The 57,671-nt window shown below is 75.5% G+C and carries 30 protein-coding genes (2 of these 30 cut by a window edge); 15 read left to right on the forward strand and 15 right to left on the reverse strand.

The features are described 5' to 3' along the window. On the forward strand, window positions 1-315 hold the 3' portion of the coding sequence (locus tag ABZ249_RS19830; RefSeq protein ID WP_355264863.1) for a DUF4276 family protein. 273 nt of this gene lie to the left of the window's left edge; 315 of the gene's 588 nt are visible here — the last part of the coding sequence; its start codon lies beyond the left edge, outside the window; it ends in the stop codon at window positions 313-315. A 1,935-nt stretch (window positions 316-2,250) separates the two neighbouring features. Continuing rightward, the gene (locus ABZ249_RS19835) at window positions 2,251-2,613 is read left to right on the forward strand and encodes a hypothetical protein (protein WP_355264866.1); all 363 of its coding nucleotides are present in this window, start codon (window positions 2,251-2,253) and stop codon (window positions 2,611-2,613) included. A gap of 79 nt (window positions 2,614-2,692) precedes the next feature. Here the strand turns inward: ABZ249_RS19835 and ABZ249_RS19840 are convergent, their stop codons facing one another. Genes ABZ249_RS19840 through ABZ249_RS19895 form a run of 12 tightly spaced genes read right to left on the reverse strand, consistent with a single transcriptional unit; the run spans window position 2,693 to window position 12,927 of the window. Continuing rightward, window positions 2,693-5,635 (reverse strand): OmpA family protein, encoded by a 2,943-nt coding sequence (locus tag ABZ249_RS19840; protein ID WP_355264869.1) that lies wholly within the window; start codon window positions 5,633-5,635, stop codon window positions 2,693-2,695. A 19-nt stretch (window positions 5,636-5,654) separates the two neighbouring features. Beyond that, window positions 5,655-6,065, reverse strand: coding sequence for a pilus assembly protein TadG-related protein (locus tag ABZ249_RS19845; RefSeq protein WP_355264872.1), 411 nt, complete (start codon window positions 6,063-6,065; stop codon window positions 5,655-5,657). Continuing rightward, entirely contained in the window at window positions 6,062-6,472 is a 411-nt protein-coding gene (locus ABZ249_RS19850) for a TadE/TadG family type IV pilus assembly protein (protein WP_355264875.1), read from the reverse strand. Before ABZ249_RS19850 ends, ABZ249_RS19845 begins: the two co-directional genes overlap by 4 nt. Continuing rightward, complete coding sequence (locus ABZ249_RS19855) at window positions 6,469-6,831, reverse strand: TadE/TadG family type IV pilus assembly protein (RefSeq protein ID WP_355264878.1); 363 nt, start codon at window positions 6,829-6,831, stop codon at window positions 6,469-6,471. Before ABZ249_RS19855 ends, ABZ249_RS19850 begins: the two co-directional genes overlap by 4 nt. A gap of 9 nt (window positions 6,832-6,840) precedes the next feature. Next, window positions 6,841-7,014: a hypothetical protein gene (locus tag ABZ249_RS19860; RefSeq protein WP_355264881.1), complete on the reverse strand. Its 174-nt coding sequence runs from the start codon at window positions 7,012-7,014 to the stop codon at window positions 6,841-6,843. 21 nt (window positions 7,015-7,035) lie between these two features. Next, complete coding sequence (locus ABZ249_RS19865; RefSeq protein WP_355264884.1) at window positions 7,036-7,929, reverse strand: type II secretion system F family protein; 894 nt, start codon at window positions 7,927-7,929, stop codon at window positions 7,036-7,038. Continuing rightward, window positions 7,926-8,780 (reverse strand): type II secretion system F family protein, encoded by an 855-nt coding sequence (locus tag ABZ249_RS19870; protein ID WP_355264887.1) that lies wholly within the window; start codon window positions 8,778-8,780, stop codon window positions 7,926-7,928. The genes ABZ249_RS19865 and ABZ249_RS19870 overlap by 4 nt, the downstream gene beginning before the upstream one ends. Continuing rightward, a complete protein-coding gene (locus ABZ249_RS19875) occupies window positions 8,777-10,135 on the reverse strand; it encodes an ATPase, T2SS/T4P/T4SS family (RefSeq protein WP_355264890.1) in 1,359 nt (452 codons plus the stop codon). The genes ABZ249_RS19870 and ABZ249_RS19875 overlap by 4 nt, the downstream gene beginning before the upstream one ends. Beyond that, the gene (locus ABZ249_RS19880) at window positions 10,132-10,878 is read right to left on the reverse strand and encodes a hypothetical protein (protein ID WP_355264893.1); all 747 of its coding nucleotides are present in this window, start codon (window positions 10,876-10,878) and stop codon (window positions 10,132-10,134) included. Before ABZ249_RS19880 ends, ABZ249_RS19875 begins: the two co-directional genes overlap by 4 nt. Beyond that, a complete protein-coding gene (locus tag ABZ249_RS19885) occupies window positions 10,878-11,552 on the reverse strand; it encodes an SAF domain-containing protein (RefSeq protein WP_355264896.1) in 675 nt (224 codons plus the stop codon). Before ABZ249_RS19885 ends, ABZ249_RS19880 begins: the two co-directional genes overlap by 1 nt. A gap of 23 nt (window positions 11,553-11,575) precedes the next feature. After that, a complete protein-coding gene (locus ABZ249_RS19890; protein WP_355264899.1) occupies window positions 11,576-12,430 on the reverse strand; it encodes a hypothetical protein in 855 nt (284 codons plus the stop codon). Further along, on the reverse strand, window positions 12,424-12,927 hold the full coding sequence (locus tag ABZ249_RS19895) for a hypothetical protein (RefSeq protein ID WP_355264902.1): 504 nt from the start codon (window positions 12,925-12,927) through the stop codon (window positions 12,424-12,426). Before ABZ249_RS19895 ends, ABZ249_RS19890 begins: the two co-directional genes overlap by 7 nt. A gap of 604 nt (window positions 12,928-13,531) precedes the next feature. Here ABZ249_RS19895 and ABZ249_RS19900 point away from each other — a divergent pair. Continuing rightward, a complete protein-coding gene (locus ABZ249_RS19900; RefSeq protein ID WP_355264905.1) occupies window positions 13,532-34,204 on the forward strand; it encodes an ADP-ribosyltransferase in 20,673 nt (6,890 codons plus the stop codon). Between the two features lie 169 nt (window positions 34,205-34,373). After that, window positions 34,374-35,603 (forward strand): S8 family serine peptidase, encoded by a 1,230-nt coding sequence (locus ABZ249_RS19905; RefSeq protein WP_355264908.1) that lies wholly within the window; start codon window positions 34,374-34,376, stop codon window positions 35,601-35,603. A 319-nt stretch (window positions 35,604-35,922) separates the two neighbouring features. Here ABZ249_RS19905 and eccCa read toward each other — a convergent pair whose 3' ends face one another. Beyond that, window positions 35,923-39,894, reverse strand: coding sequence for a type VII secretion protein EccCa (gene eccCa / locus ABZ249_RS19910; RefSeq protein WP_355264911.1), 3,972 nt, complete (start codon window positions 39,892-39,894; stop codon window positions 35,923-35,925). Between the two features lie 212 nt (window positions 39,895-40,106). Here eccCa and eccD point away from each other — a divergent pair, with 212 nt between their 5' ends. The 10 genes from eccD to ABZ249_RS19960 all read left to right on the forward strand — a co-directional run bounded on the left by eccD (window position 40,107) and on the right by ABZ249_RS19960 (window position 55,203). Then, window positions 40,107-41,507 (forward strand): type VII secretion integral membrane protein EccD, encoded by a 1,401-nt coding sequence (gene eccD, locus ABZ249_RS19915; RefSeq protein WP_220562002.1) that lies wholly within the window; start codon window positions 40,107-40,109, stop codon window positions 41,505-41,507. A 1-nt stretch (window position 41,508) separates the two neighbouring features. Beyond that, a complete protein-coding gene (gene eccB / locus ABZ249_RS19920; RefSeq protein WP_355264915.1) occupies window positions 41,509-42,957 on the forward strand; it encodes a type VII secretion protein EccB in 1,449 nt (482 codons plus the stop codon). A gap of 24 nt (window positions 42,958-42,981) precedes the next feature. Then, complete coding sequence (locus tag ABZ249_RS19925) at window positions 42,982-43,305, forward strand: hypothetical protein (RefSeq protein WP_220562004.1); 324 nt, start codon at window positions 42,982-42,984, stop codon at window positions 43,303-43,305. A gap of 60 nt (window positions 43,306-43,365) precedes the next feature. Continuing rightward, a complete protein-coding gene (locus ABZ249_RS19930) occupies window positions 43,366-43,662 on the forward strand; it encodes a WXG100 family type VII secretion target (protein WP_220562005.1) in 297 nt (98 codons plus the stop codon). A gap of 146 nt (window positions 43,663-43,808) precedes the next feature. Next, window positions 43,809-46,349, forward strand: a complete 2,541-nt coding sequence (locus ABZ249_RS19935; protein ID WP_355264919.1) for a hypothetical protein — start codon at window positions 43,809-43,811, stop codon at window positions 46,347-46,349. Window positions 46,350-46,395: 46 nt separating this feature from the next. Continuing rightward, a complete protein-coding gene (locus ABZ249_RS19940; protein WP_355264922.1) occupies window positions 46,396-49,503 on the forward strand; it encodes a hypothetical protein in 3,108 nt (1,035 codons plus the stop codon). Beyond that, on the forward strand, window positions 49,448-49,729 hold the full coding sequence (locus ABZ249_RS19945) for a YbaB/EbfC family nucleoid-associated protein (RefSeq protein ID WP_355264925.1): 282 nt from the start codon (window positions 49,448-49,450) through the stop codon (window positions 49,727-49,729). The genes ABZ249_RS19940 and ABZ249_RS19945 overlap by 56 nt, the downstream gene beginning before the upstream one ends. Before the next feature lie 40 nt (window positions 49,730-49,769). Further along, window positions 49,770-50,111, forward strand: coding sequence for a hypothetical protein (locus tag ABZ249_RS19950; RefSeq protein WP_355264928.1), 342 nt, complete (start codon window positions 49,770-49,772; stop codon window positions 50,109-50,111). Then, the gene (locus ABZ249_RS19955) at window positions 50,108-51,817 is read left to right on the forward strand and encodes a hypothetical protein (RefSeq protein WP_355264931.1); all 1,710 of its coding nucleotides are present in this window, start codon (window positions 50,108-50,110) and stop codon (window positions 51,815-51,817) included. The genes ABZ249_RS19950 and ABZ249_RS19955 overlap by 4 nt, the downstream gene beginning before the upstream one ends. Before the next feature lie 83 nt (window positions 51,818-51,900). Beyond that, window positions 51,901-55,203, forward strand: a complete 3,303-nt coding sequence (locus ABZ249_RS19960; protein WP_355264933.1) for a right-handed parallel beta-helix repeat-containing protein — start codon at window positions 51,901-51,903, stop codon at window positions 55,201-55,203. Between the two features lie 252 nt (window positions 55,204-55,455). On the opposite strand, the gene ABZ249_RS19965 is transcribed toward ABZ249_RS19960, so the two are convergent. Both ABZ249_RS19965 and ABZ249_RS19970 read right to left on the reverse strand, forming a co-directional pair. Next, window positions 55,456-56,181, reverse strand: a complete 726-nt coding sequence (locus ABZ249_RS19965) for a response regulator transcription factor (RefSeq protein WP_355264936.1) — start codon at window positions 56,179-56,181, stop codon at window positions 55,456-55,458. Next, window positions 56,169-57,425: a histidine kinase gene (locus ABZ249_RS19970; RefSeq protein ID WP_355264939.1), complete on the reverse strand. Its 1,257-nt coding sequence runs from the start codon at window positions 57,423-57,425 to the stop codon at window positions 56,169-56,171. Before ABZ249_RS19970 ends, ABZ249_RS19965 begins: the two co-directional genes overlap by 13 nt. Window positions 57,426-57,557: 132 nt before the next feature. Between ABZ249_RS19970 and ABZ249_RS19975 the strand changes: the two genes are divergently transcribed. Further along, a protein-coding gene (locus ABZ249_RS19975) for a type II CAAX endopeptidase family protein (protein WP_355264942.1) crosses the window boundary here: on the forward strand, window positions 57,558-57,671 show its beginning. Its footprint extends 885 nt past the window's final position; 114 of the gene's 999 nt are visible here — the first part of the coding sequence; its start codon is at window positions 57,558-57,560; the stop codon falls past the right edge of the window.

Raw genomic sequence — 57,671 nt, forward strand, 5'->3', positions numbered from 1 at the left:
TCCATGGCTCCGGCGCCGGGGACGGTGCCGGTTCCCGTGGAGGTGGTGATCGCCCGGCATGAGTACGAAGCGTGGTTCCTGGCTGCGGCCGAGTCACTCCGCTCACATCCTTGCGTCCTCGATGACGCGACGGCACCACCGGATCCCGAAGGGAAGCGGGACGCGAAGGGAGTGCTGCGGACCATCATGAACGAGTCCTACAAGGAGACCCTTCACCAGGCGAAATTCTCCGCCCTCATGGACATGGACCTGGCCATGGAACGGAGCCGTTCCTTCCGCCGCATGGTCAGTGCGGTCGGCTCCCTCCTCGGGTGAATCGGGCGAAGACGCGTCGGTCGGTCTCGGCGAACTGCGCGTCGGCGCGAGCAGTCCGACCGATATCGCGCGACACGAGGAGTTCCGCACCCGAGTGCAGAAGGTCCACCGCACCACGGCCGGAGGGCATTGCTGGGCCCGGGCCACAGGGGGTGACGGCCGCGGTGACCCTCTCGCCCCGACCACAAGGGGTTGCTGCCGGTCCCGGAGCCTCAGCCACAGCCGGAGGGCGACGCTCGGCCCCGGCCACAGGGGGTGGAGGCCGCGGTGGCCTTCCCGCCCCGACTCCAGGGGGTTGCTCCCTGTCCCCGGGGCCCCAGCCACAGCCGGAGGGCATTGCGCCGTCCCCGCCCAGGGGGTGACGGCCGCAGGAGGCCTCCGGCCCCGGCCGCAGGGGGTGTCGGTAGAGCGGAACGCGACCCCGGCCGCAGGGGGTGAGGCGGACTGTGAGGTTTTTCCAGGACGGTCACCATCTGGAAACGGCGGTGTGCGGGCGCTGGCTCAGAAGTGTTGTGCTCCACCGGTCACCGTTTGGGAAGGTACAGACCCGGGCCGGGCGTCGATCCGTCCCCGCGTACGGGGTCCGGCAGATTGCCGGGCGGTCGCGTTTCCTGCGCGCCCGGGGTGGTGGGGGTTTTCTCAGGGGACGGGTCGGTGCCAGGCGGCACGCTCAGCCACAGGTCCAGGGAAAGAACGCTCCGACTGGAAACAGGCTGTTGCTCAGACCTCGCTTGTCACCTCAGCCGCCTGCCGTAGTGACCCCGGCCCCGATCGCCCTCCCCGACCCCAGAGGGTGAAACCCGCGCATACCCACGGCCCCGGACACAGACCGGAGGGAGGACCGGGACCTCCGCTTCCGGGAGCGAAGGTAGAGCGTCCACGCGGCCCTGGCCCGAGAGGGGGCAGGGAGAGGAGTGCCCGCCGGCCTTCACTACTCGGGGGGAAGGTGTGCGGGACCGTGCCGCTTCACCCCGCTGGGTCTGGGGCCGCGTGCATGTGCCGGTCCACCCTCGGGAGCGGGGGGCGCGTGCATGTGCCGGTCCACCCTCGGGAGCGGGGGGCGCGGTCCTTCCTCCGGTCTGGGGCGCAGGTCGCGGTTCTCCCTCCGGGCTGGGGCCGGGGGCGCGGGTGCCTGCCGCCTGCACCCCCTTGGAGCGCGGGTGGCGGTTTTTCCTTCCGAGCCGGGGCCAAGGCCCCGGGGTGGGCGCGGCCGCCACCCCCTGGAGTGCAGGCCGTGGTTTTTCCTCCCCCTCACCCCCTTCGGTGCGGGAGGGCGCTGACGGCGGGGGTCACCCCGGTTGTGGTCGGGCTTTCAAGCGAGGTCTGTGCAACCGCGGGTTTGCAGTCGGCGCGTCGTTACGTGGACCTGTGGCCGGGGATGTGCGCTGGACCCCGCCCCGTCCCCTGAAAGCGCACCCCCACCACTCAGGACGTGAGCCCAACGCAACCGCCCGGTGCTCTGCCGTGCGCCGACTGCGTGGGGACGGGTCGACGCCCAGCCCGGGTCTGTACGTTCCCAGGGGGTGACCCGAGGAGACCAACGGTTCCTTCCCCAGACTCCCGAACGCCGCCCTTCCCAGATGGCAGGCCACTTGGAAACCTGCTCTTGCTGTTTCACCCCAGGGGCCCGGACCCAGTCCCGCTCTACCCACACCCCCCGGGGTCGGGGCCGGAGGCCCCCTGCCGCCGTCACCCCCTGCGGCGGGGGCGGCGCGACGCCCTCCGGTCGGAGTCGGGGACTCTGGGACGCCAACAGGGGCACCGTTCGCAGCGAAAGCGCACGAGCGGCGTCCGCCCCGGGAGGCGACTCCCCGTGTACACCCGCGCGTTGCCGGAAGCATGGGTGCCGATCACCCGGCGGGGCTAGAACGTGGCCGGGGGACGCATGCGGTTCCGGTCAGGCGGGGCCGCGCCCCCGCACGGGAAGGAACGCCGATGTCCGACGACCACCTGACAGTGCTGCCGGAAGATATGGCGCGGGCCGGCGAGGACCTGCGCGAACCCGGTCGGCTCGTGCGCGAGGCCTTCGCCCGGCTGCGGACGGCCCGGCAGTCCCTCGGGGCGGTCTGGGGGTCGGGCGATGACATCTCGGACTCCCTGACGAAGAACCTCACCCCCATGATCGAGACGCTGGACGAGTACGGCGAGGCGCTGCCCACGGCCTTCGACCAGGCGGCCGACCGAACGCTCCAGATGGCCCGCAACTACGAGGTCAGCGAGGACTACGCCTTCGACGTCAGCAGCGACCTGGGCTCCGGGTCGGGCTACGGCGGGGGTGGTGGCGGCCGCAACGGCTGACGCTCCGGGTGAGGCCTTTGACGCCGCGGAGCGGCCCCCTGGAGGGGGACGCTCCGCGGCGTCGTGGGGCAGGTGCGGGTCAGCCGTCGTCGCGCGGCTTCCAGGTGCGTCCCCGGCCCGCCTTGCGGGGCTTGGCGGGCTGGGGGCGGTAGGCCGGGGACGCCTCCTCCTCGGCCGCCGGGGCGGGCTCCGGGGCGCGCGGCTCCGCCCGGTCGCGGACGGCCGCCTTGCGGCGCGGACGGGCGGCGGCCGCCGCCGGGGCCCGTTCCGGTCGGGTTCCGGGGGAAGATGCTGCGGAGCCTGCCGGGACCGGTACGGACACGGGCTCGGCGGCCTGCTGTTCCGGGACCTCCGGACGGTCCACCCGGACCACGCGGACCCGGCCGGCCTTGCGGCCTGGGGCGCGCTCGTGGCGGACCCGGGTCCTCTGCTCCTCCTTCGGGGCGGGAGCCGCAGGGGCCGCGGGAGCGGCGGGCACCATGGGAGCCGCGGGAGCGACGGGTGGGGACGGAGGTGCGGGCGGGGCCGGGGCGGCGGCCTGGGGTGCCTCTCCCCCAGACTGGAGTGCCTCTCCCCCGGTCTCGGCGCCGTCCGTGTCGGGGGGTGTGACGGCGGGAGTGTGCCGCACGGGTTCCGGGGTCTCGGCCGGAGCGGGCGCGGGGGCGGCTGCGGGGCTCTCCGGTGCCGGGGTCGCCCCGTTGAGGGCGGCGAAGGCGTCCTCCTGCTCAACGGGGGTGTCGCGTGAGCTCCGTCGGCCGGTCGGGGACACGTCGGCGTCCTCCTGCCCGGCGGGGGTGTCGGCCTCGGCGGGCGGGATGGTCGGGGCTTCGCCGGTCGTGTCCCCGGTAGGGGCAGGGGCTTCGTCGGGCTCCGGTGTGCCGGGGGCCTCGGCGGTCGTGGTGGCGGAGTCGTGCGGGGCCGCTTCGCGGGCGGGCTCTTCCGGGACGGGGGTCTCGTCCCACCAGGAGTCGTCCTCGGCGTCAGCCGTGGTGGTCGTGTCCGTCGTCGGCCGGCGCGCGGGCGTGTCCGTGCCGGTCTCGGCGTACTCCCCCTCGCGGAGCGCCCGGAAGGCGGCGTCCACGGTGGCCCCGTCGTCCGGGGCGGGTTCGGGGTCCAGAGCGGTTTCGGGCTCCGGGGCGGCGGCGATGCTCTCCCCGTCGTCGTCGGCCGCGGAGCCGGCCGCGGCCTCCTCCTCCCAGGCGCGGGTGAGCCGTTCCCAGGCGGCGTCGTCGCCCACCCGCACGAAGGCGTCGTCATCGTCCCAGTCCTCCGCGACCAGCACCGGGCGCGGCTCGGCGGCCCCCCGGTTCCGGGAGGACGGCCGTACCGGCCGTTCCGACCCCGAGTGGTCCGCCGCGTGGTGGGCGTGCACGGCCGCGTGGACCTCCTCGGCCGTCGAGCCCGGCCAGGAGCAGTGGAACAGGGTGGCCAGCGGCTGGCTGGTCTGCGAGATGAGCCCGTCCGCGTCGATCGTGCAGTTGCCGCCCAGCGGCCAGCTCCCGAGGATGACGGCGGTGACGCCGCGGTGCTGCCCGTGCAGCAGGAGGCCGGACAGGGCGTGCTCGTGCTGGGCCTCGGGCGCGGAGATGATCAGGGCGAGCGGGGCCCGGTCCTCCTCGGCCATGGCGTGGAGTTCGGTGGCGAGCACCGCCAGCGCGTCCTCCGTTCCGGGGACCAGGGTGACCGGCTCGCACGGGCGGTCGCGCAGCAGGTCGCGGCCGGTCTCGCCGAGCAGCCGGACGGCCTCGTCCTCGGTGATGAGTATCCGCACCGCGAGGGGTTCGGTCGGGTCGAGGGCGTTGGCGATCAGGCGCCGGGCCGCCCCGTCCGCCCCCTTGCCGGTGAGGCCCAGGCCGGGGACGTGGTCGAGTTCGACGGTGACCCGCTCGTCGATCTCGTCGCCGGGCTCGGGGCGCGGCGGGACCGGCGGCAGTGCCAGGCGGCGCGGGCGGCCGGTAAGGCGCCGGGGCAGGCTGAGCGCCATCCTGGGGACGAAGGAGCCGCGCTTGCCCAGGAGGTAGCCCCCGGCGAGGCCGGCGAACCCCACGAACCCGGCGACCGCGCCGTCGGGGATCTCCAGGACGACGACGCGGGGGCCGTCCTCCTCGACGGCGGCGGCGTTCTCGACGGTGATGAGGGACCGGTCGGCCTCCTCCCCGGCCGCGGCGGCGCCGTCGGCGGCACCGTCGCCGGTCTCCTCCGGGGCCGTGTCCGTGCCGGCCTCCTCCTGCGGGGCCGGGGTGGAGGCGGGAGCGGGCGCGGGGGCGAGGGTGTAGGCGATCTCGACGCGGCGCTGGCTCTCGGCGGGCCCCTCCACCGGCTGCTCGGCCCCCCTGCCCGTGACCTCGGTGTCCGGGGCGTCCTCCCCGAGCTCCTCCTCCAGGTAGTCGGCCACCGCCTGGGCCCGCTCCCGGGACAGCTCCCGGTTGCGGTCGGCGTTGCCGCTGGGGTCGGCGTGCCCGGTGATCGCGACGGGGACGTTCTCGTCCCAGTGGTCCCCCAGCATCTCGACGGTGGGGGCGAGGTCCTCCCGCATCCGCTCGGTGAGCTCGGCCGATCCGACCGCGAACCCGCTGATGGTGCGGGTGCGCTCCACCGGCCCCTGCTCCGCGGTCTCCTGCGGGGCCGCGGGGGCGCCCTCCTCCCGGTCCGGCGACTCCTCGTCCTGGGCGACGGTGTCGGCGAAGGCGGCGGCGGGGCTGACCGCGGTGGCCGCGACGGCGGTGGCGGCGATCGCCTGGAGCGGCCCGAACGGGCGCAGGCGCAGGGGCACGCCCCGCAGGCGGGCCACGGCCTCGGCGGCGAGCGCCAGGGCGAACATCCCCCACAGCGCCCACAGCGCGGTGATCAGCACGGCGGCGGGCACGCCCGGGGGCAGCCGCCAGCCGCGCAGGTGGGCGAGGGCGACGTCCCAGGAGGGGAGCGTGTCGGGCCAGGCGGCGTGCCACAGCAGGACGTAGGGGACGCCGACGAGGAAGGCGAGCGCGAACACGGCCGCGCCGAGCCTGTTCAGTGGATGCATGTCCGCCTCACAAAGGTGCTCAGGGGGTCGTCGTCTGTGTGTAGGGACGTGCCGTGGCGGTCGTCTCGACGGTGGTCGATCCGGCCGGGACGAGGGTGAAGGAGTAGGACATCGTGCAGGTGACGGTGACGGTGTCGCCGGAGACGCTGACGGTCCCGGTGGCCCCGGCGGAGGAGAGGAAGGCCTGGGCGGCGGCGGACGCGGCGGCCGGGTCCAGCGGGACCTCGTCGGCGCCCTCGCGGTAGGTGTTCCAGTCGAGCTGCTGGGCGCCGACCCGGGCGGCCTCCTGGGCGAGCGTGGCGGTCTGGCGCCGGGCCTGGAGGAGTTCCCCGCCCTCGTAGACCAGGCCCAGGCACGCGATGAAGGCGACCGCCATCACCGCGACGAAGGCGCTGACCTGTCCGCGGTCGTCCCGCGCGGCGGCGGTCACGGCTGCCCCCGGAAGGTGTCCACGGCGACGGTGGCGCCGCCCTCGATGGTCTGGCCGCCGGGAAAGGCGACCCCGTACAGGTCGGAGAAGTCCACCGTGCAGTGGACGGTGACGGAGACCGCGCCCCCGGCGGCCAGGCCGCCGTGGTCGACGGTGGTGGTGTGGTCGGTGCAGGCCATGCCCTGCTCCTGGAGCCCGGCGGCAGCGATCGCCGTCGCCGTGGAGGAGGCGGCCGTGGGGGTGCGCTCCAGCGAGGCCGCGCGGGCGGCGGAGTGGGCGACCTCGCCGACCGTGGCCCGCGCGTCCACGACGCGTCCTGCGAAGACCATGAGCATGGCGAAGGTCAGCAGGGCGGGTGCCAGCAGGGCCAGCTCCACCGAGGCCGAGCCGCGGTCGCGGTGCCTCACGGTGTCTCACCTCCGGGGACGAAGCGCTCGACGGGGGCCACGGACACGTGCCGCACGTTCCAGGTGACCCCGGGGACGAGGCTGGGGACGGAGCCGGTCACGGTGACGGTGACCTCCTCGGCCCCGCGTTCGACGGCGATGTCGATGTCGGACAGGACGGAGCCGGAGGGCGCGGCCGCCGGGGCGGCCGTGCCCTCCACGGTGCGCGACTGCTCGGCCGTGCGGCGTGCGAGGTCGGCGGCGACGTGCTCGCCGTGCATCCACAGGGCGGTCTGGACGACCAGCATGACCAGGAGGAGGAGCGCGGGGGCCGCGACCGCCAGCTCGGCACTGCCCCGGTCGTCATCGTGCTGTCGCAAGGGGTTCTCCTACTCGCCACCGAGAGTGGCGAGCTCCGCGTTGACGAAGGTCAGAAGCCCCGCACCGACGGCCGTGGCGACCCCCACCAGCAGGGCGGTGACGATCACCGTCTCTGTGGAGTAGCCGTCGTCGCCCTTGGGCAGGGTCAGGGCGTTGAGGACCCGGTAGTAGAGGTTTTTCATGGCTCATCTCCTAAAAGAGGATCAGGTGTTGAAGAGGATCAGGCTCATGGCCGGATAGCCCAGGAGGCCGAGGAATCCAACGAAAAGGAGGACGACGGGCAGGCTCATCCGCTCCGTCGCGGATTGTGCTTCGGCCTCCGACTCGGCGAGGAACTGCACCCGAAGGGTTTTGGCCTTGGCCGACAAGGAGCTGCGCACGCGGGCGCCGTCAGACCCTGCCAGGTGCAGGCTCGCGGCCAGCTCGGCGAACTCGGGGGTGTCGTACCGCTCACCCAGATCGCGTATGGCCTGCCAGACGGGGACCCGGGTGAGGGACGCCTCCCGGAGGGCGTCGCGGATCGCGGCCATCGCCCAGCCGCCGCCGTTGGCGGAGGCGTCGGTGAGGGCGCCGCTGACGCCCGCTCCCCCGGCCAGGGAGACCACGACCAGGTCGGCGAAGCCGGACAGGGTGCGGCGCATCTCCTCCTTGCGCTTGGTCGCCTCGTCGTTGAGGGACAGGTCCGGGGCGAACCACATGAGCACCGCGAAACCCGCCCACAGCACGGGGGAGACGAACCCCGGAGGCAGCGCTCCGAAGGAGGACAGCAGCAACCCCATCACCGGCGGGAACAGCACCCCCACCACCACCCCCGCCGCCTTCTCCGCCAGGTAGCCGCCCGGGTCGCGGTCGCAGATCCTGAGGTTGCGCGCGGCGCGCTTGCCGGGCAGGCCGGCGGCGTGCAGCAGGGGGACGCCGACCCGGCCGAGCCGGGTCAGGAGGCCGCCCTCGGAGGGGCGCAGTGCGAGCCGTGCCGGGGGGCGGGGGCCGGACAGGCGCTCGGCCAGGGTCGGGCGGGCCCAGCGGGCCGCCGCCAGCGCCCACAGGGCCAGGCCCAGGGCGGCGCCGGCCAGGGCCGCCGCGGTCGTGGGGTTCACAGCGCGGCCTCCTTGAGCGGGTCGGGGGCCAGGACGCGCGGCCCGAGGGAGAAGCGGGACATCCGGGTCATCCACACCACGGCGGTGGCCCAGATGCCGCCGATGGCCGCGAGGACGATCTGGCCCAGCAGGCCGTCGAACGGTGCCAGGTACTCGGGGTTGAACAGGAGCATGAACGCCGCCATCCCCAGCGTCGCGCCCATGATGATGCGCGAGGAGGTGCGCAGCCGCGCCCGGCCGGCCGCCACCTTGACCAGCATGGCGGCCTGGTCGCGGGCGGACTCGGCCAGGGCGCCGAGCAGGACGCCGAGGTCGGTGGCGTGCCGGGTGGCGGCCATCGCCAGGGCGGAGGCGACCAGGTCGCCGGTGGGGTTGTCGACGGTGCGGGCGAAGGTGTGCAGCGCGTCGCGCGGCTCGCGGCCGCGGCGCATGTCGTCGGCCAGCCGCTGCACGGCCCCGCGCAGCGGTTCGGGGGCGATGGGCGCGGTGGCGGCGACCGCCTGGTGCAGACCTGAGGACCCGGCCATGAGGTCGCGCAGCATCTCGGTCCAGGCGGCGACCGCCTCGACCCCCTCGACCTGCTGCTTGTGCTCGGCGTCGCTGCCCAGGACCTGCGGGGCCCACCAGACCGCGGCGGCGGCCAGCGCTCCGGCCACCGGCCAGCCGGTCAGGAGCCAGGCGCCGACGCCGGCGGCGGTCGCGAAGGCGACCCTGCCCGGGCGCGGGAGCGGCCGGGACCGGCCCCGGCGGAGGCGTTCGGAGAGCAGCGGGGCGGCCCAGACGAACAGGAGGAAGACGCCGAGTCCGGCGACGCCCCCGGCGGTGGCGAGCAGGAGCGTGTTCGTGTTCACCGGCCCCACCCCGCCGTCTCCGCCTGGAGCGAGAGGGGGTCGAAGCCGTGGTCGGCGAGCACGTCGAGGGTGTCCGGGCTGGGCGGGGCCGCGGCGAGGCGGCCCTGGCGCGGCGAGTAGCGGTAGATCTCGTTGGAGACCACGTTCTGCCCCTCCGCGCCCACGACCTCGCGCACGCTGGTGACGCGGCGTTCGCCGGTGGGCAGCGCGGAGACGTGGACGACCAGGTGGACGGCGGAGGCCACCAGCGACGCGGTCGCCTCCAGCGGCAGCCGCTCGGCGGACTGGGCGGCGTAGGCGCCCAGCTTGGTGAACGCCCCGGCGGAGCCGGCCGCGTGCAGGGTGGTGAGGCTGCCGTCGTTGCCCTGGCTCATGGCGTTGAGCAGGGGGACGGTCTCGCTGCCGCGGGTCTCCCCCACGATGACGCGGTCGGGCGACATGCGCAGCGCGGTGCGGACCAGGTCGGCGATGGTGATCTCGCCGACGCCCTCGATGTTGGCGGGGCGGGCCTGGAGGGCGACGCAGTCGGGGTGGGCCTCGCGGTCGCGGTCCAGGCCGAGCTCGAAGACGTCCTCGATGGTGACCAGGCGCTCGGTCGGGGGGATCTCCGAGGCCAGGGCGCGCAGCAGGGTGGTCTTGCCCGCGCCGGTGCCCCCGGTGACGACCATGTTGCGGCGGGCGCGCACGGCGGCCCGGAAGAGAGAGACCAGGGCCGGGTCGAGCGTGCCGAGCTTCTCCAGCCGGCGCAGCGACGAGTGGGTGTACCGGTGGCGGCGGATCGACACCGAGGGCTGTCGGGAGACCTCCATGACCGCGTTGAGGCGCTCCCCGCCGGGGAGCTGGAGGTCGAGGATGGGCGCCCCGGGGTCGAAGCGGCGCTCGCCGCTGGCCGACTCGGCGGCCAGGCGGCGGACCAGGGCGATGACGTCGTCGGTGTCGGCGAACAGCCCGGCGTGCAGGCGGCGGCTGCCGTCGGCGAGCCGCACCCAGGCGTCCACGCCGTTGATGTTGATGTTCTCGATCTCGGGGTCGTCGAGCAGGGGCTGGAGCGGCCCGACACCGGTGACCTGGGCGAGCGAGGCGGCGGCGATGGCGGCCTCGGCGGCGGGGGCCAGCAGGGGGCGGCCCTCGGCCAGGGCGGTGCGGGCGGCCTCGTCGAGGATGTTGGCGATGACCCGGTCGGCGCGGGCGCGGTGCTCCTGCGGGGTGTCCGGGTCCTCGCCGCGGGTCTCCTCACTGATCCTGCGGCCCGCCTCGGCGGACACGTAGGCGACCCACTGGGCCTCCACCCGGTCGGCGCCGGGGTCGAGGAAGCGCTCGGCGGCGCGGTCCGCGAACTCGTCGGGCGGGGTCATGCGTTCACCCCCGGGGGCAGCGGCGCGTAGACGACGGGCTCGGTCCGGGCGGCGGCCAGTGCGCGCGCCAGCCGGTCGGCGGCCCGGAACAGGGGGCGCTTCTGGGGCCGGGCGATGTCCTGTTCTCCGCGCAGGAACCGGGCGGAGCGGGGGTCGTCGGGCACGCGCCCCCAGACGGCGGAGCCGAGGGCGCCGGTGATCTCGCCGACGCCGCCGCGGCCGCCGCAGACCACGACCGTGAGGTGGCGGGCGGGGAAGGACGGGGCGAGGAGGTGCTCGCGGGCGCGGCGCAGCTCGGTGAGGCGCTCCGAGACGACGAGGACGGCGTGGTCGACCCGGGCGACGAGGGCGCGGGCCGGGGAGGAGGGGGTGAGGCGGCCGAGGTCGAGGACGGCGACCGGCGCCGCCATCGCGCTGAACGGCAGGGGGTGCTGGCCCAGGAGCCGCACGGCGCCCTCGGCGGGGTCGGCGGTGACGGGTGCGGGGCAGACCCGGAGGCCGCCGGGCAGGGCCTGGGTGTGGGCCTCGGGGTCGGCGCCGCCGCCGCGGCGCATGGCGGCGGCCAGGCCGGTCAGCCCGGGCTCGGTGGGCAGGCGGCGCCAGACGGCGACCGCTCCGCCGGAGGGGTCGGCCTCCACCAGCACTCCGGGCGCGTCCCCGGGCCAGACCGCGGCCAGGGCCATGCCCAGGCTGGTCACGCCCGGGGCGCCGCCCAGGGAGAAGACGGCGACCGTCGTCGTCATCACGCCCCTCCGCGCGGGTGGACCTGCACGAGGCTGACCTGTCCGGCGGAGGCGGCCGCGGCGATGCGGGCGGCGTCGGCGGAGGAGACCAGCAGCTCGACGTTGACGGCGCCCTCGACCCCCGGGTCGGGGACGAGGGTGCGGACCAGGGCGAGGTAGGCCTGGGGGGCGCCGTCCTCCTGCTGCTCGCCGCCGCTCACGACCACGGACACGCTGGCGCCCGCGCCCAGGGAGGCGGGGAAGCGCCCGGGCTGGAGGGTGGCGCCGACCAGGGCCCGGTCGGACTCGGGGAAGGCGGCGTCGGCGCCCAGGGCGGACTCGGGCAGGACCCCGCCCTCGACCACGGGGAGGGTGAGGGTCAGGCCCACGACCTCCTCCAGGCGGGCGGCGTCCACGAAGGACAGGTCGGAGGACACCGACATCTCCGAGACGCGCAGGTCGTCCATGGTGAGGACGTGGCCCGCGGGGAGGTCGGTGTCGGCGACGACCACCCCGGTGCGGTCGTCGAGGCGTTCCAGGGCGATGACGCCGCTGAGCGCGCCCGCCGTCGTCAGGGTGAGGGCCAGCACCAGCCACCGCCAGCGCCGGGCGCCGCCGCCGGAGAGCCGCACGGCGGGGGGCTGCTGCGTCTGCCGCCCCGCCCCGGGGGGCGGGGCCGTCGTCGTCTCGACCACGTCTGTCTCAGTTCTTCTCGGTGTCAGTGGGTGTCCGTGACGAGCCCGTGGGACTCGCGGACGGTGAGGTCGACCTCGGAGGTGCTGGTGAGCTGGTCGAGGGCTCCGCCACCGCCGCCGGAGAAGCTCCACTCGGTGTCCCAGAGCACGCGGACGGTGACGGTGCGGACGCCTTCGGGGGCCGTGTCCGAGGCCGAGGTGTAGACGTGCCCGCAGTCGGGGGAGGCGGAGTCGGCGTCGTGGACGGCGGGGTCGAAGGGGGTGCCGGGGCCCTCGCACTCCACGGTGGAGCCGTCGCCCATGGTCCACAGGGTGCGGGCGGGGGTGGCGGTCACGGTGAGGGAGGAGTCGCCCAGTTCGGCGGAGGTGGACTCGGCGCCCCAGCTCTGGGGGTCGACCCACAGCCACAGGGGGGTGTTGACCAGGATGAGGGAGTCGGTGCCCGGGGAGGTGGCGATGGTGGGCTCGGGGAGCTGGAAGGAGGCCATGGCCTCCTCGATGCTGGTGAGGGGGTCGGTGCCCTCCTCGCCCCGGGCGGCCTCCTCGAAGATGCGGTCCCAGTCCATGGAATCCCAGTCGACCATGTTCTCCCAGTCCATGGACTCCCAGTCGATGGCGTCCCAGTCGACGTCGGCGTACTCGTCGGAGCCGCCCGCGCCGCCGGTCCCCCCGGAGCCGCCGGTGCCGGGGGTGCCCGGGACGCCGCCGTGCTCCAAGAGCCAGCGCAGCAGGATCTGGCAGCCGTTGCCGCCGGAGGTGCCGCACTCGACGCTGCCGAGGAAGGAGCCGTCGTCGGCGTGCGCGGGTGCGGCGCTCAGGGTCGCCAGCACCAGGGCGGCGGCGGCCGCGGCAGCGGCGGGGGGTAGGGGTCTCAACATGATCCGGCCTCCCAGATGCGCAGTTCGGACACGCGCCAGGCGAGTCCGTCGTGGATGAGCGTGGCGTCGACCTTGCGGGGGCCCGCCGTCCCCGCGGAGCCGCCGGTCCGCCAGGCGGAGTCGTCCACGCAGTCGGCGACGACCGCGAGTTCGGGGCTCTCGACGGTGACGGCCGGGTCGAGGACGGGCTCGCCCTCGGCGTTCCCGCCCGCGGCCGCCTCGTCGAGCGCGGTCCGCATGATCTCCCGGGCGGCCCCGACCGCGTGGTCGTCGAGGGCGCGCGAGGCCTCCTCGTCTCCGTGGGAGGCCGCGACCACCGCGTCCCACATCCCGGTGTAGGCCGCCAGCGCGGCCTCCTCGTCACCGCCGGCGGCGGCGGTGGGCGCGGGCCGCGGTTCCGTTCCGGCGCCGTCCGTCTCCGCGGCGGGTGCGGAGCACCCGACGGCGGCGAGGAGCGCGCAGACGGTGAGCGCCAGGCGGGTCGAGCCGGATCGCATCGCGGCCTGTTCCCTTCGGTGTGCTCCGCCCGGGCGGGACGGGGGTGGGGGGTGGGGAAGCGGCAGGTGGGGCGGGTCCGCGGGGGGACGGGCCGACACCGACCGATGTGGGTTTGCGTGTGTTTCACGCTCTCTCAGCGTGAGAGTACCGAGAGCGCACAGTACACAACAACCCCCCAGAACAAGAAATAGGCCCTACACAGGGGGGATTCGACGCAACCGAAAACCGAAGGCCCGGTGGATCGCACAGAAACGGGCAGCCGAATGGCTGCGTGGGCCGGTGTCGCGGCACCTCCGCGCTCCGGCGCGGCGGTGCGGACGGCCCGCGCCCGTTCCTCTGGCCTACCCCCGGATCCAGGGTGGAACACCTGCCCCACGGGGAGACCGGCACGGAATGAACCCCGGGGGATCACCCGGCGAAGTCTCGGCCTCCCGACCGGCACGAACGCGGCGCTCGAACGAAGTCCAACGTTTCCGTGACACACCAACATGAACAGAAAGGGAAGAACCACCACTTCCACATGCACGGTTCGTGGTGCTAACGTGACCCCACTCCGCGGGCGGGTCGAAGGGGAGGGGATCGGGCGTGCCGCTGGATCCCAACATGTCCGACTCCAGCCGCAAGGCCATCCAGGTCCTGACCGGCATCGAGGTGCCCACCGCCGACCCTCCGGCGATGCGCGCGGCGGCCGAGATCTACGACGGCCTCTGGTCGAGGCTCTCCCAGGACCTCAAAGATCTGATGAACACCGTGCGCGGCCGTGTTCGCCGGAACTTCGGCGGCCGGGCGTCGGATTACTACGACCGGTCCATCAACCAGTTCACCCAGGGCGAGAACGACTACCTGGGGTCGGCGGCGGAGATCTCCCGGACCCTGTCCGTGGAGCTGCGCAAGGGCGCGGCCAACGCGGAGTACATGTCCGCGATGGTGATGGTGCAGTTCGCCCAGCTCCTCGTGGAGATCGCCTGGGCGATCGCCATGGCCAAGTTCACCTTCGGCGCGACGCTGAAGTACATCCCCATCTTCAAGATGATCCGCAGCCTGGCCATGCAGCGGGTCCTGGCCTGGTTCCTCCTCACCGTGCCCGGCCACCAGATCATCAGCCAGCTCTTCGCGAGCATGGACAGCGTCATCCAGCGCATCCAGATCGCCAACGGCACCCGCGACACCTGGGACCACGACCTCACCAAAGGGGCCCACGTCGGCGCGGTGATGGAGGGACTGGTCTCGGCCGGGCTGTCCGGGCTGGTCGGCGCCGTGTTCGACAGGCAGATCGTCAACCTGATCAACAACCGGATCGACGTGCTGGGGGGCCTGCCCGACCCCGTGCCCGTGCCGCCGGTGGGCAGGGGCGTGCCCGAACCCCTGCCCACGCCCCCGCCCCTGCGCGACATCGACGACGTGGCGCCGCCGCCCGCGGGTTCCGGACGGCCCGACCCCGTGCCGTCGGCGCAGCCGGACCCCCTGCCGCCGCGGCCGGACGTCCCCCCGACCGGTCCGGACGCCGACGTCCCGCCCCCTCCCCCGGGCGGGGGGCGCCCCGACCCCGACCCGGTCCCCCGGCCCGACCCGTCGCCGACGCCGCGCCCCGATCCGGCGCCGGTCGGCGGCCCGGTCCCCGTTCCCGGGGCCGGGACCTCCGGGCGCGGGCTCAACCGCGACCTCGCCGACGTGTTCTCCCGGCACCGGGACGAGATGGCGGTGCCGTTCGGCTCCAACGCCCCGCCCGGGGCGACCGCCTGGAACAACGCCGCCAACCGGGCCCGGTTCCGCGAGGACATGGCGGGGGTGTTCGAGCGCAACTTCGGCGCCTCGCTGGGGGCCGACCAGGCGCGCCGCCTGGGCTCCGACTACGCGGACACGCTGGTGCGCACCTGGAACACCCCGGACGCTGGGGCGCAGCTGTCGCGCACCCTGGGCGACCACCTGCCGCCGCCGGTGCGCGAGCACCTGTCACGGCTGCCCCAGGACATGCTCGACCCGGTGTACCAGCACTTCCGGAGCAAGGGGATGTGGTTCACCCAGCTCGGGGTCGGCGCGGGCTCGGGGGCCGCCGAGGGCTACCTGGGCGAGGGCCTGGGCAACGCCGCCATGGGCGAGGGCTTCAAGGCGTCGGTGTACTCCGCCACGTCCGGCGCGAGCATGAACACCGTCCAGCAGGTGTCGACCGACTCGGCGCTGGCCGGCATCGACGCCCTGAGCGGCTCCCCGGCCCCGGACACGCAGACGGTGCCGCCGCCCGGGGAGGACACCCGCCCCGGCCCGGAGCCGGTCGCCGACCCGACGCGGAACCGGGTGCCGACGCAGACCGCCGACGGCGCGGGCTCCGACCAACCGCCGGGGCCCGGATCCGGTTCGGGGCGCGGCGGGACGGACATCGTCGTGGACCTCGGCCGCGGCGACCGGAACGACGACCCGGACTCCGACGGCGGCACGCCCGTCCGGAGTGAGGACGGCGCGCGCACGGACGACGAGGACGGCCGCGTCCGGCCGCCCCGGCCCCAGGACGGGCCGGTCGCGCCGCCCGAGACCGGCGGTCCCGCGCGTGCGCTGGAGCAGCCGCCGTCCCCGGAGCGCTCCGGGGACGACGCCCCGGAGGCGTCGCAGGACACCCGGGGCCACCAGGAGCGCCCGCCCGCGCCGGGCCGGGGCGGGGAGGCCGATGGGGCTCCCGCACCGTCCCCGGACGGCCCGCCCGCCCCGGTCGGGATCGACGGCCGGGAGGAGTTCGGGGATGCCCCGGAGTACCCTTCGGACCCTCTCGGGCACGACGTCCGCACGCCCGGTTCCGGCGAGGGCGAGGGCCGGGAGTCCGCGCCGCCTCCCGGAACGGACGGCGCCGTGCGCACCGACCGGCCGGGCCAGGAGCAGGCCGGGGGGCCGGCCGCCGCCCCGCCGCCCGTGGTGGCGGGGGGCGACCGCGGCGCGCCCCAGCCCGGCCAGCAGCAGGGCGGTACGGGCGGCCAGGGCGGCGACACCCGCACACAGCGCACCGGGGACGGGACGCGCGCGAACGGGGAGGGGCACGGCCCGGCCCCGGTCGACCCGAACACCCCCGTGCCGACGGAATCCGGCCCGTCGGCCCCCCACGGGCAGGACTCCAGCACGCCCGGTTGGGGCGAGGGCGAGGGCCGGGAGTCCGCGCCGCCGCCCCCCGGGACGGAGGGCGGCGGGCGCTTCGAGGTGCCGCCGACCTCCACCGGGGAGCCGTCGACCGGCGAGGCTCCCCCGCCGCCCGTCGAGGGCACCGAGTCCCGCGAGGCCGCCGCGGAGGAGGCGCCCGCGCCGCCGCGGACCGAGGACGGGGACCCTCGGGACCCGCGGCCGCACGAGGACGGGCGGCCGGAGGAGGCGCCCGCGCCGCCGAAGGCCGAGGACGAGGACCCACGGGACCCGCGGCCGCGCGAGGATGCGCTGTCGGACGACGCGCGCGACACCACCGCGGACGGTGGGGCCCCGGAGCGCGGACCGGACGGCCCGGCCGTGCCGGACACCCCTCCCCCGGCGTACTCGTTCGAGGACCAGCTCAACCCGGGCGGCCGTCCCGGCGAAGCGGCGGCGCCCCCGGTCCCGGAGGCCCCGGTCGCGGAGCGCGACGCCCCGGAGTCCGACGACGACGCCGTGAGCGAGGCCGACGGCGTTTTCAGCGACGACGCGGAGTCGGTGGCCACCGACGCGACCAGCCCGTCCGACGACACCGAACGGGACGAGGCGCCGCCCGCCTACGAGGACGAGCGGTCGTCCCCGCCCGCGTACCCGTACAGCGACCTCGTCGGCGCCCCCGGGACCAAGGACGCCAAGGCGCCGGTGGCCCCGTCGTCGTTCGCCGGGGACCTCGAGTGGCTGCTGGGGCCGGTCCCCCTCCTGGCCCCGCCGCCGACCACGGTCCAGGTCTTCACCGCCGAGATCCCGCTGGTCCGGCTCGACAAGAGCGGCCGACCGATCCCGCCCGGGGCGGAGCCCGAGGGCGGCTCCGGCGGTGTGGAGCGCACGCCCGAGGACCGCTCCGTCCCCTCCGAGGAGACCCCCGAGGAGCCGACGCCGACCGTCGCCGGCGGGGAGCCCCCCGCCGCGCCGCCGCGGGACGAGGCCGGTGTGCCCGTGACCGGGTCCGGCGATCCCGTCGGCACGGACGGCCGCACCCTCCCCGGTTCCGGGGACGACGCCCCGCCGCACACCGTCGACCGCGACGCCGAACGCGACCGCGCCTTCGACGACCTCTACGACGACGACACGTCCGCGCCCCCGCCGCCCGGGGGCGACCGCACCACGCGGGACGACCGCGCCCGCGACGGGTCCGACGACGAGGTTCCCGCACCGCTCCCGCACACCGCCGAGGGCGACCGCACCGCGGACACCTCCGAGGACGCCCCGCCGTCCCCGCCGCCGGGGGACGGCGACCGGACGCCCGAGCGCACCGCGTCCCCCGTCGACCTGGACTACCTCGTCGCCACCCGCTTCATCGACCTCGACGGCGTGCACGTCGAGGCCGATCTCGTGCGCACGGCGATCTCCGACTCCGTGGACGCCCAGGGCTTCCTCGTCCCCCCGGACGTGCGCAAGGAGGCCCTGGACCACTTCGAGAAGGAGATGCGGAGCCGCTCCGGCGCCACCGCGTTCTTCGGCCGCGACGGGGTCTCCCACACCGTGCGGCGCGGCTCCGACCGGTGGCACTTCCAGGTGCGGCTGCGCGGCGACGGCGGGGACGGGACCGACGGGTACCACCGCGCGACCGTCGCGGACGACGGCGAGGTGCGGACGGCGACCATGCGCACCGACGGGGCCTCCCACGAGGGCAAGGCCGGCGGGTCCTCCTCGCAGGGGACCAAGAAGGGCCTCAGCGCCAAGTTCAACGTGAACCCGCTCTTCCTGTCCGCCACCCCCGACGGGTGGGCCTTCGGCCCCGTCCTGTCCGCGGGCGGCAGCGCCGGCCTGGGGCTGCGGACGATGACGTTCGGCGGCTCCGAGAAGGGCTCCACCGCCCTGGAGGTGAAGGGCAAGGGCGCCCCGGAGGTCTACACGTCCGACCTGCGCGTCCTCGTGGACGTCGCCGCTCCCCCGGGCGGCGTCCGCACGCCCGGCCCGCCCCCCGGCACCGACGGGGGCGCCCCACGGCCGGACCGCGGCCCGGCCGTGGTGCCCCGCGGCGTCGCCCTCGTCGTCCCCGGCGAGGTCAGGCCCCGGCCCGAGGGGGCCCCGACCGTCATGCGCTTCCGGCCGCGGCCGGACGGGGAGGCCACGGGCGGCCCCGGCGCGCCGCCCCGCAGGCCGCGCCTGGAGCACGGCGGACTGCCGGTCAGCGTGTCCTCCGTCGTCCCCACCGGGCCTCGCCCCAAGGGCGGCAGGGCCTACACCGACCTGGGCACCTGGCTGGCCGACAGGCTGCTGCCGCCGCGCACCGACTCCGAGGGCAAGCCCGCCACGGGGAAGCGGGCCGACGCCGAGCGCGCCTGGCGCAAGGAGTTCGCCGGGAAGCTCGACAACGACTCGATCCGGCAGTACTTCCCCGCGATGGACCAGGGCCCGGTCCGGCTCACGGCGGTGCTGCCCGACGGGACCGAGCGGGTCGTGCACATCTCGTCCCCGGCCGCGGACTACCGGGCCAAGGGGCACACCCCGCGCGTGGACGAGTTCGTCCGCCACGACGGCACCGAGCAGACGCGCTCCGACACGCAGGGGCGCGCGTCCAAGGCGGGCTTCACCGTGGGGGGCGGCTTCGGCGTCGAGATGCGCCTGCCCGGGGGCCGGGTGCGCCTGGACGCCCCGGTCGGAGAGTACGGCTACACCAGGACGTGGTCCTCGGAGACGCAGAACTCCTCCAAGACCGGCCTGCGCGACACCTTCGCCATGGCGACCTCGGACACCGACGACTTCGCCGCCTACGCGGTCGACCGCGACCTGGTGGTGCAGGTGGACGGCGAGACCGAGCGGCACACGTTCACCGGCGAGACCGTCGAACTCCTCTCCGTGCGCGACGCCCGGACCCTGGACGCCGCCGCGCGGGGCCTGCCCGACCCGCACGCAGCGCCCCGGCCGGACACCCGGCCGCCCTTCGACCACCTGCGCGGGGACCGGATCACCCGGTTCGACGGGACCCGCCTGGGCGGCTTCTCCTGGCCGCGGACGCCGGGCACCGAGGACGGGGGCGCGACGGAGGGGGGCGCCACCCCGGACGGGCGCCCCGACCAGGTCACCGAGCACCTCATCCGGCAGATCCTGACGGGGCTGGCCGAGAAGCTCCCCGGCATCGTGGTCCCGGAGCTGTCCCGGACGCACGCCGACTACGCGCGCAGGCCGGGCCGGGAGAGGGCCCCGTACTTCTCCCGCTCCCCGCGCGAGCACTGGGGCCTGCGCCGCAACCGCAGGGTGGCGCGGCAGAACACCGAGAAGGTCGAGCGGATGCTGCGGGAGGAGTTCCTCAACAACAACGGCGAGGCGCTGGCCTCCCGCGACGGCCTGGCCATCCACCTCGACGAGAAGGCGGTCATCGACCTCGGGAGGACCTTCACCGGCAGGGAGTTCCACCGCCCCGGGCTGGTCACCGTCCGGGTGAAGGCCGAGTTCGGCGCGCTCACCCACCAGGAATCCAAGGACGGCAGGACCGGCATCCACGTCGGCGGCGCCGCCAAGCAGGAGTCGGGCCGGGGCAAGGGCGCCTCGCACTCCGGGACCCTGACGGCGGGCCCGGGCCTGGCCCGCGGCAACCCCGAGGACGCCCGCGGCATGGCCAAGACCATGGGCAGCGGGAGCGTGGCCGCGACCATCGCGCGGGCCTGGAGCAAGGACCGCTCCCACGGCTCGGAGCACAAGTCCGACCAGCTCCTGCTCTTCCCCGAGGGCTCCGACGACTGGAGCGGCGACGTCCGCTTCACCGCGCGCCTGCACGAGTACGACGCCTCGGAGCAGGTCACGGGCAGGGACGAGAGCGTGCCGCTGCTGAGCGCGCCGATCGACGCGCGGTACTCCCTGACCACGCCCAAGATGCTCTCCGAGCCGGTGACCGCCCCGCCGCGGGCGACGGACGGCGAGGTCGAGACCCTGACCGCGGACGAGGCGCGCGCCCTGGTCCAGGGCGCCCTGGCACCGCCCCCGCCGCCCGCCCCCGCCGCGCCGACCGAGTCCGGCGGGGTTGGCCGGACGGAGGGCGGCGACCGCACCGACGGGGACCGGGGCGACGGCACCGACGAAGGACGTGGGGGCCGCGACGCCGACCGGACCGGGGACCACCGCGACGGGGACCGCGGGGACGACACCCGCGACCCCGGCCGGGAGGGCCGTGAGCAGGCCGCGCGGGAGGACGCCCGCCGGGCGCGGGCCCTGGTCGACGACGGCGTGCTGGAACGCGTCAACAACGACCTGGGGGGCACCCGCGGCGACCTCGGCGGGCGGGCCCGCGGCCTGCTGTCCGCCCCCGTGTCGCCCCTCCAGTTCGCGGCCGGCCGCAAACTCCTGCACTTCCTGGACACCCGCGGGGGCCGGTCGTTCTTCGAGCGCCTGTTCTCCCCGACCGGCATGGCCGGGGACCCCGCCACCTTCTCCCCCGGCGGCCAGCGCGACGCCATGGACATGACCGGCGGCCTGTTCTCGCCCAACGACGGGCGCGCCGACCTCGTCACCAGGGCCGACCCCGACCAGGTGACCCGGATGCAGCTCACCCGGATGCAGCCGGTCCTGCACGCCGAGACCTCGGTGAACGCCGGGGCCTCGCACAACGTCACCACCAGCGGCAGCGCCCGGATCGGCGCCAACGCGGGCGGCTCGACCAACCCGGACAAGGCCCACGCCGACGGCCCCGACGACCTCACCCCGGCGGCCGCCCGCGGCCCCATCCCCCTCACCGGGCTCTCCGACACCTGGAACTTCTTCCGGTCGGGCCGGACCACCGGGGAGGCCGGCACCTTCACCTCGTCGCTGACCATCGTTCCGAAGGCCGCACTGGGCTACGCCTTCCAGGTCGGCGGCACGGTCACCCAGGCGGTCCAACTCATGAAGGGCTGGGGCCTGGCCGTCCCGGGCCTGTGGTCGACGCACTACCGGGGCTGGAAGGCGTCGCTCTCCGACCTGGCGTCCGGCTACATCTCCGCGCGCGACGCGCGCCGGGCCGGGGTCATCGTGGACCGCCTGCGGGAGAACGCGGACGGGACGCTGGAGGAGGGCGCCCAGCCCGAGCCCGACGACGCCGGGAACGTCAGGATCCGCGAGGGGTTCGAGCACACCGGGCAGCGGATCCGCCCGGGCGACCCCACCGCGGCGCTGGAGTCCCTGGCCCGCGAGCTCGACAGGCGGGGGTACGAGCTCACCGGCCGCAGCAGGAAGCGGCTGTTCGACAGGCTGACCACGCAGCTGGGCAAGTCCTCGGGCACGAACGTCCCGGTCGCCGTCAAGGTGCGGCCCAAGGGCGCCCCGTTCGGCCACGCGTCGTCCTCGGGCGTGGTGCGGGTCAACCTGCGCACGACCGCGCCCGAGGTGGAGTACCTGGGCTCGGCCGACGAGATGGTGGAGTCGCACACCTGGAAGTCCGAGGAGGTCCGGAGCCGTTCACGCGGCGGCGGCAACTCCGTGGGCGCCGACCACACGCACCTGATCCCCGCACCCTTCGAGGGCCAGGACCGGGGGCCGGACGACCAGCCCGACCACCGGCCCCTGTTCCTGACCCCCGCCGGGGGCGCGGGCCACACGACCTCGCAGGACCGGACCCACTCCGACACGGTGGAGCGGACCCGCACGGTGCAGCTGGAGACCTCCGGCCCCTACGCCAAGGTCGCCCAGCAGGGCACGCTCGAGCTGAGCATCGAGTTCGACAGGCCGACCGACGTCGGCAGGGGCAGGGTGCACGTCCCCTTCACCGACAGGGAGGTCGTCGGCTTCGACGTCGACGGCGACGCGGGCCGGATCCGGACCCTGTACCCCGCCTCCTACCTGGACTTCTCCGGGACGGACGCCCCGCGGACGGAGACCGGCTCCGGCGGCGGCCCCCGGATCGGGGGCGGGCCGGCCGACGACCGCCCCGACCTGGCGGACGCGATGCGGGACCGGCTGGCCCGGCAGTACACCGCGGGCGGGGCCGCCGGCCTCGGCGACGGCATCGTCATGCCGACGGCCGTCGGCGGCCACGGGGCCGACGTCCGCGACACGGCGATCGTCACCATCGCCCGCTCCCTGGGCTGGACGCCCGGCCCCGGGGACGCGGCCGGCGCGGCGGACCGGGTCTACTCGGCGCAGGAGATCGACTCCGCCCGCGACTTCCTCGCCGACGAGCTGGACCTGGACCCCCGGTACACGCCCATCGACAGCGTCCTGGAGTCCATCGCCCTGAAGTCCCTGTTCTCCGAGGCGCTCGGGGCGGACGAGGGCGTGCCCCTGATGAGGATCGGCTCCCTGGACTGGCGGCTGGGCGTGGCCCCCGACCTGCGCGGGGCCCGGGTCCTGGACGTGCTCCCCGACTCGCGGCTGAACTGGAGCGACACCGAGGAGCACGCCTCCGAGGACGGGCTCTCCCACAGCGCTGGGGCGACCGCCGAGGGCGGGTTCCGGCCGACCGGCATCAACACCGGGCACCCGGACTTCAAGGACCACGCCGCCGTGATGACCGGGGCGCCCAACGTGTCGGCCACGAGCCCGGTCGGCGCCTCCTCCGACGGGGGCGGTCCCAGGACGGACACGCCCCCGACCGCCCAGAACGAGAAGCGGGGCCCGGTCTACCTCATCGAGTTCGACACCACCTGGCTGCTGGGGGCGCGCTCCGAGAGCGGCCTGCCGTTCCTGAAGGACTCCCACCACCAGCACATCGGCCGGGTCAGCGGCAAGGTGAGCGCCTGGGTGTCCCAGGAGGACGCGATCCGGCTCGGCGTCGTCACCGAGGCGCACGCGGGCGACCTGGCCGCCCGGGCGGAGGAGACCCGCCGGGCCGCCCAGGCCATGGGCCGCGAGGAGCTGTCCTACGACGAGGCCCGGGGCGGGCTCACCGACCCGGTCACCGCCTACCGGGAGGCGCACGCCGCCTACCATGCCGAGCGCACCGCCGACGGGACGGAGGCGTCCCCCGCGGCGGCCGACCGGCTGGCCCGGGCCCGGAGCGCCTACCTCGCCCAGGAGGCGGAGGTGGAGAGGGCGAAGGAGTCCTACGAGGAGAGCGCCCGGTCCTGGGCCGAGTCGGTGGCCGCCTCCCGCCGGGCGTACGACGCGCCGGAGGCGCTCTTCGAGTCCCGGGTCGCGCAGGACCGCACGACGGCGGACGCGCTGAACGAGCGCGGCGACCGGGCCCGGGAGCGGGTCGGGCAGGCCGAGGACGGCGCCGGGCAGGCGGAGCGCACCCTCGACACGCGTGTACCGCGCGGGGACCGCCTGCTCGACGCCGACGGCATCGACGCCCGCCTGCGGAACGTGCTGGACCTGCGCACGGCCGTCGAGGGGCTCTCCTCCGACACCGGCGCCCCCCGGGACGCGGCGGCGGAGACCGCCCCGCGCGACGCCCTGCTGGACCAAGTGGACACCCTCCTCTCCCAGGCCCGCGACCTGCGCGCGCACCTGGCGGACGCCGCCGACCGGACCCGGGCGGAGATCGGGGGCGTCCTGGACCTGGTCGACTCCTCCCGGACCGGGGCCGAGCGGGCGCTCGGCGACCTCGCCGAGCTGCGGGCCGAGCGGGACCGGGCGGCGGCCGAGCACGACCGCCTGGTGGAGGACGCGCGCCTCCGGACCCCCGCCCCGGCCCCCGAGGGGGCGCCCGCACCGGAGGCCCCCGCGCCCGCCGCGCGGCTGGAGGACTCCGGGCGGACCCTGGAGGCGCTCGACCGCGAGCTGCGCGACCGGACCGCGGCCGCCGACGCGCTGAAACCCCGCCTGGACGGCCTGCTGGCCCGCACCGACACCCTGGCCCGCACCGAACTGTTCCGCCTCCAGGAGCAGCAGCGCTTCCACGCGGAACTGGAGGGAATCCTCACCGGCCTGGGCGAGAGGCTGGTCGACACGGCCGCGGCCGGGGTCGAACGGGACACCGCCCCGCCGGGCACCCGGCTGGGCCGGCCGGAGCACGGGACCGCGGTGGACGAGGCGGCCGGCCTGCTGGACGGGCACGCGAACGCCCACACCCCGCTGCCGCCGCGCGGGGACGGCTTCACGACGCCCGAGCAGGTGGCGGACCTGGAGCGGCGGATCGAGGGGTTCGCCCGGGATCTAGAGGAGTTCTCCGCGCTCCCCGAGCGCGGCACGGCCGACGTCGAGGCCATGGAGCGGCGGCGGCAGGAGCTGATCGCCGAAACGGACCGGCTCACCGCTCCGGTGACCGGGCGCGAGGCCGAGGTCGGCACCCGCCTGGACTCCGGCCGCGCCGCGGCGGAGGGCGCGGCCGAACGGCTGGGCCCCGTCCGCGCGGCGGTGGACGACGCGGACGCCCGGCTCGGGGACATGGACACCCGGATCGAGGGGATCGCCGGGCGGTCCGACGCGCTCTTCCCCGGCGCCCCGGAGCGGGCCGCCCTGACCGCTGCCCGGGACGCCGTCGCACGCCTGCGGAACCTCAGGGACGGCCTGGCCGACCGCCTGGACGGCCCCGAGTCCCGCCACCGGACCCTCACCGAGACCGAGATCCCCGTCCTCGAAAGGGAGGAGACCGCCCTGCGCGGCCTGCGGGGCGACCTGGAGGGGCTGCGCGCACGGCTGGACGGCGCCGAGGTCCCGGGCCCGGTGACGCGCGGGGACGACGGCTCCGACGACGACGGCGCTCCCCCGCCCGGGGACGGCCGCCGTGAGGAGGGCGGATCGACGCGGCGGCCGGACCCCGAGGGGGACCGCTCGGACGGGCACCGCGGCCCGCCGCCGCCCGACGACCGCGACGGCGGCCGGGAGGACGGGCGGGAGGACGGGCGGGACACCGGCACGGGCCGGGCCCCGGAGACCTCGTCCCGGGACACAGAGGCAGACGGCACGTCCGACACCCGGTCCACACCCTCGGACGACAACGCCTCGACGGTGCCGGACGCCGACGGTGCGTCCGGCCCGCGCTCCGACGACTCCTCCCCTGAGGGGACCGGCGTCCCCGACCGCACCGCCGACGACCGCGGGCTGCCGCCCGCCTACGACGGCCCGGCCCTGGACGCCCAGGAGTCCCAGGACACCCAGGACACGGACGGCGTGCGCGAGGAGCCCCTGCCCGCCTACGACGACGAGGAGTCCCCTCCCCCCTACCCCTACACCGAGCTGCTGGAGGCCCTGAACGCCAAGGGCCCCAAGGGCCTGCCCGACCCGCTCGGCCCGAAGTCGCCGTACGGCGACCACTCCCCCCTGCCCGTGCCCGGCTCCACCGATGTCCGGGTGTTCGCCCTCCTGGACCACGCCCTGGACACCCTGGGGCCGGACGGGCGCTCCCGCACCGGTGAGACGGGCGAGGGCTCGGGGACGACGCACCGCGTCCCCGCGGAGACCGGCGAGGGCTCCGGGTCGCGCCGCGCCCCCGGGGAGGACCACTCGCCCGACGACGACCCCGGCGACCCCGGCGACCCGGACGGCGACGGCTCCGGGACCGGGACCACCGATGACGGGGACGGCGGGGACCCCGCGCCGTACACGCTGGACGGCTCGCTCGCCGTGGACCGCGACGGCGAGGCCCACGACCTCGACTACCTCATCGGATCGCGCATGGTCGGGCCCGGCCGACTGCGCACCGACGGCGTCCCCGACGCGGTCGAGCGGTCCCTGCGCGGCATGCGCCCGCGCATGCCCCGGGCCCGGCGTGAGGAGGTGCTGGCCGAGGTCGACCGCATCGCGCGCGAGGAGGGCATGGACCCGTTCTTCACCGGGACCGGCCCGGAGATCACCGTCGGCCCCGCCGGGGACCGGTGGACGGTACACGTCAGGCTGTCCTCCGACCGGCCCGGCGGCGGCGTCCCGCCCGCCTACCGGCACGTGCCCATCCGCGACGGCGAGGGCACCGACGCCGCGATCATCGGCGGCCAGGAGCGCACCCGCACGGTCTCCTCCGGCGACACCCTCACGCGCGGCGCCCGCCGGGGCGTCAGCGTCAAGTTCACCGCCAACCCGCTGTACTTCGGCCCGACGTTCCTGGGCGACCCGATCGGCCCCAGCCTCACCGTGGGCGCCAGTGGCGGCACCCGGCTGCGCGGCGGAGCGAGCGGCGGCTCCTCGAAGTCCACCGCCGTGCAGGCGATGGACAACAGCGGACCGGCCGAGGTCTACGCCACCGACCTGCGCGTGGACCTGGACGCCACCCCGCCCGCCGGGCCGACGGCCCGGCCGCCCCGCCCCGCGGTGGTGCGCGACGGCCTGGCCCTGATCCTGTCCGGCAAGGCCGAGAAGCGCCCCGAGGGCGCCCCCGAGCACATCAGCATCCCCCGGCCGCCCTCCGGGGAGGGCGCTGATGACGCCTCCTCCGGCTCCGAGGGGCCCGCGCCCCGCCGCAACCCCCGCACCCTGCACGGCGGCCTGCCCGTCAAGGTCGAGCGGATCGTCCCCCACGGCGGAGAGGACGGGGCCGCCCCCGCCCACACCGACCTCGGCACCTGGCTCGCGGACCGCCTCGCGCCGGACGGCGCCGAGGGCGCCACCGGCAAGGGCACCCGGGGGTCCCGGGGCAGGGCCGCGCGCGACCTGCACAAAGCGATCCGGACCGTCCTCGACAACGACTCCCTCCAGGAGTACCTGCCCCACCTGGACCGGGGGCCGATCACCTTCAAGCTCTTCGGGCAGGACGGCTCGTCCCGGATGGTGCGCCTGGCGTCCTCCGCCACCGAGTACCGCGCCTTCGGGCACGCCCCGCACCTGGGCGAGCTCACCCGCCACGACGGCTCCGAGCACACCGTCACCTCCTCCGGCAGCCGCAGCAGGAGCTTCGGGTTCAGCTTCGGCGGCGGCGTGAACATCGAGCTGTCGCTGCCCGGCGGCGGCATGACCCGCATCGACGTGCCCACCCTGGAGTACGTCTACTCGCGCACCCTGGACTCCGAGGGGCACTCCTCCTCCCGGACCGGCTCCCGCCGCACCATCGCCCGCGACATCGCCGACACCGAGGACTTCCTCGCCTACCGCGTCGAACGCGACATCTTCGTGCGGATCGAGGGGGAGCAGAGCCCGCACGCCTTCACCGGCGAGACGGTCGAGATCCTCTCCCGCCGCGACGCGGAGGCCCTCCACGACGCCGCCGGGGGCGGGCCGCGCGGGCGCGACCACGGCGAGTCCCCCCGGCCGCCCATGGCCCACCTGCGCGGGGACACCGTCACCGACCTCAGCGGCACGACCCTGCTCGGCTTCGACCCGCCAGAGCGGGCCCCCGGCACGGAGGGCGGGGACGGCGCCCCGGCGGCCCGGGACGAGGCGGACGGCACGGAGTCCGACGGCACGGACGGCACCGCGGACGACGGCTCCACGGTGTACGAGCGCCTCCAGCGGCAGGTGCTGGAGTCCGTCGCCCGCGAGCACCCCGGCATGGTCATCCCGGACATGGCCCGCAACCGCCGCGACTACGCGCGGCGCCCCGGCAACGAGCGGGCCCCGCGCGGCGAGCGCACCTGGCGCGAGAGGTACGGTACGCGCCGCAACTACGACGTGGCGCGCGAGAACACCCTGCGCGTCCTGGACGCCCTCACCCCCGACGCGCTGCACGGCCGCACCGGCGAGCTGACGTCGGACCCGGGCCTGATGATCCACCTCGCCGAGAACGCCGTCGTCGACCCGGCGCTGACGGTCAAGGGCAAGGAGGTGGTGCGCCCGGACAGCGTCACCGTGCACGTCCACGCGGAGTTCGGGGCGCTGTCCTTCGACGGGCGCACGCCCACCGAGACCGGCGTGCGGCTGGGCGGCGACGCCAGGAGCGGCGACTCGCGCGGCAAGGGCTCCTCGCACACGGTCAACCTGACGGCGGGAGCGGGCCTGCTGCGCTCCCGGGAGGCCGACGCCCGCGGCATGGGCCGCCGGATGGGCGGGGTGAGCGGCACCCTGAGCGGCTCCCGCGCCCACTCCTCGGAGACCTCGCGCGCCGTCACCCACGCGGCCGACGAGACCGTCTTCTTCCCCGGCGGCTCCGACGTCTGGCGGGGACCCGTCGCGTTCACGGCGCGCATGAGCGACTACGAGGGCTCCGACCAGGCCCGCGGCACCGACCAGGGCACGGACCTGTTCGCCGGGCCGATCCGCGCGGAGTACACGGTGATCACGCCCCGGGTCCTCACCGAGACGGCGTCCCCGCCTCCCCGGGAGGGCGGCGAGGACCACCGGGACCTCACCGAGGCCCAGGCGCGCGCCCTGATCGAGGGCCCCTTCTCGGCGCGGACAGCCGCGACGGACGGCGACGCTTCCCGACGCGGCACGGACGGGGCCGCGACGGACCGCGACGGGGACCGGTCGGCCGGCGACGGGGCCGAGGGGTCCGGGCGGACCCCGCGGGAGACCGCCGAGCAGGCGCGCGAGCGCCGCCGCGCCGAGGACCTCGTCCGGGTCGGCGGCTCCGTCGAGAGGGTCGGCATCGGCTCCGCGAGCCGCACCTTCGAGCTGTTCTCCGGCTTCCGGCGCGGCCTGTTCCAGGGCTTCGAGCGCAAACTGCGCACCTACCTCAACACCACCGGCGGGCGCACCCACTTCCAGGAGCTGCTCTCCCCCACCGGCATGGCCGACGACCCCTCCACCACGGCCCCGACCGGGCGGCGCTCGCGCCCGGAGATGAGCGGCGGCGTCCTGTCGCCCCGCGACCTGCGCGTCACCACGGCGACCCGGGTGGAGCCCGACCGGGTCGCGGAGTTCCAGCAGGTCGAGATGCAGACGATCGCCCACGGCGAGACCAGCGTGGAGATCGGCGCCTCCGACACCGTCACCAAGAGCGGCACCTTCCGCGTGGGCGCCACGGGCGGCGGGACGGGCAACCGGATCGTCGACGAGGCCGGCCAGAAGGACCCGGACACGGCCGTTCCGCCCAGGGACGCCACCCGGCCGATCCCCGTGGGCGGGCTCAACAACGCCTGGAACTTCTTCCGGTCCGTGGACGGCACCTCCGCCAAGGCGTCCTTCACCGCCTCCACGACCATCGTCCCCAAGGCCGCCCTGGGCTACGCGTACCGGCTGGCGGGCCGGGCGACCCAGGCCGTGGCGCTGCTGCACGAACGGGGCCCGGGGCTCGCCAAGGAGTACTTCCGCGGGTGGACGGCCCGCTTCCAGGACCTGATGTCGGGCTACATCCCGGCCCGGGACGCCCAGGAGGCGGGCATCGTCCTGGACCGGGTCACCGAGAACGGGGACGGCACCCTCTCCCTGTCCCCCCAGGACGACCCGGCCGACATCACCGACGTCCGGGTCCGGCCCGGTTTCGAGGACTCCGGCCGGCGCATCCGCCCCGCTGACCCCACCGCGGCGCTGGAGAGCCTGGTCGGGGACCTGCGCCGCCAGAAGTACGAGCTCACCGACGGAAGCCGCGAGCGGCTGCTGGAGGCGCTCACCACCCGGCTGGGCACCACGTCCGGCACGAGCGAGCCGGTGTCGGTGCGCGTGCGCAGGATCTCCGGCGACGGCCCCAACCACGGCGGGTCCGCCCAGGACGCCCGGGTGCACCTGGACCTGCGCACCCGGGAGCGCAAGGTCGAGTACCTGGCCTCCAGCGACGCGATCATCGAGTCCCACACCTGGACGGCCGCCACCGGGAGCAGCCACTCCCGCGGAACCGGCGACACGGTCGGCGGCGAACTCGTCCCGCTCCAGCCCACCCGCTTCGACGGGGACGCGAACCCGCCCGGGCAGGAGCCGGGCAGCCGGCCGCTGTTCACCTCGCCGGCCGTCTCGGGCGGCGCCTCCGCCTCCGACACGCGCACCCGCGGGAGCTCCGACGAGGTCACCCACACCGTGCAGCTGGAGATCTCCGGCCCCTACGCCAAGGTCGAGCAGGACAGCGAGCTGGTGCTGCGCCTGAGCGGACCCGACGACCTGGAGGCCACGGGCCGGGGGGAGTCCGGGCGCATCCACACCTACTACCCCGCCTCCTACCTGGACTTCTCGCCCCGGTCCACGGAGTCCTCGGGCGGCTCCGGCCGGCGGAGCGGCCTGCGCGACACGGTGTCCCGGGCCCGCGGCCGGGACCTGGGACAGGCCCTGGCCGACCGCTCCGGGGCCGAGTTCACCGGCGGACGCGCGACCCGCCTGCCCGACGACCTCGTCATGATGCCGACCGCCGTGCAGGACGGCGGGCGCGACGTCCGCGACACCGCCGCCGTCGTGGTCGCGCGGTCCCTGGGCTGGAAGCCCGGGGACGGCGACCGGGACGCCGGCGGGAACCTCACCCCCGCCGGGCTGCGCCACGCCCGTGAGCACGTCGCCGACGCCCTGCACCTGGACCGCCGCCACTCCCCCCTCGACAGCGGGCTGGAGTCCGTCGCCCTCAAGGCGCTGTTCTCCCGCACCGCCGGCCACGGGGACGGCGTCGCCCTCATGGACCTGGGCTCGACCCGGTGGAGCCTGACCGCCCTGCCCGACCTGTCCGGGGCCCGGATCCTGGACGTGGTGGCCGGGGCCCGGCTGAGCACCACGAGCAGCGGCAAGAGCGGGACGTCCGACTCCTCCGAGCACGGCTCGGGGACGGCGCTGGACCCCTCGTTCCGCCCCGCCGGCCTGACCACCGACAAGGACGTCTACGACAAGCACACCGGCGTCCTGGCGGGGGCGCTCAACACCCAGCTGGGAGCCACGTCGACGACCGCCGCCGACGGGCGCGGGATCGCCACGGCGGGCCCGCCGACCGCCGAGGTCCAGCGCCTGGGCCCCGCCTACCTCGTCGAGCTCGACACCACCTGGATCGTCGGCGCCTCCTCGGGCAAGGACTCCTACACGGGGCTGACCCGGGACACCGTGAGCGTGTGGGTCTCCCAGGACGACGCCGTGCGGCTGGGCATCGTCACCCCCGAGCGGGCCGCCGAACTCGCCGCGGGGGCCGAGCGCGTCCACGGCGCCGCCGAGACCATGGGCGACGACGAGGGCTCCTACGGCCGCGAGCGCGGCCGCCTGGAGGAGCCCGTCCGCGACTACCTGCGCGCCCACGGGGACCACCGGCGGACGGAGGAGGAGCGGGCCGTCCGGCCGCCGCGCGAGCCCCGGGACGGGTCCTCGCAGACCTCGGAGTGGGCGGCGGAACGCCTCCAGGAGGCCCGGGACGCCTACCGCGCCCAGGAGGACAGGTACCGGCAGAGCCTGCGCCGGTACGAGGCGAGCACCCGCGCCTGGGTGGACGCCCTCAACGCCGCGCGCCGGGACATGGGCCCGTCCGCGTCGGCCGCGCCCGCGCCGGGTGCCGTCCCGGCGGCTCCGGGGCTGTCCGGGACCACCCTGCGCGAGACCCTGGACACCGAGCTCGACCCCCGGGCCGGGGCCCCGCAGGACCCCGCGGCCGACCTGCGCGGGAAGACCGAGGCGATCGGCGACACCGTCACCGACCTGCGGCAGCGCGAGCAGCGGGCCCGTGCGGACGTGGAACGCGCCGCGTCCCTGGTCAGGAGCGCGGACGACCTGCTGGCGGCCCTCCCGGTCCCGACGGGTACCGCCGACCCCGCCCCGGCCGCCGTGGCGGACCTGCGCAACGGGATCGACGCCTTCGAGCGCGACCGCGCCGCGCTGACGGGGGAGGAGTCCTCCGCCGACATCGACGCGCTCGACGCCCGGCGGGACGCCCTGCTGGCGGAGGCGCGCGCCCTCCTCGACCGGGCCGGGGAGCACCGCGACCGGGCACGGGAGCAGACCCGCGCCACCCGGGCGGCACAGGACAGGATCGCGCGCCGGTTGAGCCGCGGCCGGGCCCTGGCGGAGTCCGTCGGCGACCGCGTGGGCCGGATGCGCACCGAGACCCTGAACACGCAGGCGCGGCACCGGCCCCTGACCCGGGAGGACGCGGCGGGCGACGACGTCCGCCGCCTGGGCGGCGACCTGGACGCCCTGTACGACCAGGAGAGGGAGCTGGCCGCGCGCAACCGCGCGGTCCGCACGGAGATCGACCGGGTCCTCGGCGACACGGACGCGGCGGCCCGCCGGAACCTGCCCCGGTTCGAGGAGCGCGCGCGGGTTCAGCAGGACCTGGCCGCCGACCTCGCCCGCCTGGGCGGGCCGCTGGTGGCCGACGTGATCGGCGACGTGCGCACCGAGGGCGACCAGGGCCGGCGGGCCTTCGATCAGGCCGCGGCCGCCCTGGACCGGGCGGACGGGGTGCTGGACGCCCGCGGCGCCGACGCCGCGCGGGTGCCCCCGCCCGCCCCCGACCTCACCACCCGCGCGCAGGTCGACGACCTGACCCGGCGGATCACGGCCTTCGAGGCCGAGCTGTCCGCCTTCGCCGGCCGGCCCGAACGCGGCGGGGCCGAGGTCCAGCGGATGCGGGACCGGCTCGACGCCCTCATCGAGGAGACCGGGCGGCTCGACCGGCCCGTGGCGGAGCGGGGCCGGACGGTCTCGGCCGAGCGCCGGGCCACCGAGGCTGCGGTCACCCGGGTGAACGAGGGGACCCGCGACGTCCGGTCCCTGGTGGACCGGTCCGGGGGGCACCTGGCGGACCTGCGCGCGCGGACCGACCGGATCGCCGGGGAGCACGCCCCCTTCCTCGACGCGCGCCCGGACCTGCGCACCGCCCTGGACGGGGTACGGACGACCCTGGACACCCTGCTGACCGACCGGACCGGCCTGGAGACGCGCCTGGGAGACCTGGACACCCGGGTCCGCGACCTCACGGACACCGAACTCCCCCGCCTGCGCGGACTGGAGACCGGCCTCCGCGGACTGCACAACGACCTGGACGCCCTGAACACCCGCCTCCAGGACCTGGACGTTCCCGAGGCGACACCGGACACGGGCGACGACTCCGATGATTCGGACGACTCGGACGCCTCCGGCGACGAGGGCGCTCCTCCGGCGCCCGGCACCGGTCACGGCGGCGGGCCCGCCCCGGCGGGCCGGGACGGCCGCCACGGGCCGCCGCCCCCGGGAGGGAGCGCCCCGGAGGGGCCGCGCCGCCGCGGGGAGGGCGGTCCCGCCGACGCCTCGGACTCCGGCCGCGGCCTGCCGCCCGCCTACGACGGATCGCCCCGGGACGCCGACGGCGTGCGCGAGGAGCCCCTGCCCGCCTACGGCGACGAGGAGTCCCCGCCCCACTACCCCTACTCCGAGCTGCTCGACCGCCTGCGCGACGGGAAGGAGAAGACCTCCGCCACGGAGACCGGCGGCGCGGAGGACGCCCTGTTCCGGCTCTTCGACGCCGAGCTCAACCCGGGCGCCGCCAAGGCGGCCGCCCTCCCCGCACCGGGAGCGGGCGACCTGTCCTGGCTGTTCGACGCCACGGCCGCGGTGCCGCCCCTGCTGCGCCCCGACATCCCGGTGTTCGTCGTCGGGGCCCCCGAATACACGGCGCCGACCGAGGGGCCGGGGGTCCTGGGCTCCGACGGCATCCGCCGGTTCCCCGGCGAGGCGGGCCTCCTCGACTACGGCGACCTCCTCCACGACCCCGACTTCAACCCCAACACCCACGACGCGCTCCCGCCCCGCACCCGCCGCTACGTCCACGCCTACACCGCCGACGGCTGGATCGGCGAGTTCTCCCGCCTCCAGCCCCTGGACGAGGACACCGTCCAGGCCGAACTCGACCGCCGCCGCGAACAGAGCCGCTCCCACCCCGGCTGGCAGCTCTACGAGGCCAACAACGGCCGGTGGCCCGCCCTGCACACCCTGCCCCACCTCCTCAACAGCGGCAGGCTCACCCCCGAACAGGAGGCGGCCGTCCGGAGCGTCCTCGACTCCCGCCACCCCGAGGCCGCCCTGGAGAACCTCTACCGCGACGCCGGACCCGCCGGCCGGATCGCCGAAACACTCCCCGACAAGAGGGGGCGGGGCATGTACCCCGACGCGCAGGACGTCCTCGACATCATCGAGCGCCTGGACGACGCCACCGACGCACCCCTGCCCGAAGGCGTCGAAGCGGTGCGCGGCGTGTACGGCTTCGACCACCTGGCCCCCGGGGGCACCGCCGACCCCTCCACCCTCATCGGCCGCACCTTCACCGACCCCGGGTTCATGTCCGCGTCCCTGGGCCCCCGCCCCAGCGCCGCCGGAGGCTCCCCCACCGACCTCATCCGCCTCACCCTCCCGCCCGGCACCCGGGGCCTGTGGGTCGGCGACCGCAGCCTCCACCCCCACGAACGCGAGATCATCCTCGCCCGCGGCACCGCCTACCGCATCACCTCCTACGAACCCTGGGGCCGCGGCTACGTCCTGTACGCCGAAGTGGTCCCGGACGGCGGAGAGGAGGAGTGAACACCGGCCCCGGCGAGACCGACGCCACTCCCCGGAGCGATGCGCAGCCGTTAGGGTGTGTTGCGCGCCCGGCGCGGCCCCCGACACGGCGGAGCCCCGGCGCCGACCGCGCCCTTCCTCCCCTTCCGCGGCGCCCCGCCTCCCCACCCCCCTTCGACAGGAGAGCCCGTTGAGATCCACCCCGGCTCCCGGCGCAGCGGTCGGCCGCGCGGCGGCCGCGCTGCTCCTCGCCCTGAGCCCCCTGGCCGCCCCGGCCGCAGCGGCGGCGGACACGGCGGGCGACGAGCCCCCGCCGCCCCTCCCCCAGGTCTTCGAGTTCAAGGGCGAACGGCAGCCCTGCTCCGTCATGGGCACCGAGGTGGTCGAACAGGAACCCTGGACCCGCGCCTTCCTCGGCCTGGACCGGGCGCACCGGCTGAGCACGGGCTCCGGCACGGAGATCGCCGTCCTGGCCCCGGAACTCGACGCCGCGGGCCCGGCGCTGGAGGGCGCCGTGGAGGGCGGGGGCTCCCAGGACTGCCTGGGCCACGGGACGTTCCTGGCGGGGGTCGCGGGCGGCCGGGCAGTGGAGGACAGCGGGACCCTGGGGGTGGCGCCCGGCGTCTCCCTCAGATTCATCCCGGCGGGGGATCCCAACACCGGGGTGACCCCGCCCGGCCAGATCGCCTCCGGCATCACCGAGGCGACCGCCGCGGGCTCCGACGTCATCCTCGTGGGCACGGCGGCCTGGGAGAACAGCACCGCCCTGGACGACGCCGTGGCGGCCGCGACGGAGGCGGGCTCCCTGGTGGTGGCCCCGGCGACGGTGAACACGGTGCGCGGCCCGATGGCCGGGCACCCGTCCCAGCACCCCGACGCGCTGAGCGTGGCGGCCCACGACCCCGAGGGGCTGCCCGTGGTGGCCGCACCGGTGCTGCGGGCCGACGGCGAACTGGTGCGGGTCGACCTCCTGGCTCCGGGCGACCTGACCGTGGGACCGGGGCCCGGCGGCGGGCACGTGATCGGCTCGGGACCGGGGGTCGCGGCGGCCTTCGCGGCGGGGACGGCGTCCCTGCTCGCCGCCCGCGAACCGGAGCTCACCCCGGGCGAGCTGCGGCAGCGGCTCATCTCGACCGCCTACTCCTCCCCGTCGGGCTCGGGCGACCCGGTGGGCGGGGGCGGCCGGGTCGACCCCGTCGCGGCGCTGACCACCGGGCCCGCGGGCGAATCGGTCCTGTCCGCGGGCGGACGGTTCGTCCCCGACCCCTCGCCCCTGGGCTCACTGGACGCCCTCCCGACCTGGGCGGTGGTGGGCGGCGCCGGGCTCCTGATCGTGATGTGCGTGCTGGCCGCCGCCGTCGTACGCAACGGCCGCGCCCGCGACTGGCGCCCCGCCACCCCGGGCGAACCGGTCCCCTGACCCCGACCCGTGGCCGCCCCCGTGCCCTTTCAACGCTGTAACGGGTGACGGCGGACCTGCCGGGGCCGAGCCACAACCGGGGGCACACCATCTCCTCCGACCCCAGGGGGCGGGGCGGCCGCCCCCACGGCCCCGGCCACACGGGGGTGAAGGCCGCGGATACCTACGGGCTCCGGTCCCCGGGGGTCGTCCGCCCGACCGGGAACCCCGGCCACAGCCGGAAGGCGAACCGCCTCCTGCACCGCAGGGGGCGGTTCGTGCTCCGGCCGTGGCCAACGGCCCCGCCCCGGGAGCACCCGGGGCGGGGCCGCGCCCACGCTCAGGCGTCCTCTTCCTCCACCAGGGCCAGCTGCACCTCCACCGGGTCCCGGCGGGAGATCCACAGGGCCCTCCCCGGCGGCATCCTGCGGGCCCGGATGCTGCCGAACAGCATCCCCTCCGACGGCGGCGAGGACAGCATGATGCTGGGCGTGTTCAGGTCGATCAGCGACCGGATGAACGGCTCGCCGCTCGCCCGGCCGAACCCGCCCGCCGCGTGCACCAGGATGACGTGCATGCCGATCTCCGCCCCCTGCGCCAGCATGGGCGCCAGCGGGGCCATGGGGCTGGATCCGCTGCCCGCCACCAGCTCGAAGTCGTCCACGATGACGAACAGCTCCGGCCCGTTCCACCAGTCGCGGAGCCGGATGCGGTCGGGCGTGATCTCGGGCCCGGGCATGCGCACCTGCATCGCCTGCGCGGCGGCCTGCATCATCTCCCGCACGCTGTCGCCCGTCACCGCGTACCCCAGCTGCATCTCCTTGGGGACGGCGTCGTAGAGCCTGCGCCTCTGGTCGCCCAGGACGACCCGGGCCTCCGAGGGCCCGTAGTGGCTCCGGATCGCGTTGGTGATGTGCCGGACGAGGTTGGTCTTGCCCGACTCGGTGTCGCCCACCACCAGCAGGTGGGGCGTGGCCCCGAAGTCGTGCCAGAAGGGCTGCATGCGCCGGCTCTCCAGGCCCAGCGGCACCCGCAGGACGCCGCCGGTCCCCTCCAGGTCGGAGCCGGGCAGCTCGGCGGCCCGGAGCACGGCGGGCAGGGTCCGCACGGGCGGGGCGACCGGGCCGTCCCAGGCGTCCTTCACCCTGGTGACCAGCTCGCCCATGCCCGCGGCCACCGTCACCGCCTCCGGGACCCCGTCGGCGCGGGGCAGGCCGGTCAGGAAGTGGTGCTTGTCGTCGGTGATGCCGCGGCCCGGGATGCGGGGCACGGTCTGGGCGGCGCGCATGTGGACGAGCGAGTCGACCGGGTCTCCCAGCCGCAGCTCGAAGCGGCTGCCCATGAGGTCGCGGACGCTGGTGTTGAAGTCCGCCCACCGGGGCGAGGCCACCATGACGTGGATGCCGTAGTTGAGGCCGCGCTGCACCAGCTGGACGATGGAGGCGACCAGGTCCATGTTGTCCTGCCGGATGGTTCCCCAGCCGTCCACGATCAGGAACACGTCGCCGTGCCGCTCGTCCGCGAACTCGCCCGCCGCGCGCCGGGCCCGGTAGGTGGCCATGGAGTCGATCCCCTGCTCCGCGAAGAGCGTCTCGCGGTGGGTGAGGATCTCGTGCATCTCCATGACGGTCCGCACGATGCGCCGCTCGTCGGTGCGCGCGGCGACGCTGCCCATGTGGGGCAGGCCCTTGAGCGCCTGGAGCAGGCCGCCGCCGCAGTCGATGCCGTAGAACTGCACCTGGGCGGGGGTGTTGCGCAGCGCCAGCCCCAGGATGAACGACGCCAGCAGTGTGCTCTTGCCGCTCTGGGGCCCGCCCGCGATGCCGATGTGGCCGCCCGCGCCGGTGAGGTCGGCGACCAGGGGCTTGCGCTGGTGCTCGAAGGGCCGGTCCACGACTCCGACGGCGATCCGCAGCGAGCCCCGGTCGTCCCAGAGCACCCCGCCCTCGGGGATGGCGCTCCCGGTCATGAGGTGCAGCTCGTCCAGCAGCGGCGGCACGCCCAGCGGGGGCAGCCACACCTCGCGGGCGGCGGGCCCGTGCCCCGACAGGCGGTCCAGGGCGACCTCCAGCAGGGGGGTCTGCGCGTCCTGCGGCTGCTCCTCCACGACCTGTTCGGCGACGGTCTCCGACATCCGGACGGGCGCGTCCGTGAACAGGACCGTGTCGGCCTCCGCCGCGCCGCTGACGCGGACGGCGCGCGGGCTCACCCGGTAGGCCCCCGACACGTAGGCGGCCTTGAAGCGGGTCAGCGTCTCGGTGTCGGTCTTGAGGAACCCGTTGCCCGGCGCCGACGGCAGCCGGTGCGCGTCGGGCACCCCCAGCACGCCCCGGCTCTCGATCGCGGAGAACGTCCGCAGCGCGATCCGGTAGGAGAGGTGGCTCTCCAGCTGGTGCATCCGCCCCTCGTCCAGCCGCTGGGACGCCAGCAGCAGGTGGACGCCCAGGCTCCGCCCGAGCCGGCCGATCATCACGAACAGGTCCATGAAGTCCCGGTGCGCGGCCAGCAGCTCGCTGAACTCGTCCACCACCACGAACAGGGTCGGCAGCGGCTCCATGGACGGGTCGGACTCGCGCGCCCGCTCGTACTCGTGCACCGAGCTGTAGCCGCCCGACGCCCGCAGGTGCTCCTGGCGGCGGACCAGCTCGCCGTGCAGCGCGTCCTGCATGCGCTCCACCAGGATCGCCTCGTCGGCCAGGTTCGTGATCAGCGCCGAGGTGTGCCGCAGCCCGTCCAGGCCGATGAAGGTCGCGCCGCCCTTGAAGTCCACGAGGATGAAGTTGAGCGTCTCGGGGGTGTGCGTGAGCGCCAGCCCGAGCACGAGGGTGCGCAGCAGCTCGCTCTTGCCCGAGCCGGTGGCGCCGATCAGCATGCCGTGCGGGCCCATGCCGCCCAGCGCCGACTCCTTCAGGTCCAGTTCCAGGGGCGCCCCCTCCGAGGTCATGCCGATGGGGACCCGCAGCCGGTTCTTGGGGTGCAGCTCCCCCCACATCCGCTCCGGGTCGTGGGACCGCAGGTCCCGGATGCCCAGCAGCGTGGTCAGCTCGAAGTCGGTCGTCAGCGGCTCCGTCACCTCCACGGCGGCGCCGCTGGCCCGGTAGGGGGCGAGCAGCCGCGCCAGGGAGCCGGCGCGGGACAGGCTGAGGGAGTCGGGGCGGCCGAGGTCCTCCTCTGTGTCCCGGCCGGTGTTGTCGCTGCCCAGCATGACCAGCCGGGCGGGCTCCACCCGCAGCGCGAGGGTGTAGGGGTCGTCCTCGGGCGGCATGGGGTCGGCGACGTCCACGACCACGGCGTTGCGGTACCCGCCGCCGAGCAGCCGGGAGCCGGGCGGGATGCTCCCGCCGTCCACGACCACGACCACGAAGGGCTCCTCTCGCCCGGGGGGCGCGGCGGGGTCGAAGCGGGGCCGGTCGGCGAGCCCCTCCCCGAGGAGCTGTTCCAGCTCGATCGCGTCGGTGCAGAGCAGGCGGGCCGGCCCGGCGCCGTCGCGGACGGTGGGGTGCTGGTTGTGCGGCAGCCACTTCACCCAGGACCAGTTGGGCAGGGCCGCCGCCGAGGCGCACACGGCGATGCGCAGCTCGTCGTGGGAGTGGAAGACGGCGAGCTGGCCCAGGAGCGCGCGGGTCAGCGCCCGGGAGGCGGCCAGGTCGCCGCGCATGGTCACCCGGGCGTAGCCGCGCAGGTAGACCTGCACGGGCTGGTCCTCGACCGTGCCGTAGGCGCGGATGAAGCGGCGCAGGGCGTGCGCGCTGAGGGGTTCGAGGTCCTCCACCGGCTTGGACGCGACCGGGGAGATCTTCATGGACAGCGCCTGCTCGCCGACCGCGACGCGGACCTCGCCGAAGTCCTCGTCGTCGGCCCGGCGCTCCCACAGGCGCGAGGTGCGGACGATGGACCACAGGGCGTCGGGGTCGGGGGCGCGCCAGAGCATGGCGTCGCGCTGCTCGGTGACGACCTGGCGCAGCCGGGTGCGCATCTGCCGCAGGTAGCGCAGGTAGTCCCGCCTGTCGTCGTTGAGCTTGGTGCGGCGCTCCAGGACCGCGCGCAGGTACTGCCCGCCGAGCATCAGGACGGCACCGGCCAGCATCATGCCGCCCGCGATGAAGGGCATCACGCTGTTGCCCATGCTCCCCGGCCGGATGAACATCATGAGCATCGCGAGTGAAGTGAACGCCATCGGCATGTACATGAAGACCGAGGACATGCTGGACTGCTGCTCGGTCAGCTCCGGCGGCTCCTGGAGGGTGATCTCCCCCGAGGGCAGGTCGGGGCCGGGGCGCCTCGGCGGGCGCCGTACGCGGATGGTGCTCACGGGGGTGGGTCCTCCTTGGTGGGGCCGGTCGGGGCCGCTCGCGGATGCCGGAACGAGGAGACCACGGCAGAGTGAGCGACAGGCCACGGGAAAAGCTACCGTTACGAAACAAGGTCACAAATTCGGATACATAAACCAACACAACACCAGAAACCGATATCTGAGTGTTAGTGTCTGTGCCGTTCCGTAGCCCCCCGTCGAACGGCCGCCGGATGTCCGATTCCTCCGCCGCCGACCCCTGCCGCCTCCTGATCCGCGCCCCCGGGCGCGCGTTCGAGATCGCGGCCCCGGTCGAGGTCCCCTTGTCCGAGATCATCCCCACCCTCGTGCTGTACGCCGAGGGCGACGACGGCGAGGACCTGGACGAGAGCGGCCTCGAACACGACGGATGGGTCCTCCAGCAGCTGGGCGACGAGCCCCTGGACGAGGACGAGACCCTGGCGTCCCTGGGCCTGTGCCACGGGGAGACCCTGTACCTGCGGCCCCGGCGCGAGCAGCTGCCCCCGGTCCACTTCGACGACATCGTCGACGGGGTCGCCACGGGCATGGCGGAGCGGCCCGACCGCTGGTCGCCCGCCCACACCCGCGTCCTGCTCCAGGTCATGGGGCTGGTGGTGCTGCTGATCGGGCTCGGCGTGCTCACCGCCGGGGGCCGGAACCTGTTCACCGTCCTGGGCGCGACCGCCTCGGCGCTCCTCATGCTGCTGTCGGCCTGGGCCGCCTCGCGCGCCATGGCCGACCTCTCCGCGTCCACCGGCCTGGCCGGGTGCGCCACCCTGGCCATGGGGCTGGCGGGGGCGCTGGTCCCCACCGGGGAGCCGGGGACGCTGTTCACGGGCGCGGTGCTCCTGACCGCCTCGGTGACGGCGGCGGGCGCCAGCGTGCTCGGGGTCGCCGCGGTGGCGGGCTCCATCCCCTTCTTCGCCGGGCTGTTCGTCGTCGAGGTGCTGGGCGCCGTCGCGGGGCTGCTCCTGATGTTCCTGCCGGGCACCTCCGTCCCGGACGCCGCCGCCCTGGTGGCGATGCTGGCGCTGTTCACCGGCACCTACGCCCCCCAGCTGGCCTTCCGGCTCTCCGGCCTGAAGCTCCCGGCGCTGCCGGCCAACCCCAAGCAGCTCCAGGAGGAGATCGACCCGCTCCCGGCCCGGCGGGTGCTGGACCGGACGCACCTGGCCGACCGGTTCCAGACCGCCCTGTACGCCTCCACCGGCGCCGTGATCACGGTGTGCGCGTGCGTCCTGGCCCTCACCCCGGGCTGGATCCCCAAGACGTTCGTGCTGATCCTGTGCCTGGTGATGCTGCTCCAGTCGCGCGGGCTCGGCAGCGCCTGGCAGCGCGCGCTGATGGTGGGCCCGCCCTGGGCCGCCCTGGGCGTGCTCGCCATCGCGCTGGCCTGGGGTGCGGAGCCCCTGGGCCGCCTCCTGGCCGTGCTGGGCCTGTTCGCGGCCACGACGATCCTCGCGGTGGTCTCGTGGAGCCTGCCGGGGCGGCGGGCCCTGCCGCACTGGGGGCGGGCCGCGGAGATCATCCAGCTGATCCTGTGCGTGGCCCTGGTGCCCCTGGTACTGGCGCAGTTCGGGGTGTTCGGCCTCCTGCGCGGGATCGGGGGCTGACGTGCAGTCACGACGCGACCGGGTGATGGCCCACAACTTCACCGTGGGCCGGCTGGGGACGGCGATGCTGGAGGCCGACCCCGACGCCGTCGACGCGCCCATGCGCCGCACGCGCACCGGCACCTACGTCGGCATGGCGATCGGGGCGCTGATCTGCATCGGCTTCCTGGTCTTCGGCCTGATCTTCCCCGGCGGGGCCACCTCCTGGCGCCAGGAGGGGCGGATCGTCATCGACCGCGACGGCGGGGCCACGTACCTGTACTCGGGCGGTGTGCTGCGCCCCGTCGCCAACCTGGCGTCGGCCAGGCTGGCCGTGGGCGAGGGCGCCGCCACCTCCCTCGTCTCCCAGCGGTCCCTGGAGGGGGAGACGATGGGCGGCCCGGTGGGCATCGCCGGGGCGCCCGACGGGCTCCCCGAGGCGGGCACCCGGGGCACCTGGCGCCTGTGCGCCGTGGCGCCCGTCGGCGAGGAGGACGCGCCGCGCGGCAGGACCGCCCTGGTGGTCGGCGAGGCGCCCGACCCCTGGGTCGTCGGGTCCGGCGACGGCGTCCTCGTCTCCGGCCCGGACGGCACCCCGTACCTGCTGTGGCAGGGCACCCGGCTGCGCATGGACGAGGAGGCCGGGGGCGTGCAGGCCCTCGGCTACGGGACGACCCCCGCGCTGCCGGTGGACTCCGCCTTCCTCAACACGGTCCCCGAGGGCCCGGACCTGGTCGCCCCCGAGGTGGCCGGGGCCGGGGAGGAGGGCCGCGAGCTGGCGGGCTCCACCCGGTCGGTGGGCCAGGTGTTCGCGGTCTCCGCGCCCGGCCAGGAGGACCAGCACTACCTGCTCACCCGGGACGGGCTGGCCCCCCTGACGCTCACCCAGGCGCTGCTGCTGCTCGGCGACACCGCGGTCTCCGGCCCCGCCTACGGCGACGCCTCCCCCGAGCCCGTGCCGCTCGCGTCGGCCGAGGTGCACGCCAATCTCGCCGCCGACCCCGCCACCCCGGCCGCGGCCCAGGGCCTGCCCCCCGTCCCGCCCACCGCGCTGGAGGTGGGCGCCGGGGTGCCCTGCCTGCGCTGGGAGGCGGACGGGTCGATGGCCATGACCATGGACGCGCCCTCCGGCATCCGGGCGTGGCCGGTCCAGGAGCGCCCGTTCGTGGAACCCGGGTGCCCCACCCCCGCCCTCGTCGGCATCCCCGCCGGGCAGGGCGGCGTGGTCCGCGCGCGGCCCGTGGCGGGCACCGACGCGGCCCCGACCTACTACGTGGTGACGGACGCCGCGGCCAAGTACCCGGTCGCCGACACCGCCGCGCTGACGGCCCTGGGCTACACGGAGGACGAGGCGGTACCGCTGCCGACGTCGCTGCTCCGGGTCCTGCCCACCGGGCCGCTGCTGAGCCAGGAGGCCGCCTCGCTCCCCTTGGCGTCCTCCCCCCGAGGCGGGGGCACCACCTGCCCCTAGCGCCCAACACCAGAGGAGATGCACATGTCGAGAACGCGGAGTACCGATGAGGCCAACCGGCTCGCCCAGGAGGCGATGCAGGAGGCCTACACGCAGTGCAACAACATCTACCAGAACGTCGACGACACCCGCGACGGCCTGCGCGGGTCCTGGCAGGGCGCGGCCTCCAACCGCTACAGCGAGGCGCTGGTGGGCTGGCTGGAGGAGCTGCGGCTCATCACCAACGACATGAACCAGATGATCGGCACCTTCGGCGGCACGGTGCAGGCCATGAACGCCACCGAGGACCAGGCCATCCTGACCGGCTCCCGGTGGATGGACGACCTGAACCCGAACCAGTCGGGCTGACCCCGGGCGGCGGTCCCCGGAGCCCCCTCCACGCACCCCTACGACGGCAAGGCGGAACCCATGAACGGATTCGACGTCAGCTACGGCCATGTCGACGACGCGACGATGCGTCTGGGCCAGCAGACCGAAGCGGTCGCACGGCAGATCGAGGAACTCGACGCCAAGATGCAGAAGCTCCTGGCCGACCTCGAAGGTGAGACCAAGGAGAACTACGAGGCGAAGGTGAAGTCCTGGCGGCTCAACGTCGCCGACATGCGCACCCTGCTGGGCAAGGCCCAGAACGCCCTGAACGACATCCGCAACAACTACTCCGGCACGGACCGCCGCGAGGCCATGAACTGGGCCTCCCTCCTCTGATCCGCCCGGAAGCCGAACCGGTCCGGGCGGCGCGCGCGGTCGCGCCGCCCGGCCTCCCGGGGCCGGACCCGACCGTCCACGGGTCCGGCCCGCACCTCCCCTAGTTCGGATGACGCCCCCGTACGGGCGGCAAGGAGACCGAGAACGTGTCCGAATCGCTGTACGACTTTCGCGCCGCCCTCTCCGGTGAGCCGGAGACGCCCGTCGAGGGCGAGGAGGAGCAGGCCGAACTCCTCACCACCCTGTCCTCCCAGCAGACCGGGTCCGGTTCGGGGACGGGCGGGGCTCCGCTCAGCCTGAACCTGGCCACCGGCCTGCTCATGATGACCAACCGGTCGGGCACGGTCGAGGTGGACACGGCGGACCAGAGCGTGGTGATCGACCCCGAGTCCTCCTCCGTCGTGGAGCGGAACGGGGACCTCGTGCTGGGCGCCACCGCGGAGGCGTCGCCGCTCATGGCCGGCCGCCTCGTGGAGGGCCAGCGGCTCGAACCGATGACCCAGGGCGTCCCCGCCTCCATGGAGGGGACCACCGAGGGCGCGGTCACCGAACCGCTGTCCGCACCGCTGGAGGAACCGGTGCACGTGGTGTCCGTCCGCGCGCCCGAGCAGTCGGACCTGGTGGAGGCGACGCCCGCCCTGGAGGCGGAGCCGGTGTCCGCGGGCCTGCCCATGGTCGAGCAGGCCCGCCTGGAGCCCGTCATGGCGGGCATCCCCGCGGTCGAGGCCGAGCCGGTGTCCGCCCCCGTCGAAGCCGTCCCCATCAGCGCCCCCGGGGACGACGGCTCCGGGGACGGGGCCTCCGACGCCGTCGGCCCGGTGGTCACCGTGGACCCCGAGACCGGTGAGACCGTCATCCTCGCCGAGGACCTGCGGATCACGGTCGGCCCCGAGGACGGCGCGGTCAGGATCGAGCCGTCGGACGAGAACGTCCCGCTGGGTCCCGACTCCCCTCCGGTCACCGTGGAGGCCGGCGGCCTCGTCATGACGATCGACCCGGCGACGGGGACCCTCGCGGTCGACCCGGTCAAGGGCGAGTTCGCGGACGTCACCGTCGAGATCGGCGACCTGCGCATCGTCATGGACGGCGAGACCGGCGAGGTCTCGGTCGACCCCGGCGACGGCACCGTCTCGGTCGACCCGGAGACCGGCCTGGTCACCATCGAGCCGGTGGGAGAGGACGAGGGCGAAGACGACGCGGAGGACGGGGGCTCCGAGGACGGCGACGAGGACCGCCCCGCCGGGGACGGCGGGGACGGCGACGGCTCCGAGGAGGAGCACGGCGGCCGCCCCGGCGGCGACGAGGAGGGCGTCACCGACGAGGACGACCACGAGCCCGGCGGCGACCGGGACCGTCCCGGCGGCGAGGACCGGCCCGGGGGTGAGGAGGGGCACGAGGGCGTGCACGGCCGCCCCGGCCAGGACCCCGGCACCTCGGGCGGGGCGCCCGGCCCGGTCACCCCCGTGGGCTCGCACCCCGGCGGGGACCACGGCGAGGACGACGGGGAAGGCGTCCCCGACCACATCGACCCCGAGGGCATGTACGGACCCGCCCCGGAAACCCCCGTCGCCGACGACACCCCCGTCCTGGTCGGCGGTCCCACGCCCGGCGAACAGTCCGGTGACCGGACCGGGGGGTACGGGTCCACGGACCCGGGATCCGACCCGGAGGGGGACTCCGGCGAGAACCCGGGGAGTGTCCCCGACCCGATCGTCACCGAGGGCATGTACGGGCCCGCTCCGGACACCCCCGCCGGGACCGGGGACGAACCGGTCGTGGTGGGCGAGCGCATCCCCCGGGAGGAGATCACCGGGGAGCACGCCTCCGACCCGGCGACGCTCGACCCCACCGAGAGCACCGGGTTCGTCACCGAGGTCCCGGGCGGGGAGGACGACTCCACGACGGGCGGGGAGACCTCCGGTCCCGGAACGGAGACCACGGAAGGGCTCTCCCACCTCGACCCGGACAGCATCCCGGACCCGATCGGGGGCGAGGGCCTGTACGGGCCGGCTCCGGACCCGACCCCCCAGCCGTCCGGCGGCGTGACCGGCACCGGTTCCGAGGACGAGGAAGAGGAGCCGGAGGAGGACGAGGAGGAGGAACCGGAGGAGGACGAGGAGGAGGACGAGGACGGAGAGGACGGCGAAGGAGAGGGAGAGGACGAAGAGGAGGACGGCGAGGACGAGGAAGAAGAGGAGGACGAGGACGGAGAGGACGGCGAGGGCTCCGGCGGGAGCGGTGACGGCGAGGGCACCGGGGGCAACGGCGACGGCCCCAAGGAGGGCCAGGGCACCAAGATCGACGTCGACCGCCTGCGGACCTTCCAGACGGAGTACGTGGGCGGGCTCGACACCGCCCTGAACGCGCACGATGACAACTACTCCGTCTACGGCGGCAGCGGCACCGAGGGCCAGACCACCGGCGTCACCCTCCTCGGCAACCCGTCCGGGCTCGCCAGCGCGGGCCTCCTCGCCGGCAGCATCGACCAGTCCATGGGCAACCTCTTCAGGATCATCAAGGACATCCGCAAGGAGCTCGACGACATCAGCGACCGCCTCGAGGTCAACATCATCGAGTTCGAGCAGCTGGAAGAGGACCAGGAGCTCAACGCGAGCCAGGTGGTCTACCTGATCGGAAGCCCGCCCGGCGCGACCGGCAGCGGCGGCACCACCACCACGACCCCCTGACAGCGCCGCCGAGACCCGCCGAGACCCCGAGGAGGTCGGAGGAAGAGTGCCCGCACTGCACGAGATCATGAACATCGTCGCCGACGCCGAGGACGGGGGGAACCACCCCCCGATGCCGAGCGTGGACACGATCATCGGCAGCGGTGTCAACTGGGTGGACCACGGCCGGTACCACTTCGCCAAGGACACCAAGCCGTTCGTCGGCTTCGAGTTCGACTACGGCGGCCACGAGATGAACCGCTGGTGGCGCATGCGCAAGCCCGGCTACCAGACCTACTCGACCGGCTACTACACGTACCAGATGCCCAACGGCTGGGACTACGCCGGCTACACGATGATCGAGGAGCTGTGGACCGGCCCCGAGTCGGCCGAGTCCAAGTTCCGCACGGCTCTGGCGAACCTCGCCGGCGTCATCCCCAACTCCATGCCCGGGACCGGTTCCACCACCTTCCACGGCCAGCCGGTCAAGGACCTCGTCACGCACCTGTCCGAGCTGAGCACCATGCTGGACACGCAGAGCGAGAAGATGCGCACGGCGTACAACGAGCTCGACGTGCCCGACGGGCCGATGACGGGTTCGGCGGCGTCCGCCTACGCGGCCCGGCTCTACGACTTCGCCCTGCGCCTGCGGGACCTGAGGCGCCAGGTCGACAACAACCACGAAGCGCTCAAGGACGTCATGGACCCGATCCGCCGCAAGGCGGTCGCGCTCCAGGACGCGGTGACGAAGGCGCTGAACAACCCGCACAGCGGCATGCGGCGGATCCTGGACGACTGGTACTTCAACGTGACCACCGGTCGCGAGCAGTGGAACAGCGCCCGCGGACAGTTCCAGATCCCCATCCACGCGGACCCGCCGGTCTACGGGATCGTCGGCGACGACATCACGGACAGCAACGTCAACAACGAGCTGAAGAACCGGTGGCGCGAGCAGTTCGAGGGCGTCTTCACGGCCGCGTCCGAGCTGTACAACAAGATGGAGGAGATGTACAAGAGGGCGCACACCGACCTCAACATCATCGAGGACCCCAAGGGCGGCCTGCCGCTGAGCATGATCCCCGACATCAACGACACCGACAACCCGTACGACGACATGTTCGGCGACGGCAACGGTGAGGGGGAGGGTCCCCCGGAGATCAAGATCGACTGGGGCGACGGCCCGCCCGGGGGCGAGGGTCCCGACATCCCCGACTGGATGGAGGAGCCGCCCCCCGGCTACGGGGGCCCGGACGACCTCAACTACGAGGGTCCCGGGGAGGGCCCGCCCGACTACGAGGGCGGCCCCGACGACGGCGGGAACTACGGCAGCGGAGGGCCGGGGCCCGAGACCGTCCGCCTGGAGGGGCCGCCCGACCCGGGCAGCGACTACCCCGGGGGCGACGGCACCGGCCCCGGCGGCGAGGTGCCGCCGGGCGGTGTGGTGCCCCCTCCCGGGAGCGTGGCACCCCCTCCCCCGCTGGGTCTCAACGGCCCGAGCGACGTCACCGGCCCCGTCGGCGTCAACGGTCCGAGCGACGTCAACGGCCCGGGGGGACCCGGCGGCACCGTCCCGCCGCCCCCCGGCCTGGGCACCGACTTCCCCCAGGGGGGCGGTCCCGTCCCGGGCGGCGTGATCCCGCCTCCCCCGCCGCTGGGCCTCAACGGCCCCGGTTCGGGCGGCGGCACCGGCCGCCGCAACGGCGGGGCGAACCTCCCGCCGCCCACCGGCCTGGCGGTGGACCCGGCGACGGGCCTGCCGATCGACCCGGACACCGGGCGGCCCTTCCCCGTCGACCCCGCGACGGGGCGGCCCTTCGACCCCGACACCGGCCTGCCCATCAACTTCGACCCGGAGACGGGCCGGGTCACACCGATCGACCCGGTCACCGGCGAGCCCGTGTCCCCGGACGGGGGCAGCCGCCTCGAACTCGACCCCGAGACCGGCCTGCCGATCGACCCGGACACCGGGCGGCCCTTCCCGGTCGACCCCGACACCGGCCTGCCCTACAACCCCGACACCGGCCTGCCCATCGACTACGACCCGGAGACCGGGCAGGTCCACCCCGTGGACCCGGTCACCGGGGGGCCGGTGTCCCCCGACCCCGGACTGCCGATCACCTACGACCCCGAGACCGGCCTCCCCCTGCCGCTCGACCCCGTCACCGGCGAACCGGTCACCGGCGACGGCGGGACGCGGCTGGACATGGACCCGGCCACGGGGCTGCCCATCGACCCCGAGACGGGGAGGCCGTTCCCGGTCGACCCCGACACCGGGCTCCCCTACAACCCCGACACGGGGATGCCCATCGACTACGACCCGGTGACCGGCCTCCCGGCCCCCGTCGACCCCGTCACCGGGCAGCCGCTGCCGCCCGACTCCTTCACCCCGCCGCCGATCGACCCGGGCCTGGACACCAACTTCCCCGGCGGCGGGGAGGACGTCCCGATCAACCCCGTCACCGGGGAGCCCGCGGAGGTCGACCCGGTCACCGGGCTGCCCTACCCCGTCGACCCCGACACAGGCGAGGCGATCAAGGGCGGGTTCGAGGGACCGTCGGAGGAGGTGGAGTACCCGCCGCCGCGCTTCGAGAGCGGCGGGCCCGAGGGCCTCAACTACGGCGGCTACGGCAGCGGCAACGACTCCTCCGGCGGCGGGGGCGGGAACGGCTCCGACTCCTCGGACCGCACCCAGATGTTCGCCGCGCCCACCGGCGCGGGCGGGCCCCAGGTCCAGGCCGAGGGGGGCGGGGGTCCGGGCGCCGCGGGCGCGGGCGGCCCCGGAGGCGCCGCAGGTCAGCAGAACATGAACGGGATGGGCTCGCCGATGATGCCGCCCATGATGCCGCCGATGGGCGGTATGGGCGGTGGCGGCGGTGCCGAGAACCGCGACCGCAACCGGACCACCTGGCTCTCCGAGGACGAGAAGGTCTGGGGGACCGACAAGAACCGGCAGCGGGCCACGCTCGGACGGCCCGTGCCCGGACAGCAGAAGAAGGGGGCCCAGCGCCATGAGCTCATCGATGCGGGAGCAGATGGAGGCCGAACTGGAACGGCTTCACACGACGATGAGGGAACTCTCGGACGCAAGCGCAAGCCTGGAGTCGGCAACCGAAGAGGCCGTGGCCAAGAACAGGCTGGTGGCCGCGACGGTGGACGGGACGGGTCGTCTGACTGAGCTGAAGTTCCACACCGAGGGGTACCGGACCATGGCCCCGGCGGAGCTGTCCGCGGCGATCGTCGAGGTCGTCGGCCGCGCGCAGAAGCAGATGGCGGACCGCGTCGCACAGGCCTACGAGGCCTTCATGCCCGAGGGCATCGACACGCAGGCGGCGATGCGGGGCGACCTCGACCCCGAGGAGACGCTGCGCCGCATGGGCGTCTCCCTGGACGACCTCGGGTGAGGGCCCGGCGCCGCCGGACACGGATTCGAAGGAGGAACCGATGACAGCACCGGGACGAGGCCTGTCGGCCTTCCCTGAGGGCATCAGGAGGAACGGCTCGCGGATCTACGACGCGGCCGACTACACGGACGAGCTCATCGCCCACACCCGCGCCGCGCGCGAACCGCTCGGCGTCCCGTGGGGGACCAAGGGCGAGTACGCGGAGCAGATGCAGAAGAACATCGGCGAGGCGGAGGAGGTCCTGTACACCCTGCTGGACCTCATCGCCGTGGCCCAGCGCCAGGCCGCGGACGGGACCCTCGACATGGGCGGCAGCTTCCAGGGGACCGAGGACGCCAACATCGACCTCGGCGGGACCTTCACCCCCGGAGGACGCAGATGAGCCCGAACCCCGCCTCCGGGGCCCCCGTCCCCGAGGAGGCGCCGGGCGCGGCCGCCCGGCCCGCCCCGGCCTCCGCGGCGTCCGCCGCGGAGGACTTCGGCGCGGCCCTCAACGGCGGGGCCCCCGCCGCCGAGCAGGCCGCCGAGAGGGCGGCCGGACAGGCCGCCGCGGCGGCCCCGGCCCCGGAGGCCCCCCGGGAGCAGGAGGACCCCGGCCCCGAGGGCCCCGCCCGCCGGGTGGGCTCGGTGGTCGGCGCCGACCGCGAGGCCGCCGCCGAGGCGGAGCCCGCGCTGGACCGGCCCGGGGCGCCGATGCTGGCGGGCGCCGCCATCGCCGGGCTGATCCTGGTCGCGGCGCCCTTCGCCGTGGTGACCGGCACCGGCGGGGGCCCGGTGTCCCTGGACGTCATGGCGGGCGGCGAGCCGGTGTCCCCCGCCCTCTCCGGGCAGGCGCAGTCCGGCGCCCAGGCCGGCGGGCAGACGGGTGGACAGGCCGGCGGCGACACCGGGAGCGGCCAGTCGGTGCCGGCGGGCGGGGAGGGTGGCGGCTCCCCCGTCACCGACACCGCCCCCGACACCGGCTACGTCCCGGAGGTCCAGCCCGACCTGCGCGCCCCCACCATGCCCGACCCCGGCGACACGGTCGGCGGCTCCGCCGTGCAGACCTCGACCCCCGACCGGGGGTCCGCTCCGGAGGCCGGACCGCCCGCCGCCGAGGGCGCGGAGGCGGACACCGGCGCGGTGGCCGCGGCCGACGGCACCGGCGACACCGCCGGGGACCCCGCCTCCGACACCGCCGGAGACGGCGAGGGCTCCGCCGGGGAGGCGGGCACCGACACCGGCACCGAAGCCGCGGCGGATCCCCCCGCGGGGGAGGACACCGCCGGAGCGGAGAGTGGGACCCCCTCCCAGGAGGGCGACGCCGCGGACGGGGCGGCCGCGGGCGCCCAGGAGGGCCGCGGCGAGGAGTCCGCGGCCGAGGCGTTCTCCGACACGGGCTCCGCCGGGGACGGTACCGGGCAGACTGCGCCGCAGGACTCCGGGGACGCCGCGCAGAACGCGAACGCGGCCGACCCCGCCGGGCCGCAGGACCCCGGGGTCCCCCAGGACCCGAGCGCCGCGAACGGCGGGGACTCCTCCGTCCTGGGGGGCGTCGCCGAGCGCTTCGCCCCCGCCGACGGCTCCTACCTCGCCGTGGCCGGACCCGGCTGCCCGGCGCTCCCCGGCGCCTCCTACGGCCACGAGGGCCGGTGGGGCGGAGCCGAGGACGCGAACGAGGGCTGGGCGACCCGGCCCGGGGGCTACGGGGGCGAGGGGTGCGCGGGCGAGTACGACGCCCTCCCCGTGTCCGGCGACCCCGAGCAGGGGAACGGGCAGTACGCGGTGTGGTCCTTCGTGCCCGGGCGGGAGGGCGTCTCCTGCGAGCTGTACGTCCACGTCCCCGACGACGAGAGCCCCCTGTGGCTGGCCCCCGGCGAGGCCCGGTACCTGATCCGGCCGGGCGTGGGCACCGAGCAGCCGCCCGTGGCGGTGTTCGGCTTCGACCAGTCGCAGGTCCGCGGCGGCTGGGTCCAGGTCACCGGCTTCGTCACACCCGCCGCGGAGTTCACCGTCGAACTGACCAACGCGGGCGCCGACCCCCTGGCGGCGCAGGAGGGCGCGAGCGCCCACGTCGCCGCGTCGGCCGTGCGCGCCTCCTGCCCCTGACACCCCGGCGGGGCGGCCCTGCGGGCCGCCCCGCCCTCCCCCACCCGGGCCGCGGCGCGGCCGGACGAACAAGGAAGGCACCGATGAGCAGGCAGCTCCTCACCGTCAACCCCGGCGCCCAGGGAGCGCACGAGACGATCACCGCGGCGCTGGAGGAGGCCTCCGGCGGCGCGCTGATCACCATCGCGCCCGGCAGGTACGAGGAGAGCCTCGTCCTGCGGGAGGTCGTCACCCTGGTCGCCCGCGACGGCCGCGGGAGCGTGGAGGTGATCAGTCCGTCCGGGAGCGCCGTGCTCTCCGGCGCGGAGGCGGTCAAGCTCTCGGGGCTCGTCCTGCGCGGCCGCGACGAGGAACGGCCCACGGTGGACATCCCCGCGGGCCAGGTCGAGATGGCCGACTGCGAGGTCGTCGGCGCCTCGTGGGCCGCGGTGTCGGTGCGCGGGACGGGCGCCGTCGCCATGCGCGACAGCCGGGTGAGCTGCGCCGGGGGCGCCGGGGTGGTCATCGTCTCCCCCGGGCTCAGCCTCATCGAGGAGTGCGTGGTCGAGGACGTCGGGACCAGCGCCCTGGTCATCGGGGAGCAGGGGCGGCCGACGGTCCGGTCCTGCGTGTTCCGCGACGCCGGGGGCAACGGGCTGTTCGCCAGCGGTGACGCCTCGGGCACCCTGGAGGGCTGCGAGATCACGGCGACCGGCAAGCCCGGCGTGGCCCTGGAGGACGGGGCCGCCACGACCCTGCGCGGCCTGTACGTGCACCGCACGGAGAAGGACGGCATCGCCCTGTCCAGCCAGGCGCGCCCGGTGGTCGAGGACTGCACGGTCGAGGAGGTCGGCGGCGACGGGATCGTGGTCCGCGGCAGCTGCGACCCCCAGGTGGCCCGGACCCGGTCGGTGCGCGTGAAGGGCGCCGGGGTGCACGTCACCGAGCGGGCCCGGGGCGTGTTCACCGACTGCGAGGTGGAGGAGTCCGAGGGGGGCGCGGTCCGCTCCGGGGGGCGCGCGTCCACGGCGTTCCTGGGCCTGCGGGTGCGGGGCGGCCGCGGCCTGCTGCTGGCCGAGGACAGCGTCGTGGAGTTCGACCGCGGCGAGGTCGGCGGCACCGGCGGCCACGGCATCGTCATCACCGGCGGGGCGCCGTTCCTGCGGGGCATGGCGGTGTCGGACACCGACGGGCACGGGGCCCTGCTGGAGGGATCGGCCCGCGGCCGGCTGGAGGGGATGACCTTCGAGCGGACCCGCAGCGCCTCCGTGGCGGTGCGCGAGGGCGGCCGCCTGGAGCTGGAGGGGGCGCGCATCGCGGAGAGCCGCGACGCGGGCGTGGCCGTGGGCCCGGACGGCGAGGCGGACCTGCGCGACTGCGAGGTCTCCGCGTCGGCGGGGGACGGGGTGTCGGTGCGCGGCGGCAGCCGCGCGACGGTGCTGCGCACCCGGGTGCGGGAGGGCAGGCGCAACGGCGTGCTGCTGGCCGCCGGTGCGCGGGCCACCCTGCGCCGGTGCGAGGTGTTCGGCAACCGCGCCGACGGCGTGCTGGTCCACTCCACCGAGGAGGTGGTGGTGGAGGACTGCACGGTGCGCGACAACGGGCGTTCGGGGCTGCGCCAGACCGTGGCCAGCGAGCAGGCCCGCACCGAGGACCTGTTCAGCCAGGGCAACGGCTCGCCCGACGCGTTCGGCGAGCAGGCGGGCACCGCCGTCCCCCTGGCGCCGCTGCCGGAGGAGGAGGGCGCGGGCGGGGAGGAGGCCGCCGCCGGCCCGATGCTGGAGCTGGACGCCCTGATCGGCCTGGGCAACGTCAAACAGGAGGTGCGGACCCTCATCACCCGCAACCAGATGGCGCAGCGGCGGGCGGAGATGGGCCTGCCCACCCCGCCGATGAGCCGCCACCTGGTCTTCGGCGGCGCGCCCGGCACCGGCAAGACGACGGTCGCCCGCCTGTACGGGCGCATCCTGGCCGAGCTGGACGTGCTGCGCTACGGGCACGTGGTGGAGGTGGCCCGGGCCGACCTGGTCTCGCAGTACGTGGGCGGGACCGCGATCAAGACGACCGAGGTGTTCGAGCAGGCCAAGGGGGGCGTCCTCTTCATCGACGAGGCGTACACCCTCTCCAGCGGCGGAGACGGGGGCAAGGGCCCCGACTTCGGCAAGGAGGCCATCGACACGCTGGTCAAGCTGATGGAGGACCACCGCGACGAGGTGGCGGTGATCGTCGCCGGGTACACCGAGGACATGGACCGCTTCCTGGCGGCCAACCCCGGCCTGGCGTCGCGGTTCAGCAAGACCATCGAGTTCGTCAACTACGAGGTGGGCGAGCTGGTGGAGATCGTGCGCCGGCTCTGCGAGGGGCACAGCTACCGGCTGGCCCCGGAGACGGAGGCCGCCCTGGCGGGGATGTTCGAGAGGATGCCCAAGGGGCCGAACTTCGGCAACGCCCGCGAGGCCCGCAAGGTGTTCGAGGAGATGATCGACCGCCAGGCGAACCGCCTGGGCGCCTCCTCCCCCGAGGACCACGAGTCGCTGACCCTGCTGCTGCCGGAGGACCTGGGGGCGGGGGCGGTGGAGGAGGACTCCCCCGCCGATCGCGACCGGCAGATCACCGAGCTGCGCGAGGAGCTGGACGCCCTGGTGGGCCTGGCGCAGGTCAAGGACACCGTCAACGACCTGGCGAACCTGCTGCTCATGGCGGAGCAGCGCAGGTCGATGGGGCTGCCCGTGTCGTCGATGAGCCACCACCTGGTCTTCACCGGTCCCCCCGGTACCGGTAAGACCACGGTGGCGCGCCTGTACGGGAGGCTGCTGCACACGCTGGGGGTGCTGCCGGGCGACCACGTCGTGGAGGCCGCCCGGTCGGACCTCGTCGGACGCTACGTCGGGCACACGGCCCAGCTCACCGCGGAGGTGTTCGAGCGGGCCCGGGGCGGTGTGCTCTTCGTGGACGAGGCCTACACCCTCACGCCCAAGGGGGAGGGCAACGACTTCGGCCAGGAGGCCGTGGACACGCTGCTGAAGCTGATGGAGGACCACCGCGACGAGGTCGCGGTGATCGTCGCCGGGTACCCGGCCGAGATGGACCGGTTCATGGACTCCAACCCCGGTCTGGCCTCCCGGTTCAACCACCGGGTGGAGTTCCCGTCCTACGACGACGGCGAGCTGGTCACCATCGTCACCCGCATGGCGGCGTCCTCGGGGTACGAGTGCGGGCCCGAGACGCTGGCGGCGCTCGCGGCGCACTTCGCCACGGTGGAGCGGGACGGCTCGTTCGGCAACGCCCGTTACGCCCGGCAGGTGCTGGAGCGGATGATCACCCGCCAGGCGGGCCGCCTGGTGGGGCTGGGCGCCTCGGCGACCCGGGAGGACTTCACCGCGCTGCTGCCCGCCGACGTGCCCTGACCCGCACGGCACCGCCCCGGCGCACCGTCCGCGCCGGGGCGGTCTCATGCCCGGGCCGCGCCGAAGGGCCCTGCCGGGGCCTGGCGGAACGGGGCGGCGGCGGTCCCGGCGCCCGGCGGCCCTCCCCGGGGAGCGCGGCGGCGGTCTCGGCGCCCGATGGGCCCACCCGGGCGGGCGTCGGCCCGGTGATCCGCCCCGGGAGCGCGGAACAGGGCGTCGGCGGCCCCGACACCCGGCCCACCCGCCCGGGGGTCAGCCCGGCGGTGGGCCGCCGGGGGCGCGGGCCGTGTGTTCGAGGACGCGGATCGCCAGCTGCACCCGGTTGGTGACGTGCAGCTTCGCGTACAGGTTGCCGAGGTGGGTCTTCACCGTCGCCACGCTGAGGCCGAGCTCCTCGGCGATCTCGGCGTTGGTCCGGCCCTCGGCGACGAGCCGTCCGACCTCCCACTCCCGCGAGGTCACGTACCCTGGCGGTCCTGCGGGGTCCGGGTCCGCGGCCTCCGCCGCCCCGCCCCCGGCCCCGCCGTTGGCCGCGGCCAACGCCACGAGCCGGGACAGGACACCGTGAGAGAACACCGGTCGGCCGCGCGCCGCGTCGTGGATCGCCGTCACCACGGTCTCCGGCGGGGACTCCTTGAGCAGGAACGACACCGCGCCCCCGCGCAGTGCCTCCAGGAGGTAGTCGTCCGTGTCGAAGGCGGTCAGGACGATGACGCGCGCCCGGGAGCCCGCCGCCCGCAGCTCCCGGATGGCCTCCAGGCCGTCGGTGCCGGGCATGCGCACGTCCATGAGGACCACGTCCGGGTCCAGCGCCGCGACCTGGGCCACCGCCCCCGCCCCGTCCGATGCCTCGCCCACGACGGCGATGCCGTCGGTGCCGTCGACCATCAGCCGCAGGCCGGCGCGCATCAGCGCCTCGTCGTCCACGATGAGCACCCGCACGGCGGGCTCTTCCGAGCCCCCGGTCAACGCCGCCACGGGACCCTCACCTCCACCTCGAACCGGTCGCCCACGCCACCGTACCCGGTGGTGCCCCCCAGCAGCTGCGCGCGCTCGGCGACACCGATGAGCCCGAGCCCGGTGCCCTGGGCCGGGGGCGCGCCGCCGGCCAGGGGGTTGGAGGCGCGCACCGACAGCTCGTCGCCCTCGCGGGCGAACACGAGGGTCACCGGCTCCCCCGGCGCGTGCTTGCGCGCGTTCATGAGCAGCTCGGAGGTGATCCTCGCCAGCGACACGGCGGTCGTGGGGGACAGCGATCCGAGGTCTTCGGGGGCCAGCCCGTGCCATCGCGCCTCGACCGGCCGTCCGGCGGCGCGCGCCTCCTCGATCAGGTCGGTGACGGCCCCGGGGGCGGGCAGCGGCGCGGTGTCGGGGTGCGACGGGCCGTCGTCCCCGACGGCCCGCAGCGCCGAGAGCACCTCGCGCAGGACGCCGTTCGCGTCCGCCGCGGCGTCCCTGACCGTGCGGGCCGCCTCGCTCATCCGGTCCGGCGGCAGGTCGGAGCGGTAGGCCAGGGCGCCCGCGTGCATGGCGATGATCGCGAGCTGGTGGGAGAGGCCGTCGTGCATGTCCCGCGCGATGGCGTTGCGCTCCTCGGCGCGGGTCCGGGCGATGTCGGCGCTGCGGCCGCGCTCCGTCGCGACCCGGGCGCGCTCGGCGGCCTCGGCCCGCTCCTCCAGGCTGGCCAGCAGCGCCTCCCGCGTGCCCAGGGCGTAGCCCCACAACAGCGGGACCGCCGTGCAGAGCGCGAGGGCGGGGACCACGAAGAGCAGGGGCTCCTGCGGGATCCCGGTGAGGTCGGCGTAGAGCCACGAGAACGCCGTGCCCGCGCCCACCGTGCCCGCCATGACCAGGCCGGCCAGGGGGTAGGAGCGCCGGGCCCCCAGCCGCACGATCGCGACGGCACCCGCGGGCAGCGCCCAGGTGCTGACGATCCCGGCCAGGATGAGGAGCACGTTGCCGGCCGTGGACCGGCGGACGGGTCCCACGGCGATGCAGGCGACCAGGCCCACCAGTGCGTCCACCAGCGTGAACGCGAGCATCGTCACGGGGTGGCGCGGCTCCAGTTCCTCGAGCTGGAAGCCGAGCACCATGAGGAAGAGGAACGGCCCCACCAGGCTGCACAGCACCGAGACCAGCACGGCGCGGACCCAGGGGCGTCTCCGGCGCGCTCCGGCCCGGTGCGCGGCGGAGCCGGACGCCGGGGTCTCGGATTCGGTCACGCCGCCATCCTAGGGACGGAACCGAGCGGACGGATCAACCGTTCGGCTGAGGCGCCTCCTCCCCTCGGCCGAGGCGCGCACCTGGTCCGAACGCACGATCCGCATTCCGGCGCGGGCCCGCACTCTGAGGGCATGACCACAGAAACCGCTCCCCCGCCGCCCCCGCACCTGCGCCCGCCCACGGCGCTGCCGTACCACCGGCTCACCCGCCTCGAACGCCGCACGCCCCGGTGGTGGCGGCCGCTG

This window comes from Nocardiopsis sp. NPDC006139 (genome assembly GCF_040614155.1).
Classification (GTDB): Bacteria; Actinomycetota; Actinomycetes; order Streptosporangiales; family Streptosporangiaceae; genus Nocardiopsis; species Nocardiopsis changdeensis.

What these genes read in the sequence shown, in the direction of transcription:
- ABZ249_RS19890 (WP_355264899.1), bottom strand. Translation starts at nt 12,430, where the DNA reads ATGTTGAGACCCCTACCCCCCGCCGCTGCCGCGGCCGCCGCCGCCCTG.
- ABZ249_RS19960 (WP_355264933.1), top strand. Translation starts at nt 51,901, where the DNA reads ATGAGCAGGCAGCTCCTCACCGTCAACCCCGGCGCCCAGGGAGCGCAC.
- ABZ249_RS19840 (WP_355264869.1), bottom strand. Translation starts at nt 5,635, where the DNA reads ATGCATCCACTGAACAGGCTCGGCGCGGCCGTGTTCGCGCTCGCCTTC.
- ABZ249_RS19880 (WP_355264893.1), bottom strand. Translation starts at nt 10,878, where the DNA reads ATGACGACGACGGTCGCCGTCTTCTCCCTGGGCGGCGCCCCGGGCGTG.
- ABZ249_RS19895 (WP_355264902.1), bottom strand. Translation starts at nt 12,927, where the DNA reads ATGCGATCCGGCTCGACCCGCCTGGCGCTCACCGTCTGCGCGCTCCTC.
- ABZ249_RS19930 (WP_220562005.1), top strand. Translation starts at nt 43,366, where the DNA reads ATGAACGGATTCGACGTCAGCTACGGCCATGTCGACGACGCGACGATG.
- ABZ249_RS19955 (WP_355264931.1), top strand. Translation starts at nt 50,108, where the DNA reads ATGAGCCCGAACCCCGCCTCCGGGGCCCCCGTCCCCGAGGAGGCGCCG.
- ABZ249_RS19900 (WP_355264905.1), top strand. Translation starts at nt 13,532, where the DNA reads ATGTCCGACTCCAGCCGCAAGGCCATCCAGGTCCTGACCGGCATCGAG.
- ABZ249_RS19925 (WP_220562004.1), top strand. Translation starts at nt 42,982, where the DNA reads ATGTCGAGAACGCGGAGTACCGATGAGGCCAACCGGCTCGCCCAGGAG.
- ABZ249_RS19835 (WP_355264866.1), top strand. Translation starts at nt 2,251, where the DNA reads ATGTCCGACGACCACCTGACAGTGCTGCCGGAAGATATGGCGCGGGCC.
- ABZ249_RS19950 (WP_355264928.1), top strand. Translation starts at nt 49,770, where the DNA reads ATGACAGCACCGGGACGAGGCCTGTCGGCCTTCCCTGAGGGCATCAGG.
- ABZ249_RS19875 (WP_355264890.1), bottom strand. Translation starts at nt 10,135, where the DNA reads ATGACCCCGCCCGACGAGTTCGCGGACCGCGCCGCCGAGCGCTTCCTC.
- eccD (WP_220562002.1), top strand. Translation starts at nt 40,107, where the DNA reads ATGTCCGATTCCTCCGCCGCCGACCCCTGCCGCCTCCTGATCCGCGCC.
- ABZ249_RS19860 (WP_355264881.1), bottom strand. Translation starts at nt 7,014, where the DNA reads ATGAAAAACCTCTACTACCGGGTCCTCAACGCCCTGACCCTGCCCAAG.